Consider the following 45,831-nt stretch of genomic DNA (forward strand, 5'->3'; position numbering starts at 1 on the left):
ACTGGGCTAATAACTTCTATCCTGAGAATAAAAATTTGATTAAAGCAAATTCGCCAAGGGTTAAAGAGATTAGTCTTGGATGCTTAGAATCCCTTTTAACCAAGGCAGAAGTGGCAAGAAGAGAGTTATCTACTTTAGAAAAGGCAAGCAAGTTAAGGAGAGTTTCTCCAGCAGTAGCTATTGAAACGATAAAACAAAGAAGAGGCAGGAGACTTAGAGCAGGCTTTCGTGAGTCTTCCCTTAAACATTCTGATATGAACAAAATGGTTAATATGCTTTGTGAGTATCAGGATTTTGGAGCAGTAGAGGTTCTTCATGAACAAGATTTAACCAGTAGAGATGTGAATGATCGTAGGATAATCTTTTTTCCAGAATTAGATGTTTATTTAGATTCAAAAGAAGGGAATGAAACTAAGTATATATACGGAGAGAAAATTTCAGCTAAAAAGCTTATCAGAAAATTAAAAAGCAATGACAATATCTTTGGACCAGGTGGATTTTAATCTTCTTTTTCCAAAAAGCCTAAAACTCCTATCATGCCCCCTAAACTAAAACTATACTGCCGACAGCGTTTATTCAATCAGCATGGCTTTCATGCCCTTCTTTCCTGATCTTTATCACATTGTCAACAAAGCTCTCGATCTTGCTCTCATGCGAAACAATGATCGCCTGCTTCACATTCAGCTGATCCAGCACATCCCTGATCTTGTCAAGCTGGGTTTCGCTGAATCCGTCAGTGGGCTCATCAAGTATTATTAAATCTTTTGTCCTTATCTGCGATATCAGGTCATTGATGACCTTGTTCAATGCAAGCCTGTACGCAAGCGCAAGCGAAGTCTTCTCCCCTCCGCTTAAATTCTCTATTATTGTCTCGTAGCCGTTCTGCGCAATAACCGGATTGAAAACATCATCAAGCCTTACATTAAGGGCTTCATCTTCAATCAGCACATTAAACCAGTTCTGGAACAATTCATTGAATTCATGATAAACTGATGCCATGACATGCTTCTCCATGACATTCATGAGGTTCTGGAATCCTTCCTGCAGCCATTCCTGCATATCCCTTAAATAAGCCAGCTTTTCTTTTGCCTTTTCTTTCCTGCCTATTTCTTCATCAATGGCTTTCATTAATTTCAGAATATTTTCTTTATCCCTCAATAAAGAGTTATTTTCTAATTCAACTTCCCTCTCTTTTCCGGCAATTGCATCAAGCTCTTTTCTGAATCTTAAATATTCTTTTTCTGCATCGCCGAACTTCGAAATTTCATTCTCCAGTTCAGATTTTTTAACATTAAGGCCGCCAATATCTTTCTTGATTTCCTCGCACTCGCTGCAGAGCTTGTTTTTAAGCCTGGTTTTCTCTTCCAGATCCCTGATTTTCAGCAGAATTAAGTTCAATTCGCTTTTCTGCTCAATAAGCAGCTTGTGGTCTTTCTTCAATTCGTCCAGTTTTTTCCTTGCTTCCTCGCCCTGTTCTGAAAATAATTTCAATCTTTCATCGTGGCCTTTTATTTTTCCGTCTTCTTCAATAAGAATTTTCATTTTATGGCCATGCTCTACTTTCTGCCTGCACAGCGGGCATTCGTTCATTTTAGAAAACTTTACTTTAATTTCATTTGAGCTTTTAATGCTTGATTTCAGGTCATTTATCCTTGCATCAATCTCAGCAGCTGTGTTCTCCATGAAATCAATTGAATTTTCCAGCTCTTCCAGCTTTTTGTTCACATCTGCGATATTTGAGTCTTTTTTGCCTTTCAGCTCAGCCTCAAGCTTTTCAATTCTTTTTTCAAGCTCCTTTATTTCAGCCTTATTCCTTTCATTCAAGCTTGCTTTATTCAAAATATTTATCCTGCAAACTTCGAATTCTTTTTTCAGGTCATTCAGCTTTTTAATATCCTGCTCTATTTTTTCAATGTCTTTCTTCTTATTTTTTAATTCTGCTTTTATTTCGATGATCCTTGGCTTTATCTCATCGATTTTTATCGCAATTTCTTTCAGATCATGCTCTCTCTCTTTTTTCTGGGATTTTTTTTCCTCTAAATCAAGAATGAAGCCCTCTATCTCCTTCCTTTTTTCCTTAAGCTCCCTTATATAAATCTCGGAATTCTCCCTTATTCTCTTGTACTTGTCAATTCCGAAAACCCTTCTTAAAGTGTCGAGCCTTGCCTCATCTTCTTCAAAGAGAATCTGCTTCATCTCTTCCTGCGGGGTGTAAACAGTGTACCTGTAAACAAGCGACTTGCTTTTCGTCAATAATTCAGAAGGATAGCCGAGCAGGTTTAAGACATCATTCTTCAGTTCGACAGCAGTGCCCTCTTTTTTCCTCCCGTCAACTATTATATAGCCGCTTTCCTGGCCAATATCATCGCCTGATTTTCTTTTTAAGTTTCTCTTGATTATTATTTCCCTGTTGTCAAGATAAAATCTTAATTCAACGCTGCCTTCCTTTTTTCCATGCCTCAGCAATGAATTGCCAGTAAGCATGGGCCTCATTATGCCGAATAGAGCAAACTCCACTGCAAGCAAGATTGTTGTCTTTCCGCTTCCGATATCGCCGCTTAACAGGACAGATCCTTCCGGGAAATCTATCTTTTCATCTGTATAGCTTCTTATGTTGTTCAGCCTTATTGAGCTAAGAATCATTTTGCCCCTGAACAGCATAATTGTTCATAGGTTTAAAATGTTTTCTATTTTTGAGTGTTAAATCCGAAAAGTTTAAATATCGGCATAGTATTTGGGTGAATAACATAATTTACAATCAATTAAATAAGAGGAGGAGAAAATGGCTGGTTTTTTTTCGAATTTGAAGAGAAAATTGGGCGGTTCTGACGAGGATTTTCCTGAAGAAGGCGAGGAAGAGTATGTTGAGCTTGACACCGGCGCTGGCGCTGACATAAAGACCAAGATCACAGTAAGGCCGTTTGTCATTGAAGATTTTGCTGATATCAAAGAAGTTCTTGATTCCTTAAGGGAAGGAGCTACAATCGCATTGGTGAATATAAGGCCATTGAAAGAGAAGGACCTTGTGGAACTAAAAAGAGCCATAAACAAGCTAAAGAAGACATGCGATGCAATTGAAGGTGATATTGCAGGGTTCGGCGATGACTATATTGTTGTTACGCCGTCATTTGCAAAGATCTACAGGACAAAGGCGACTGCCGATGTTGCTGAAGAGCCTGAAGGGGAAGAATAGGGTTTAATTCTTTATTTTGTTTTTTATTATTATTTCTAAAATTTTCAATAAAAAATAATTTAAAAAATAAATAGAAACTTTTATAAACTTATAACCAAAATAAATTCTTATGGACAAATTAGAAAAGCAGACATGCCCGATATGCGGCACCAATAACCTGACCCTTACTGAAGATGAAAAGGAAGTCCCATACTTCGGAAAAGTTTTTATTTTTGCAATGGTGTGCAGCTCGTGCAAATACCACAAGGCAGATGTTGAATGCGCGGAAAAGAAAGACCCTGCGCGCTATACTCTCGAAATTGCTTCTGAGAATGATATGAAAATAAGAGTTGTGAAAAGCTCTGAAGCAACTGTTAAAGTGCCTTACATCGGCTCTATCGAGCCTGGCCCTGATTCAAATGGAGATGTCACAAATGTTGAAGGTATCCTGACAAGGTTTAAGGAGCAGATTGAAGGCTTGAAGAATGATGCAGAAGATGAAGAAGATAGGAAAAAGGCAAAAAATCTGTTAAAGAAGCTTACAAGAATAATGTGGGGGCAGGAGAAGGCTGTGCTGACTGTTGAAGATCCTACTGGTAACAGCGCAATTATTTCTGAGAAAGCGAAAATTGTTAAGTTAAAAATTTAGTTATGCTGCATTTATTTTTCTTTCTAAATCTCCATAATATTTGGCAGCCAAATCATTGATTGTGTTGTTATACTGCGTTACAACATTTTTATCTGCCTTATTTGGCTGGGCATTCAGAATCAAATCAACAACTCTATCATCTTTAAGCCAGCCTTTTTTCAGGCTCAGGTTATACAATGCCGAATAAAGGCACTCATTATCCGTTTTAAATTTTGGTACTGGTCTGCTATTGTGCTCTACTTGCGTAAGTACTGTATTGTAAAATTTGCTGCTGTCAAAATCACTGCGCCGTGTCTCGGAGATTGCTTCATTCAGGCGTGCTTTTAAATTTTTTGCGCACGCCCTTCTGTATTCCATGAAATTGCTTCCTGTTTCCCTAGGAACTTCTTTCTGCAGAGCAGACATTATTGTCACTCCAATCTGCTCTTTTGAGAAATATTTCTTAAGCAGATCTATCTGATCCGTATAATTTACATTTTCCAGGCTTGTGTGATTTTTTTTCATCAAACCCTCTGGCTTTTTGAAATGATGCAAATCTATATAAAACTTTCTATTTTAGAATAGTAACATTCCAAGTTGCCGAATTTCGTACATCTCTCACAAAATATTTATAAAGGGCTGCAAAATTAAAACAGCGGTCAATGTGAATATCAATAAAACCATTCTGGATGAAAAGAATCTTGCAAAACTGCTGGAATTGAAGAACCAGCATGTTATTGAAATAGTTGAAAAATATGTTGATTTATGCAGGCCTGGCAAGGTTACTGTGCTGACTGATTCAGAAGAAGACTGCGATTATGTTAAAGAGCTGACAATAAAAAATAAAGAAGAACTTCAGCTTGCAATGGATGGGCATACTGTTCATTTTGATGGATTTTATGATCAGGGAAGAGATAAGAAAAATACAAGGGTTTTATTGCCAAAAGGCGCAAAAGCAAGCAAATTTCTTGAATGGAAAGACAGGGATGAAGGCTTGAATGAGGTGATGGGATTCCTTGAAGGGATTATGGAAGGCAAGGAAATGTTTGTATGCTTTTTTTGTTTAGGCCCGAATAATTCAAGATTTTCAATTCCGGCATTGCAAGTAACGGATTCTGCATATGTTGTGCACAGCGAGACGATTCTTTATAGGAGAGGTTATGAAGAATTTAAGAGGCTGAATGGATCAAAAAAATTTTTTTGTTTCATTCATTCTGCAGGTGAGCTGGATGAGAGGGGCAATTCAAAGAATATTGATAGAAGAAGAATATACATGGACCTTCATGAGAATAAAGTGTTTACAGTTAACAACCAATATGCGGGAAACAGTGTTGGCTTGAAGAAATTGGCTTTGCGATTGGGAATAAATAAAGCAAGCCAAGAGGACTGGCTGTGCGAGCACATGCTTATTGTGGGCGTCCATCCTTCAGGCAAGGCCAGAGTAACGTATTTTACAGGAGCTTTTCCTTCAGCATGCGGCAAAACTTCTACTGCAATGATAGCTGGGCAGACAATAATAGGAGATGATATAGCATACATCAAAGCAGGAGATAACGGCCAGGCCTATGCTGTTAATGTTGAACAGGGCATTTTTGGAATTATACAGGACATAAACCCAAATGATGATCCTGTGATCTACAAAGCATTAACAACACAGAGGGAATTAATATTCTCCAATGTTCTTATTGCCGATGATGTTCCTTACTGGCTCGGAATTGGAAAAGAACTGCCTAAAACAGGGATTAATTTTTCTGGAGACTGGCATGAAGGCAAGAAAGATAAAGACGGTAATGCAATAGACCCTGCCCATAAAAATGCCCGCTATACAATAAGAATTAATGATCTTGACAATGCCGATCCCAAATCTGATGATCCCAACGGTGTTCCGATTTCAGGATTTATTTACGGAGGCCGTGATTCAGATACAACTGTGCCTGTCTTCGAATCTTTAAGCTGGGGCCATGGCGTTTATGTCGGGGCTGTAGTTGAATCTGAAACAACAACTGCCACAATCGGCAAAGTAGGAGTGAGAACCCATGATCCGATGGCCAATATTGATTTCCTGGTTGTTCCTCTGGGGCTTTACATCAAAAACCATCTTGCTTTTGGAGACAGGCTGGACAAACAGCCAAGGATTTTTCATACAAATTATTTCCTGAAAGAGAACGGAAACTTTCTTAATTCAAAGCTTGACAAGAAAGTCTGGCTTATGTGGATGGAAGGAAGGGTCAATAATGAGCTTGAAGCCATTGAAACGCCTGTCGGCTTTATTCCAAAATACGATGATTTAAAGAAGTTATTCAGAGATATTTTTAACAAAGATTATAAAGAAGAAGAATATGAAAAGCAGTTTACAATAAGAACTGCAAAATTACTTGAGAAACTCGGCAGAATGGAAGCCGTGTACAAGGAAGAAAGCGATCTCCCTACTCTGTTCTTAGAGCATCTTCACCAAGAGCAGAAAAGACTGATGGAAGCGAAAGAGAAATTCGGAAAAGAAGACATATCTCCTTTTGATTTTGAATAAATAATTATTTTTCTTCTTCAACCTTTATCGCCGCCTTCGGGCACTGTACAACGCAGGCATTGCAGGCAATGCATTCCTTTTCTTTCAGAATAAACGCTTTATTCTTTTCATCCTTGCCGAAAACTTCCATAGGGCATATTTCAATGCATTTCAGGCAGTTGTCGCATTTCTCAGCGCTTATTGTTACTGTTATTTTTGGCATCTTACTTGATCGCGCTTGTTTCCTTGCTTTTAACAATCTTAGATTTAGCTTCTTTTGGGACTTTGGGAGGATCTTTTTTCAGCTCTTTTAATTCTTCTTTTTCTATTTGAACATCTTTTGGAACTTCATCTTTCTTTGCAGAAGGAGTTTCTTTTTCTGATTTGGCCTCTTCTATTATCTTCCCTTCTTTTTTCACATCTGTTTTCTTTACTTCAGCCTTTTTCTCAGCAGGAGCCCCTGCCAATTCTGCAAAAACCATGCCTTTATCGTCTTTTCTGGCATCAACTTTTATGTGATGCGGAACATTCTTGATGCCGTGCTTCCAGATCTCAAGATTTGCGTATTTTCCTATTCTAATTTCACTCGCTTTCATGTGCTTCTTCAGGAAATCTCTGAGAACATTTACTGCCTTTTTAGCCCTTTTATGCCTTGGGCTGAATTGAACTCTCTTTCTCAGCGGAACATTATAGGTTCTTTCAAGGATTATTTTTGTATCTTCTTTTTTTGCCATTTATGCCTTTGTCTTTATTCTTCTCCAGCTTCTTTTGACAGCAGTATGCCTGCCTGGATGCACCTTTCTTCCTTTCCCGTAGATCTTCGGCACTGTCCAAAATGGCGCCCATCTTGTCTGCCTGTGCAGTTTCGCCAGTCTTTGCTTTCTGCTTGGATGCTTGTATCTTGCCATTTTACCTGAACCTTATTTTTGTTTCGTGCTTTTTGTCCATCATCATCAAAATCTCTTTCAGCTGATTATCATCAATTTTCTTTATGTTCTGCATTTGTATTGCGTTCGCAACCACAACGAGCAGCTGCACTGCTTTTTCCGGATGCGCTGTCTTCAAATTTCCATAGCGCTGCAATGCCTCCTTTGTAAGCGCTCGTCTTACAATCTCTTCAAGCTGCTGTATTTGCGTTTTAAGCTGATTTTCTTCCTCAGCCTGTTTTTGTGTTTGCTGCAGCAATTCTATTTTTCTTTTTCTTATTTCTTCAAGCCCATTGTCCATTTTCAGGATTTTCCTGTTTTATCTGCTTCTGTAGGCTGTTCTGTTATTTTTTCTTTATGAGCTTCAGCAGGCTTTTCTTCAGCAGCCTTTCCGCCAATCATAATCGAAATCTTGTTTAAAAATGCCTTTCCCTCTTTTGTCATTACCCTGCCTTTATGAAGCCCTTTTTTTTCTTCCTTGACAAAGCCTGCTTTCGTAAGCTGCTGCAGAATCTTTCTTATAATATTGCCTGAGCCTTTGTAAAAATGCTCTGGCTTATGTCCTCTGTTCTTTTTTCCGCCGTATAATGTCCTTAGCTTTGATACGCCGATTGGGCCTCTTAAATATATCTTCCTGAGCACAGATGCCGCCCTCACATACCACCAGTCCGGGTTTATAGGAGGCCTTTCTTTATGCATGCCTGTCTTCACAAATATTGCCCATTCCGGAGGCTGTATAGCCTGCACTTTCTTAAGCTCTTCGCTTGCTTTTTCAATTAATTTTTGCGAGTCTATATCGAATATTGTTGCCATTTTGATCATGATTGATATTAACCATTTCGCACCTTGCGGTGCTAGAGCAGCTAATTATTAGCTTAGAACAAAAGAATAGGAGTTTATTTAAAAAGCTATCGTTTATTCCCTGTAGGCCTCTCCGCATTCAGGGCATTTATATGTGCTGGCGCCTGTCTTTTTCATCTGCGTGTTGCATTTTCCGCAGTAATAAATAGGCTCAACAACTACTTCTCTTTCATCCAGTTCAGGATCAAGCTCTCCCATTTTTACCCCAACAAAAATACATATATAGTCGCATATATTCCCGGCTATATAAATTTTTGGTATATGGTGCATAGATACCGATATGTTTTTATATTAGTGTCTTTTTCAAAGTGGTAACAATACGTGGGTGAGAGTTTTATGAAAGCAACTGAGTTTAAATTATCAGATCTGGGAGCTGCAATAGCAGAACTTATTTATTTAGAGGATCTGGAGAAAATATCTTATGACGCTCCTGTTAAAAGTTTTAATGAGACTTTGCCTCCTGATGCGCCAGTTGATGAAGTGCGTAAAGGTTTAAGAGACTTGGAAAATGCCAATTTCTTGTTCTTTGTTCCTAAAAAAGGCTTGTTTGGAGCAGCATATTATGGAATAAATATGGAGAAAATAGCAGAATACTTTCAAAACGATTCCAAATATATGGTTAAAATAACAAAAAAGATAGGTTTTGATTAGCTTTTGTCCAACTCAATAAAACCTTTATTTTTTCCCAAAATAAAACACTTTGTCAACAGCGACCTCATTCGGAGAAAAACTGATTTCCTGGCCTTTTATCATCTGCTTCATATTTTTCTTTGGCTCGATTCTTATTTCCTGCTCTGGTTTTTCAGCAGTTTTTTCCTGCTTTTTCACTTCAATATCTTTATTCAATGAAGCTACATCCTGCCTTAATTTTTCAATGTCATCAACAATGCTGCTCAGCTTCGCATTTAAGCTGCTGATCTCCCTTTCCATCTTCTGATTGTATTCGTTCATTCTTGTTCTCAGAAATGTGAATCCTTCATCATCAGGCTTTACTTCCTCCTTTATCTCTTCGCCTTCTGATCCGCCGACAATTCTCTTTGCCTGCTCGTAGGCGTCTTCAGCAGACTCAGCAGATCCTGTTCTCAGAAGCTCTTTTGCAAGATTGTTGATTTTATTTACAATTTCGAAGTCCATGGATTAAATAAAAACGCCATCTTATTTAAAGGTTTTTATTTTGTTATTTCTTTCCCAAGAATATATGCCTTTTCATCGGGCCTGTAATGGCTTGCAAGCTCCCCTTCTATTTTGAAGCCGTTCTTTTTGTAGAATTCCAGATCAGATTCATTTTCAGACAGCACCGCTTCGATTTTTGCAGTTTTTATTTTGCCATCTTTAATATGCTCTCTTATTTTTGAATCTAAAAAATCCATGATCTCTTTTTTAATATTCTCGTCCTTGCCGACAACATGGTTGTATTTGAATCTTATATGCTTATTATCAATAGTTCTTTCCTCTATCTTCAGCAAAGCCCCGCCAACAACTTTGTTTTTATCATATGCAAAGAAAACCCCTCCCAGCTCAGAATTCTCTCTGTCTTTTCTATCTAAATATTTTTTTATTTCTTCCAGCGATTTATAAAACACATTATGCGCAGGATATGCCTTTTTGCATAAGAGCAAAAATTCACCGGCATCTTCTTTTTGATATCTTTTAAATTCAACCATATCGGCCACCTTTAAATATTTAATATTACTTTAAGGCTTATAAACTATTCGCTTTTATAATTACGAAACTCGTTAAAATTATGAAAAAGATTATAAATAGCCTAAAACTGCCAATTAAAATGCTGGCAAAACGCGCACTAAACATTGCGCCATCTGCAACTTTGGCAATAGACGCAAAGGCAAAGCAGCTCAAAAAGAATGGCGAGGACATAGTTGTTTTCGGAGCTGGGCAGCCGGATTTTCCCACTCCCGACAATATAAAACATGCTGCAATAAAGGCAATAAATGATAATTTTACAGGCTACACTCCTTCCGGCGGGATAATTGAATTAAAGCAGGCAGTTGCTGCAAAATTGAAAAGGGACAATAATTTAACTTATGATCCTTCTGAAATACTGATAAGCTGCGGCGGAAAGCACACATTATATAATATTATGCAAGTTCTATTAAACAAGGGCGATAAAGTAATTCTTCCGACTCCTTATTGGGTGAGCTATGAAGAGCAGATTAAACTGGCAGAGGCAAAGCCTGTTTTTGTGAAAACAGATAAAAGATTTAAGATAACAGCTGACAGAATATCCAAAAAGATAAATAAAAAAACAAAATTAATCATTTTAACCTCCCCAAGCAACCCGACAGGAGCAGTAATTGACGAGGAAGAATTAGTTAAGATTGCAGATTTAGCTGTAAAAAATAACATTTATGTGATCTCAGATGAGGTTTATGAATTTTTTATTTATGACTGGAAAAAGCAGTTTTCAATAGCATCCTTGAATGATCAAATAAAAGCTCTTACAATAACTGTCAATGCTGTTTCAAAAACTTATTCAATGACAGGCTGGCGGATAGGCTATTGCGCAGGGCCAAAAGAAATAATAAATGCAATGGACAGTCTACAGAGCCATACAACATCAAACCCGACATCAGTTGCGCAGAAAGCAGCGTTAGAAGCTTTGAATGGGCCGCAGGATTCAGTTAAAATTATGGTTGAAGAATTCGATAAAAGAAGAAAGTACATGACTGAAAGATTGAACCAGATAAAAGGGATCAGCTGCAACCTTCCTGAAGGCGCTTTTTATTGCTTCCCGGACATAAGCAAAACAAAGTTAAGCTCGCTGGACTTTTCAAACAGATTGCTGGATGAAGCAAAGGTTGCTGTTGTGCCAGGAATTGCATTTGGATCAGACAGGCACGTAAGGCTGAGCTATGCAACTTCAATGGATGATATAAAGAAAGGAATGGACAGGATAGGAGAATTCATTGACAAGATCTGTCAAGAACCACCAATCAGAAATGGGTGAAATGTTGCTACGATCATTGCATCAGGTGGTTCTTGAGCATGCTCGGAATTTTCCTGAAGCCAATGCACAAACGCACACCACCAGTCATAAACTGGATGGAAAATTCCGACATTTTAACGAGGAAATATGCCCAAAATCTATATAATTGACGTAACCAACAGGGATGGAGTGCAAACTTCAAGAATATGCCTGTCAAAGCTGCAAAAAACCATGATTAACCTTTATCTGAATGAGATGGGCGTATTTCAAAGCGAGTTTGGATTTCCCATAACGCATCACGAAACAAATTACCTCAACGCCAATTTGGAATTGGCCAAAGCAGGCATTTTATCCCCAATTCGCCTTAGCGGCTGGATCAGGGCAATTGAAGAGGACGTAAAATTAGCATTCAAATTGGTTCCCAAGATACAGCATCTTAATCTTTCAATCTCAACTTCAGACCAAATGATACTGCATAAATTCAAGGGAAAATTAGATCGCGGCTCAATAATAAAAGAAATGACGAATGCAGCAAAAATGGCCAAAAAGTTAGGCGCGAAAACTGTCGGGGTTAATGCTGAAGATGCGTCGCGGACAAATATGGATTACCTTCTTTCTTTTGCTTTGGCAGCGAAAGAAGCAGGGGCGGATAGATTTCGATATTGCGATACATTGGGGTTTGACAGCCCTTTTACAATATACGAACGAATTAAGAAACTCGCTGAAGCCATAAAAATACCCATTGAAATCCATTGCCACAATGATTTAGGGATGGCAGCGGCAAATTCCGCAGCAGGGGCAATGGCGGCAAACGATGCAGGCGTTGATGCTTATGTAAATACCTGCGTAAATGGAATAGGGGAACGGGCAGGCAATGCAGATTTGATATCCGTTATATTGGCGCTGAAATATGGAAGCGGGCTAATGGGCAGATATATTCTGGATGAAAGGATTAATCTAAAAGTTGCTTGGAAGCTCTGCAAATATGCTTCTTATGCCTTTGGTGTGCCTATACCTATAAATCAGCCAGGCATAGGTGCGAATGCCTTTGCTCACGAATCAGGCATTCATGCAGATGGCGCTTTAAAAGACAGGCGTAATTATGAGCTCTATGACTTTGAAGCATTAGGTAGAGGCGAACCAGAGATCATTGAAACAGGAAGGGAGATTACTGTAGGCGAATATTCGGGAATAAAGGGGTTCAGAAACGTTTATGATAAATTAGAGATTACTTTTAAAGATGATGCAGAAGCAGCTAATATCTTGGAATTAGCAAGATATGCCAATGTGCATAACCAGAAGCCTCTGGTGGAAGAAGAGCTCAGGTTTATTGCCAACCACCCAGATATTGCTCGGAAAATCATGATCGTGTCGCCGCCAAAGCAATAAAGCGCCAAAGATCATTTCGTGATTAACCATTCTAACTTTTCCTTGTTTCAGTTTTATTCCTTTCCTGTTACCTCTCTCATAGCCTGCTCAATTTTCGCGCTCATGTTATAGCCTTTTTCCCTGCAAAATTTCTTGAATCTTGAAGCTATTGACTTATCCACTGTAAAATTGAGCCTTGTTTTTGTTCTTATTCTCTTTGTTTTTTCAAATTCCTGCAGAGTTTCAAATAATGCGGAGTCTTTCTTTGCGATTTCATCCGCAATTTTCAAAAATTTATTTGATCGCATCTTTTATCATCTCCTCGATTTTTACAATGCCCGATATATTTTTTAAGAGCATTTCTTTGATTAGCTTTGCAATTTTATCATCATAAGTTTCATAGCCTTCATACTCTGCATAGCTTTTTATCAGCAACGCAGTTGTCCTTTTGTTTCCTTCCTCAAAGACATGGTCAATCAGTATTGCCCTCGCCAGCCAAGCCAATGCCTTTGTCCAATTCTCATTTTTTCTGGAATAACTCAATGCAAAATCCAAACTGGCTTCATTATGAAAAGCGCCATCTGCAAATTTCTGGTTCAATGCAACAATATCTTTTTTAGTCAGTATAAACTTCATTTTAGATACTTATTTATACATATAAATGTGTATTGATATTTAAAGCTTTTGGTTTTTTCCTTTGTCAGCAACAAGAATGATCGGATAGTGCTTCAGCAGATCGCTGACAAGCGTCATTGATGAATTTCCTTGAATTACAATTAACATTACATTCTAGAAAGCATTAACAGAATAATTTGCAATTCCAAAATATTGTTTAAATCCAATTGCAACTTCGCTTGTCATTGTTTCGTCAAGTTCAAAATGAGACCATATAATGGGAATCTTTTTCTCATAATCTGAGAAAATGTTAAATAAGCTCTGAATGAATTTCTGTTTTGCGTCTTCGGGGTTTTTCACATCATCTCTTCCAACACAGTGCTGAAATAGATTGGTCATATTAGCAAATGATATATCTAATTTCCTTTTTTCTAAGATCCTGCCAACCGCATGCGTATACTCTAAATTCATTAAATCACCTTCACATAGAACAATGGTGCTTTTTTTTAATTTATCTTGAACTACACTAAATCTCTCTTCACCAGCCATATAATGATATCTGCCTAAGCTTTCTATTTCTTTATTAAAATGTATTTCTGTATTATTAACACTTTCTAAAAAATTATCCTTGATGACTCTTCGAGTATAATCTTTTAAGTTTGGTTCGCATCTTATCGCTTCTATATTATAAGCCATCCACTCAAGAATAAATTTATTCTTATCAAAAACAAACCATGTTTCAAAAGGCATCTCAGGGCAGATAGACATTAATCCTCCTGTACCTACAACCATTCCCGCCTTATTTTCATAATTAGCTTCATTAGAAAATAATTTCTTCACTTCATCTAATACACCCGCCATATTGTCATCATTACTAAAAACAAAAGATGTATTTCTTTCACTAGAGCTCTCTTTAATCTCAATCCTATTAAATTCTTCTTGTAAATCCCTTTCTAGTGTAGATGAAGTAATTCCCCCAATCATCTGAAATGAGAATATTATCTGTTTTATAAAGATTACCTTTTCAATAACTGACTAGTGATGATCATCATTTCTCGTCAGTCCTACTTTCTTTGACTTTTTCATTGCTTTGCAGCAAAATATACTAACAACCCTCTAAACTTTCTTCAGCAAATCCGCCTTTGTTATTAATCCTTCTAATTTCCCTTTGTCAGCAACAAGAATGATCGGATAGTGCTTCAGCAGATCGCTGACAAGCGTCATTGATGAATTTTTGGATATTATCGGCGGAGTCTCTTCCATTCGATGCGATGTCCTTGCCTATGTTGTTTATTATTGTCGCTTCAGATATGATGCCAACAACATTGCTTCTTTCAACTACAGGAACCTGCGATATAGCATGCTTCCTCATCAGTTTTATTGCGCTGTCAACCTTGTCATTCGGCTTTAGGGAAATTATCTTTTTGATCATGAGCTGCTCTGCCTTTGGCTCTTTTTCCTCTTTAAAAGAAGCCAGAACTTCAAAAAGCTTCTTTGTTTTTGTGTAAGACGGCTCTATTAATCTTGCTTCAAGCTTTGCAATAAAGCTCTGCGAAACATTAGCTAATTTAGCAAGGTCTGACTGCGTTATCCCGAGCTTCCTTCTTAATATTTTGATTTCTTCTAATTCAGGCATTTTTTAATGGGTAAGAAATAAGAGATATATAAATTTATTCTTATGGAAATGCTAAATAAATTTTTACTTTTAAATAGTTACAATAGAAAGATTTATAAACTGCTTTTCATTATGTCCTTTAAGGGTAAATTAAAATGAGATTATTGGGTATACTGGGGCTAAGAGAAAGTACAGCTAAAAACAAGCCTGAAGAGGAAAAATACAGCCGTGCAATGGAAGTAGCTGAATTAATAATTGACTCATATCCAGAAATAGACAGGACCAAAAGGGATGTTTGGGACCATGGGAAAGATGATCGCAAAATAGTTAATAAAGACGGAAGCGTAACTTATTTGGGTTGGAATGATGATGCAGTAGTTTGTATCAGCAAAAATAGCAGTAGTTGGTACGGTATTGATTGCCACATTATGGCAAGAGATAAAAAAGAAAGAAATAATTGGGACAGATATAGCATTTCAGCAACCATTGATTATAGGGGTGTTAACCAGAACTTTATAGAAGAAGAATTAAGAAAAAGCGGTGTTTCAGACAAAAGGAATCTTGGCCATATAGACATTGATGTTTATAAACTTGGTCAGAATGAGTTCGGAATGTATGATGTAGAAGGACGGGCTTTAATGGATTTGCTTCATGTGACGCTGGCACGTGAAATTGCCCCAAAGTACGGCATTAAAATGAAGATTGGCGGCGGTTGTTGCGGCAATAAAGAACGTGTAGAATTTAGCGTGCATAATCTGCAGGAAAATAACATAAATAACCTTGTTGAAGCAGTTAAAAGGTACAATTTCCTTATTTCTCTGCCGGAATTTAAAAATATTAAAGAGGCAAATCTGCAAAGAATTGAGTCTGAATTGCGGGATTTAGCAATAATCAGTAAAAATCATCATTCTGCCCATTAAGAAATGTTCTCAAAATATTCCTATTGGAATATTTTTTTCAGCAATATTTATAAATAAGAAGCTGGTAAAGGGAGTATGGGCATTTATTTAAGGGTGGAATCATATGCATAGTTATTTTCTTTATAATATGAATTATACAAAAATGAGGAGGAATTAACATGGCAAAAACATATTTTGTAACAAGCGAAAGCGTGACAGAGGGCCACCCAGATAAAATCGCAGATCAAATAAGCGACGCAATAGTCGACAACCTGTTTGCGCAGGACCCGATGTCAAGAGTGGCAGTTGAAACAATGACAACTACAGGATTGGTGATGTGCGCTGGCGAAGTCACAACAAGGGGATATGCGGATGTGCAGAAGATTGTAAGAAGCACATTGAAGGATATTGGATACACAGACCCTCAGTTTGGAATTGATTTTGAAGATGCAGGCGTATTGGTTTCAATCCATGGGCAGAGCGCGAATATTTCTCAGGGTGTAACAGAGGCAGCAGGCCATGAGCAGGGAGCAGGCGATCAGGGAATGATGTATGGATTTGCATGCAATGAAACACCTGAACTGATGCCTCTGCCGATAATTCTGGCTCATAAGCTTACAAGAAGAATGGCTGAAGCAAGGAAAAAGGGCGAGATAAAGCACATAGGGCCAGACGGTAAATCGCAGGTAAGTGTTGAATATGAAGATGGAAAGCCAAAAAGAATAGACGCAATTGTTATTGCGCAGCAGCATAAAAAAGACATTTCAGAGGATGATCTGAAGAGGGAAATCCTCGAAAAAGTAGTAAAGCCTGTATGCAGCTATATGATGGACGCCAAAACAAAAATCCATATCAATGCAACAGGCGCATTCGTGATTGGAGGCCCTGAAGGCGATACAGGAGTTACAGGAAGAAAGATCATTGTTGATTCTTACGGCGGAGTTGGAAGGCATGGAGGAGGCTGCTTCTCCGGTAAAGATCCAACAAAAGTTGACAGAAGCGGAGCTTATGTCTGCAGGTATGTTGCAAAGAACATTGTTGCAGCAGGCTTAGCTGACAAGTGCGAAGTAGCTGTAAGCTATGCAATAGGAGTTGCAGAGCCCACTTCTGTGAATGTTGACTGCTTTAGCACAAACAAGATTCCTGAAGAAAAAATAAATGAGTTTGTAAGGAAGCATTTTAACTTAAAGCCTAGAGGCATAATTGACAGCTTAAAGCTGAGAAACCCGATCTACAGGGAAACAGCGAATTACGGCCATTTCGGAAGAGAACCTGCTGTGAAGGATGTGAAGATTGACATCAATGGAAGAACAACTGTGTTTGAGAACATTGAGTTCTTCACATGGGAGAAAACTGACAAGGCTGAGATATTGAAGAAAGAGGCTGGACTGTAGATTTATTTTAAGAGTGCATTATTTTATTTTTTCTTTTTTTGTAAAGTCTTCAACTTTAACTATATTGCCTGCTTTTATCCTTTCTTCCATCATCTTTTCTCCGATCTTCATGGTTTTCCTGATAACGTCTTCAGGAATTTCGACTTTGAAGTCATTCTTTAATTCATATAAAAAATCAAACAAATAAACCGGGAAAATGTAATCTCCTATTTCGGTCTGGTGTATGCTTTCCTCTATTATGACATTCCAATCGATATTGAACTTTTCTATTAATGATGCAGCATCATTCCTGTCTTTCTCCCTTTCAGTTGCGCATTTGAGCATTATTATGTCTTCAGGCGAAATTATTTTTACAATTAAATTGCCAAATTCATGGGCTTCTTTGACTCTGCTTGATATTGAATCAGATATTTTTAAGCTTATAACTTCGTTCAGAAACAAATCAAATCTTGTATCTCTGCCTTCCATCATCACTGGCTTGTTCTTGGCAATTTCGTAATGAGGGAATATGATTTTTACATTCTTTTTTTCATCAAAGCCAAGCTCAAACAGCGCATTTTTTACTGAATCAAATGGTTTTTTATTTAAAAAAACCAAATCTACATCTTTTGTTTCTGTTTTTGCTCCGTAAAACATCATTGCAGAGCCGCCAATAGCCAGACATTCTGCTTTTTCATCCAGCTTTGCTCCCAGAAGATTGAATAATTCGTTTTGCCCAGTTATGCTGATCATTCCTTATACACCTCTAAATCCGCTTTATTGAAAGGTATAAAAACATTCCATTCTTTTTCTATGTCCTTGAAATCTAATGACCTTGTCCCTTTTATTATGCGCTTGTCTTTAGTTTTTCCTTTCAGCAGCGCTTTTCTTGTTCTCTCATCCATCTTTTTCACTCTGATTGTTCTTCTTGCAATATCATATAATGCCCCTATTTTTCTTGTTATCTGCTCTTTTTTTGCAAATTCCAGCAATCTTGGCCAGCTCTTTATTTTATTGAACAAGCCCAAGGCAGCCAAAATGGTCCTGAAATCACTCTCTTTAACTGCCCTTACTATTGCTTCTTCAACTGTAAGCTCATGATCATGAATTTTGTGTATTTCTTTTGCGAATAATTTGACTTTTGAATTCTCGTTTATTATATCATACAGGCCTTTGAATCCAGTTTCAGGCTTTTTTATTGTTCTGATCCTGTACATTCTTATTTTCCTTCTCCCATAGCCTGTTTCTACAAGGCCTTCTTTCCTTAGTTTCCAGATCGTGTTTATGGCGGTTCTTCTGGATACACCTAGCCTTTTGGCTGCTGTGCCTATTGTCTGCAGCCCTTCAAGCATTTTTGCTGTTTTGTTTAGATCCATTTACATCACTTTTTATATTATTTTTAGTGATGTATAAGAAGTAATATTTAAAGGTTACTATTTTTCAATGAAGAGAAGACTAACAAGGCAGAGATATTGAATAAAGAGGCCTGCTGTAAGTTTGGATTTCTTATTTTTTATAAAAGCTTAGGTAAAATACCCGCAACCTTAGCTATGAGATGAATGCCGTGCCTCTTTCCAGTATTTCTACAAGAGGAGAAGCATTTCATGATTTTTTGGCCAGTCTGTTAATCTCCTTTGTTGAAATCTCATTAGGGAAAATATCCTCAATTTCAACAGCTAATTTCTTTCTTAGCGTATATGTGTTTGCATGTTTTGCATAAGCAAACCAGCCTTCAAAGAAGTCATAAATGCCATCATAATCTATTTTTTTGTCTTTGTAGGCTTGCTTTAGTATTTCAAAATTCGCCATCATCTTTCTTAAATTAGATTTTTTCAATAACTTGTGATAATAAAAAATCCTAAAACCGAGGAATGTCAATCTATTTCTTAAAAGTATTATCTTTGATTTATCGGGATGAAGTTTAATATTCAGTCTTTGCTTTAGAAATTTGTTGATTCTGTCTTTATAGTTCAGTAAATCATCTTTGTTTGACTGCAATATAACAAAATCATCAACATAGCGAATGTAATATTCTGCTTTTAGCTCAGATTTAACAAACCAGTCTAACTGGTTAAGATAAACATTTGCAAAAAACTGAGATGTTAAATTTCCAAGAGGCATTCCTTTTTCCGTTCGCCCCCCCCCCCCGCAATGCAGTTGTTAAGTATTTTTTGTATTAGCCAAATGACTCTTTCATCCTTTATCTTCTTTTGGATTATATTTAATAGAATATTATGATCAACTGTTTCAAAGTATTTCTTTATATCTGCCTTAAGCACATAACAGTTTCTTGTGTTATTCTTGCTTGCCTTTCTTTTGAAATAATCAAACCTTTGCAATGCTTTTAGTGCTCCTTTATTGGTTCTGTTGGCATAAGAATCTTGAATAAAGCTTTTGTCAAATATGGGCTCTATTATATTGCATAAAGCATGATGCATCACCCTATCCCTAAAATCTGATTTTGAGATTTTTCTTGTTTTTGGGTCTCTAACTATGAAGTTTACTAAAGGCTTGGGTTGGTAGCAATGCAGTAATAATTCAGTTTGTAATTGATTGAGGTTTTCCTTTAAGTTTTTTTCAAAATCAATTACATAGTCTTTTGTTGTTTTGTGTTTTCTTGCCGTTTTATAAGCACATTCTAAATTTTCATAAGAACAAACATGTTTATACAGGTTGCCATATCGTTTCATAGTAATTGTCTTGGTTGCCAAGGCCATTCCACGGGAATGCCCATTGTTGTTGTCAAAGTGGTTGTTGCCATTGACATGGAACCTATCGCCATTGTCGTCGAACCTGACAGCCCCAACATTATAGCCAATTTATCCCTTAAGTTCACTGCTGCTTCATCTCTTCGTTTCCTACCAAGTGTTGCAGCTGTATTTCATAACTTTTAAGCCATGATAAATTGGCGTGTGGCCTTGGCTTTTTTGACCAAGACAAATAAAGAAGAATAAAGCCAGTATAAAAAATTTATTTTTTTGCGCGTCCGCTTCGCGGACTTATCAACACCCCACGGGAACGCCCAAAGCTGCCGTCAAAGCGGTAGTTGCCATCGACAAGGAACCAACCGCCAAAGTCGTCGAACCCGACAGCCCTTTCAGGATTTGAGTTTCTTGAACTTTGATCTGGTGTCCAATCTCTAATATCGCCTGCTCTTCTCTTTGAGAGATGTTCAAGAACTTCAGTGATTGTTTTTGGATTGTCAGTTGTATTCAATACAGATTGAAAATAGGTAACTCCATCTTCTTCATTTAGTATTCGAGGTAATGGTGTATCTTGATAAACAGGAATCACAGAAATGTTTATTTTGGTAGGCTGTACTACAGTACTGCCAAAATTATGCACAATTTTTGCACCCAAATCATTTGGATTATATCGAATTCTTGTGCTTGAAACTTCCCAGCTTTCATCAAAGTCTTTTCTTAAACTGCCAAGCACTTCATCAGAAGCTGTTTTTCCAGCTTGGTAAATATCAGAAGCAGAAATCATTCTTTTTCCTTTAAATTCTCCTTCTTGGGCATTATATAGCGCAATCCAATCTTTTTGAGTTTTATATGCTCCATTAACAGCAGACTGCAAATCTATAGTTATATTTTGAGGTTGGATTAATTCGTGTGCATAATTTTTGATTAAATGTTTTAATACAGCCTCTGGGCTTTTAAAATTACTAGAATCAACTATTCTATTAAGAGTTCTCGTATCTTTATTGCTGATTTGATAGGGTTTCATTCTAGAAATGGAAAAGTAACACTAATATATAAACCTTTTGGTTTTTGTAACTTTAAAGTAGTTCTATGAAAGGGAAAGGTTTAAGTTGTCATTTTTTAATCTAATTAATTATATTCATCCCATCCCTTGATCTTCAGCTCCTCAACCTTTGTCCTCGACATCGCTTCCACAAGCCTTTTTGCGATCTGCAAATTGGTGATCAAAGGAACATCAAAATCAACTGCCTTCCTTCTTATTAAATAATCATTGTCAAGCTCTTCTTTTTCTATGCTTTTCGGTATATTGATAACAAGGTCTATTTTTCCATCAGCTATGTAACTGAGCGTATTCGGCTCTTTCTTTTCCAAAGGCCAATGCAGGACTTCTGCATTCAATCCATTGGACTTCATAAACTCAGCTGTTCCCTCTGTTGCATAAAAATTAAAGCCCATTTTTGCAAGAATCTTTTTGCTTTCCAGCAATTCTGATTTCGCATGTATCGGCCCGGTTGACAATAAAATGTTTTTCTTCGGAAGTTTAAATCCAACTGAGATGAGGCTTTTTAAAAACGCCTCATTAAAATCATCGCCAAGGCAGGCAACTTCACCGGTAGATGCCATCTCTACACCCAGCACAGGATCAGACCCCTTTAACCTTGTGAATGAGAACATTGGCGCTTTAACCCCGACATAATCAAGGTCAAATGCTGACCTGTCTATTTTAGGCACATTCTTGCCCATCATCAGCTTTGTAGCGATATCAATAAAATTTATCTTGAAAACTTTTGAAACAAACGGAAAGCTTCTTGAAGCCCTTAAATTGCATTCTATAACCTTTACATCATTGTCTTTTGCTATGAACTGTATGTTGAATGGCCCTGTTATTTTCAGCGATTCTGCAATCTTCCTTGTTATTATCTTAATCCTCCTCATTGTTTCAAGGTAAGTCCTTTGCGGAGGAAGAACAATGGTTGCATCGCCAGAATGAACCCCTGCATTTTCAACATGCTCTGAAATTGCATAGCAGAATAATTCGCCGTTATTAGCAACAGCATCTATCTCTATTTCCTTTGCATCTGTTATGAACTTGCTTATCACAACAGGATGCTCCTTGTTCACAGCTGATGCTTTCTTCAGGTATTCTTCAAGCTCATTCTCGTTTAAGACAACGCTCATTGCAGCTCCGCTTAAAACATAGCTCGGCCTTACAAGAACAGGATAACTGGCTTTTCTGGCAAATGCCTTTGCATCAGTTAAAGAAGTAAGTTCATTCCATTCCGGCTGGTCTATTGAAAGCGCATCAAGCAATTTTGAGAATTTATGCCTGTCTTCAGAATTGTCTATGCTAATCGGAGATGTTCCTAATATTTTAACGCCAACATTGTGGCACTTCAAAGCAAGGTTATTCGGAATCTGGCCGCCCATTGATATTATTACGCCAAGCGGAGCTTCTTTTTCGTAGATATCAAGCACTCTTTCAAAGCTAAGCTCGTCAAAATACAGCTTATCGCAGATATCATAATCTGTGCTTACAGTTTCAGGGTTATAATTGATCATGATTGTATTGTACTTTAAATTTCTCAATGTCAGAACAGCATTAACGCAGCACCAGTCAAATTCAACAGAAGATCCTATCCTGTAAGCTCCGCTGCCTAAAACGATAACCTGGTTTTCCTCATTGAAATCAATATCATCTTCATTGGAATTATAAGTCAAATATAAATAATTAGTTTTAGCAGGATATTCTGCTGCCAAAGTATCTATCTGCTTTACATAAGGAATTATTCCGTGCTTTTTTCTTAATTTTCTTGCAGACAATTCATCTGATTTTGTCAATATTGCAATCTGCTTGTCAGAAAACCCTTTTTGCTTTGCTTCTTTTAATAAAGATGCATCTAGATTTTCAAGCTTGCACTTGATTAATTCTTTTTCTATTTCAACTATATTTTTAATTTTGTATAAAAACCACTTGTCGATTTTGGAGAGGTCATGTATCTTATCTATTGAATAATCTTTTTTAATTGCTTCTGCTGTTGCAAAAACTCTCTGGTCAGTCGGGTTCTTAAGCTCTTTATCCAGATTGTTCAGCTCTATCTCATTCGCAACTAGGCCTTCCATTCCAATGCCCAGCATCCTGATTGCTTTCTGCAGCGTTTCCTCAAAGTTCCTGCCAATTGCCATGATCTCGCCAACTGATTTCATTTCAGTGCCTATTTCTTTCTTGACCATTTTGAATTTTTGGAGATCCCATCTCGGTATTTTGACAACAATATAATCGAGCGCAGGCTCAAAGCATGCCATTGTTTTTTTGGTTATCATGTTCTGCAGTTCTGTAAGGGAATAGCCTAATGCTAATTTGGCTGCGATAAAAGCCAATGGATAGCCTGTTGCTTTTGAAGCAAGCGCAGAGCTTCTTGAAAGCCTCGCATTGACCTCAATTATTCTGTATTCTTCGGAATTAGAGTCTAGAGCATACTGTATGTTGCATTCCCCAACTATGCCAAGGTGCCTTATGACTTTTATTGACACATCTCTTAATAAATGATATTCTGAATTTGTCAATGTCTGCGATGGAGCGACAACAATGCTTTCTCCTGTATGGATCCCCATGGGATCAAAATTCTCCATGTTGCAGACTGTAATGCAGTTATCATATTGGTCTCTCACAACTTCATACTCGACTTCTTTCCACCCTTCAAGGTATTCTTCCACTAGAATTTGCTTTGTAAAGGAAAATGCCTTTTTTGCCCTTTCTGCCAGCTCTTCTTCGCTGTAAGAAACTCCTGATCCCAAGCCGCCCAAAGCATATGCAATTCTTATCATTACAGGATAGCCGATTTTCTTTGCTGCGCTTAATGCTTCATCTACGTTGCTGGCAGCCGCGCTTCTCGGCACTTTAAGCCCTGCTTCCAATATTTTCCCAACAAACAATTCCCTGTCTTCTGTATTCTTTATTGCATCTACCGGTGTTCCTAAAACTTTCACTCCATATTTCTTCAGAATGCCTTTGTCATAGAGCTCAACTCCGACATTTAATGCAGTTTGGCCTCCAAAGCCGAGCAGGATTCCATCTGGCTGTTCTTTTTCTATTATTTTTTCAACAAAGTACTCATCTATGGGAAGGAAATATATCTTGTCTGCAAGATTTTCAGATGTCTGTATTGTCGCAATGTTTGGATTGACAAGAACTGTTTTGATCCCTTCTTCCTTTAATGCCTTTATGCATTGACTCCCCGAATAATCAAATTCTCCGGCCTGCCCTATTCTGATTGCTCCCGATCCCAATATTAAAACTTTGTTTGGCTTAATCATTATGAAATTCCCTCATGTATCTGCGGAATATTTTTATCAAATCCGGAGCAAATTTCTTTTTTTTCATCAGCTCTTTAAGCTCGTTTATTGCCATGAATTTTCCCCATTCGATTTCACTTTTCTGCAGCTTTATTTTTCCGTCATAAACTATCTTATAGACGTTGGCAATATGATTGTCAATATTATTTTTAAACCTATTTTTAAAAAGAAACTGCAGCTTTATATCTTTGGCTCCTATTTCTTCCCTTACTTCTCTCTTCGCTCCCTTATTGTATGTTTCGCCATGCTTAAGGCCTCCTCCAACAATCGCATCATAGTAGCCGGGATAATATTTTTTATTCCTGTTCCTTTTATGAACAAAGATTTCTCCTTTTGAATTAAAAACAAATACGGCAATGCCTCTGTGGAGAAGATTTTTAACCACGATCTCGTTTCTGGTCTTTTTACTCATTACTCGGTCATTTTCATCAACAACCGCCATATATTCTTTCATTTCAGCATCTCCAAAAACTTGTCAAATAAAAATCCAGTATCAACAGGTCCTGGCGTTGCCTCTGGATGGAATTGAATTGAAATGAATGGCTTGGTTGAATGTTTTATCCCTTCATTCGTATTGTCATTCACATTGACAAACCATGGCGTCCATTCATTTGGCAGGCTTTTAATGTCAACTGCATAGCCGTGATTCTGCGAAGTTATGAAGCACCTTTTTGTTCCTATTTCCAGGCATGGCTGATTCTGCGATCTATGCCCGTATTTCAGCTTATAAGTGTCTCCGCCCGCTGCCAAAGCCAAAATCTGATTTCCTAAGCAGATGCCGAATGTCGGAATATTGCTTTCCAATGCTTTTTTTACATTGACGATGGTTTCTTTTGCTGTTTTAGGGTCGCCAGGCCCATTAGAAATTAGCAAGGCATCAAATTCAAGCTTTAAAAAATCATAATCCCATGGGACTCTGATTACGGTGATGTTTCTTTTCAGAAGGCTTCTTATAATGTTATTCTTAACTCCGCAGTCTATAACAACAACTTTTGTTTTTCCTTTTTCATAAATAATTGGCTCTTCAATGCTTGCTTCTGCAGCCAAATTTCTTTTATTCGGGTCTTCAAGCTCAATGTTTTCATCATCATAAACTATCTTGCCGAGCATTGTTCCCTTTTCCCTTAATTTTTTTGTCAATTCCCTTGTGTCAATACCCTGAATCGCAGGAATATTGTGCTCCTTCAGCCAGTCTGAAAGCGATCTTTTCGCATTCCAATGAGAATAGTTTTCGCTGTAATTCGAGACAATCAAGCCGGAAATCTGTATTTTATCAGATTCAAAATATTTTAAGATATTGTCTTCTTTTTCATTTCCAGGAACGCCGTAATTGCCGATCAGAGGGTATGTAAGGGCTAATATCTGGCCTTTGTAGGAAGGATCAGTCAGAGTTTCAGGATATCCGACCATTCCCGTGTTAAAGACAACCTCTCCCGAAGCGCTTTTTTCAGATCCGAATGAAAATCCCTGGAAAACAGAGCCATCTTCAAGAACAAGCTTTATTTCCGCCCCTTTTGATTGCATATTAAAAAGATGAATGAATTAGCCCAGTTTATAAGCTTTTTTGTTGTTGAGAATATAGATCATAAAAGCCCGGTTGTTTCGTCAAGGCCGTGCATCATGTTGAAATTCTGCACTGCCTGGCCTGCTCCTCCTTTGATCAGGTTGTCTAATGCGGAAATAATAATGATCTTGTTATTGTATGCACGAGGTTTTATATCGCAGAAATTAGTTCCATTCACATTCTTTGTCTCAATTTCATCAGCTATCCTTATAAAATGGCTTTTGCTGTAAAACTGATTGTATTCTTTAATCAAATTTCCAAATTCTTCATGATTGCAAAAAATAGTTGAAACTATTCCTCTATATGCGGTGTCTATTCTCTGCGGCACGAATAATGCATTTTCCAGGCCCAATGCTTTTTCAATCTCAGCAATCTGTAGATGCGCATTGCCTTCTTTATATATTTTGAAATTGTCTTCTTCCTGCACTTCAAGCCCGGCTCCAGAAATTCCGCTTGTTGAGGCTATATGAACATTAGAGATTTTTTCTTTTATAGGAGCTAATGCCAGTATGATTGAAGTTGCGTAGCAGCCTGGATTCGCAACCTTTTGCGCAGCTTTTATCTTACTCTTGTTCAATTCAGGCAGGCCATAAACCCAACCATCATCAAGCCTGTGGTCAATGCTAAGGTCTATCAGCTTTTTTCCATTTAGTTTAGGCAGATAATTTCCGCTTTTCCCGTAAGGCAATGCGAGAAAAACGATCTCCGCATCTGACAAGCTTCCTGTGCTGCCTTCTTTCCTGCTCTCCGTATAAACTATTTCTGCATAAGGATGCTTATTCAAAATCTGAACTAATGGCTTTCCGAGCTTTCCAGTATGGCCGATTATTCCGACTTTCACTTTATTCATTTTGCCGCCAGTGTTTCTTCTTTGTTCAAAGCGTAATCAATGATATCATGCAATTCATCTTTAGGGCCGCCTATCCAGAATACAATGAATGGCTTGCTGTAATAGCAGCCGCTTCCGTTGTTTTCTTCTATTTTTTTCTTGTACATCTCTTTTTTATCGTTATCAATCTTGCATCGCCAGAACAATCCTGATTTTTCTGAAAAAATGCCGGTATTTTTCAGCTTTAACAGCTCTGAAAATATCTTTGATCCAAGCCCGTTTCCCTCTGTATTTTTATTGACAGCAAACTTATCCATGTAAGCCCAGCCTTTATGATCTTCGATTATTGCTGTTCCGTCGTAATCTTCTTCAAGAACAATGTGCGTAATGGGCTCTTCACCAAAATAATTATCAATTAATTTCTTGCCTTTAAAGGCAGATTCAATCAGGCTCTTAAGCTTGTCTTTGTCAATCCCATTCAGGCCATCACAAGTAATTGTATTATAACCATAAATAATCTTTGTTCCCGATCCCTTGTAGCTGAACAATTCTGACCACAGGTCTTTCAATAAGGGCGATATAATCTGAACGCTGTTTTTGTTTCCCAGCTTTTCAAGCAGGCTTTTTGCTTCATTGAGCTTTTTCAGCATTCCTCCGCTTACAACGCCTTCATCCGCCAGTTTTTGGTAATCATCAATTATGCTTATTTTTTCTATAAGCTTCTGATCTTTATCCAAAACACCACCTATCCCTGTTATAGATATGCATTTGTGCGGCTTAAGCGCCATTACAAGGGCTTTTGCTGCTGTGTCTGCATTTATATTGTAAATTTGGCTTCCATCATAGCCAAGCGGAACCAATAATGGCGTGGCTTTGCTTTCACAGGCTTTCTTTACAAGCTCTAAATTCACGCCTGTTGGCTCTCCAACATACCCCAGGCCATCGCTTAATTTTTTAGCAGCAAATATATGCTCACTTGTAAGGTCAACAAGATTGAGCCCGTATTCTTTTGATAAAGAAAAAATTTTGCCCTTCAATTCGCCAACTACTTCTTTTATTATGCCCAATGTCTCAAAATCAGTAACCCTGTTGCCTTCAATGGATTTTGATTCTATTCCCTTTTCTTTTAGTTTTTTATTAAGCGGCTCACCCCAGCCAAACAAGACTACAGGATATAGCTTCAGATATTGCAGCACGCTTATGCTCATGATTATTTCTTCGAGCGAATTTTCAATGCAGTCGCCGCTTACCTTCATAACTGCAAATTCAGATGGCTCCAGCTGCTGGTATTTGCTCAGATAGCTCTCGAATTCCTTGCCTCCGATGCTGCTTGTCAAATGCCCGATCACATGTTTTATGTTTTTCATGCATTGCAAAAACTCGCATTCTTTTATAAAATTATCGTCCTATTCCGGACAAAATAAACATTAATGTCCGAAACAAAACATTTATAAATAAGCGAATAATTTCATCATTATGGCCAATATAACAAAGCTAACAGAGGATTACATAAAAAACAGCCCGTTTATCAAGCAGCAAAGAGAAGAACATCAAGAATTTTGACGCTATTTTAGTTGCATGCAGGCGGTATTGTTACAAGCTAAAGAAATCTGCTTATTCGCCTCCTATAATTGACCTATTGAAAGGCAGCAAGCTGTCTATCAGGGATAAGATCGTTGTTGTAATTCTGGAGCCAGATACATCTTTTAAGGAAATCCTGCAGCTCCAAAAGGAAGTAGAGGAAAAAAACGAGATAATGCACGTGATCAGGGGAGCAAATGCAATAACATTGATAACAACAGAGGATTTTTTAAGCGATATAGAAAGAAAGTTTAAGCATGATATATTGAAAGTATCGAAAGATCTCGTTGAAATCATGATGAAAAGCTCTGCTAAGATGGAATCAATTCCGGGTGTGATGGGCTATATTTATTCTTTATTCGGCGAGAACAGCATAAACATCCTTGAAACAATGTCCTGCTGGACAGATACGATCTTTACAATCAGGAAGGAAGATCTGCCGAAGACAATGGATATATTGAGCTTTAACTCATAGCGCAGAAATCATATGGTTGCCTATTCAATGCCATTAGCCGTAGGCGAAAGTGCATGTGGTCAAGGACGAAGCGACGAAGAAGTTTTTGTTTGCAAGCGTAAAAAAGAAGTAAAGGGATGGGATTTTTAAAAAGGAAATATTTAAATAATGATCGTTAATTTATATGATTAAGGAGAGATAATGTAATGGAAACTCTTATAGAACCAAAAAAATACACACGAAGTTATGGGATGCAAAAACTATGGCTTTGCAATGTTTATGGGTTAGATAAACAATCAAAAAATGTTGATGTAAAAGAAACTTTAAAAAGGATTGTTGGCGTTTGTGAGAAAGATAAACCAAAAATAGAAAGACTTGTTGGTGGAAATTTTGAAATTAATAATGGTGTGGAAGATAGAGGCACACATATATCTTATCCTAAATTAAGATTTAACATTGGTGATGAACATTACGTATGCAATGTTAATATAAATCCTTCTATAACACAAACAGCTCATTGGTATAAAGATAAGATATGGGTGAATATAGAATCAATGTTACAACAACCAATAGGGAATCTCAGGGAATTTTTTAATAAAATTAAAAACTATGCCGAAAAAATCGAAGAAACTGTAAAGTCTTCTTATTTTTCTGCTATTGGAGGATATGAATTTAAACATGCATATGAGATAACGATAAGAGATGCGGGAATAGAGATGGAAAAGGGGAGTAAACTAGATGAGTTAATGAAGGCAGAACCAGATCAATCCTTAGGTGATATCTTAAATGATGGGCATGTTCAGGCGGTTCTTAGAGACTTGTTAAGTGCTCATAAGAACAGAATAGTGCACTCTACAATAGATGAACTTCGAGGTTCTGATATTCGTTGGCGTACCACACAAGATTCAGAGGGGCATACTCTTTTGAGCGGTATAGAAATTACGAAAGATAGTCTAAATGTTATAGGTCTTGCTAATTTTTTAGATGAAGAAGAATTAAATAATAAAAGGGTATTTCATATTTTAATGATGGTAAATAATATTTGAGATGACCCCTAAAATAAGCCCAGCCCAAATAAACTACTTCTTCTTTCATTAAAAGCGAGCTAACAAAAATTGCGTTGAATTATTCGCTCTTCGCAGCCTGGTAATTGCACTTCTCATTCGGGCATTTGTAGATGTCATAATTTGTATCGCCAACCTTATAGCTGGACTTCTTAACGAGATCTGACTTGCACAAAGGGCATTTCTTGGCCGCCATATTGCAGTTATTAATTCAAAGAAATATAAAACTTTCTATTATTTCATCGATCTTGCCAGTTTTTTATGATGGGTTTCCTGCGCTGTAAGCCTTCCGAATATTTGGCTGCCTTCAGCGCTTTTACTGAAGAGCTCCTGCACAGCCTGCAAAGCTCTTCTGCAACAATCCTTAAATGCTTCATCGATCCAAAGAGCAGCTCATTTACAAGCTTGTAGTTCTTGCTATAATCTAAGTCATCAATGTTGTCAACATAGAAATTAATTGCATTGATCTCTGTTTTAATATCCTGCTTTAAAACCCTTATAAGATCTTTTTTTGTGTACATATGATGAGCCTGTGAAGCGGGCTTTTTAAAGCTTTCTTTTTTTCTTGTTCATGGCGGGCACTTCATTTGTCCACTTCCCAGCATAGTCTTACAGCTGGCTATGATTCAAGAGAAACCCTACACCCCTTATCACAGATAAGGGGATTGCTGGCTCACTCCGTTCGCTCGGTCGGGTTTATACAGAGCTGCAATTCAGATAAATATAAATAATAATTGTTGATTATTTGCGCTGATGATCAAGAATAAACTAAAAGAATGGTTTAAGAGGTATGCGCTTGCTGAATTGACAGGCATTCTTTTTGCCCTTATTTTTTCAAATCTGTCGATGTTTTTCTTTAAAAACACAATAATTGCCGGCTTTATAGGCACTTGGATGGATAATTTAGGGTTCTATGGGATAATAGTGCATAGGGATTTAAATAAAAGAAAAAGAAACAAGAAATTAAATTTCCTGGATTACTTAAAACAATTAAGAAACATGATAGTCGAGTTTGGGCCGGCAGAGTATCTTGACAGCTTCATCATACGCCCGCTCTACTACTCTTTTTTACCATACGTCATAGCAGACTATTCACTGGCGATCTTCATAGGGGCAATTTTAGCAGGTATAACATATTATATCCCTGCAATTATTTCTTATGAATTCCGCAAGAAGATTTTCATGGATTAGCCCTTAATATTCCACTCCCCTTCTTCCAACAACTCCGCCCTGCATCGGATGCTTCATTTCATTCATCACAGTAACAAGATCAGCAGCGTCAATTACTTCTTTCGGCGCATTCCTTCCTGTCAGGACAAGCTCGACATTAGACGGCTTGTTTTTTATCAGCTCAAGAACAGCATCAGCATTAACCAGCCCCTTGTCCATGCAGTTGTTTATCTCGTCGAGAACAACAAGATCATAGTCGCCAGAATTGACAACTCCTTTTGCATGCTCAAATGCCTCAATAGCGAGCATCTTCTGCTCATCATCATCAAGAAAGCATTCTCTGCACTCCCCGCAATCAACATCTTCACGTATATAATTCAGATGCGGAAATCCATTTGCTCCTTCAAGCTTCAGCTGCTTCTTCTCCTTCACGCAGTGCTTCCCAAACTGCTTTATTTTGAGCTGCGGCAGAAAATTAGTGGCTGCAATGAACTCGCCTGTATACGCCCCGCCTTTAAGGAACTGCACAATATAAACTTTCAAGTTCTGGCCAATGGCCCTTAATGCAATGCCTAATGCAATGCTTGTTTTTCCTTTCCCGTTTCCTGTATAAACCTGGACCAGTCCAAGCCTGTTTGTTGGCATCTTGTATTAGTAAAGTTGCTAATGAATACTTTTACTATAGAAAAACACCACCACAACTGACAGCAGACGGACATTTTCTAACGAAAATGTCCTGCGAGCCACCCCGTAAGGGACAACCCCCGTCTCGCCTGCGTCAGTGGTGGTGTTTTTCTCTCAACAAAAAAATCCAGCCATGGTGCCGACGAGGCGAGGGTTGGCTCCTACGGAGTGCCGAGTAGGACAAATTTCTTTCAGAAATTTGTCCGTAGGCACCATGGTTGGCTGGATTTTTTGGTTTATCGCGACAATGAATTAACAATTTAATTTGTTCTTATAAGCTGCATATTGAATAACCGCACTGCGGGCATGTTGAGCATCCTTCCTGGATCTTCATCTTGCTGCCGCATTCAGGGCATTTCTCTAAAAACTTGCCTTTCTTCTTTCCGTCCTCTTCTTTTTTTGTTATCTCTATGTTCAGCACTTGATTTTCCCTGCTTCCATCTCTGTAAACTGTAACGCCCTTGCAGCCAAGCTTGTAAGCAGTAAGGTAGACTGTTTTGACATCCTCTGTTGTCGCCCAATTCGGGAAATTAACAGTCTTGCTCACAGCATTGTCTGTATGTTCCTGAAAAGCGGCCTGCATATTTACATGCCACTCCGGCCTTATGTCGTGGCTTACAACAAAGATTCTTCTTCCTTCATCAGGAATCTCCTTGATGTTTTGTATTGATCCTTTGTTGGCAATGCTTTTCATCAGCTCCTCGCTGTAAAATCCCTCTTTCTTTGCGTAATTCTCAAAATGCTCATTCACATAAACAAGTTCCTTGTTGTCCATTACCCTTTTAATGAATGATACAGCAAACAATGGCTCCACTCCGGAGCTGCAGTCAGCAATCATGCTTAATGTCCCGGTTGGAGCAATCGTTGTGACAGTTGCATTCCTCATTGTTTTGAATTTGGATGCCCAGATGCTGTCCTTGAAATTCTGGAAAGACCCTCTTTTTCTGCCCAACTCTTCAGACATTTTTCTTGCTTCATCGCATACAAACTTCATGATGCTTCTTCCTGTTTCAACGCCGTCTTTTGAATTATACGCAAAGTTCAGCTGGAAAAGCATATCGGCAAACCCCATAACGCCCAACCCAATTTTCCTGTTTGACTTGGTCATCTCCTCTATTTGCTTCAATGGAAACTTATTCATATCAATTACATTGTCCAAAAAATGAACGGCTTTTCTTACAGTTTCACTGAGTCTCTCATAGTTTATTTTTCCGTTTTCAACAAATTTGCCTAGATTTATGCTGCCGAGGTTGCACGATTCGTAAGGCAAAAGGGGCTGCTCGCCGCATTGGTGAACTATGATTGAATTACAGACCATAGAATGTGTAACGGGTTCTGTCAAATCGTAAACTTCGTTTAAGCCAGCGCTCTCGACCATTACAACAGTATCTGTGAATTGTTTTTCCCGCCTCTTTTTGAAGCGAATATTTTCTAGATGCTGATTTTTACGTTTGCCAATAAAACCTATTTTCTTCTTAAAACTGTCCATATTCGCGCCAAAGATGCCTAGTTCGTATAATACGCCATCAGAATTGTATGTTCTTCTTTCCCCGTTTTTTGTGATGTACTCAAACAGGCCTTCTCTTGGCGGCCTTGAGCGATCATAGATTACGCTTTTTATGCCGAAATTCAAAAGAAGCACCTGCACTTCCTTAAGCAGCATTATGCTCTTAGATGTTAATGCCATCCAGTCACTTGCACTTTTTTTGCTGTCTCTGACTGTGCCGTCTGCGGTAAACAATCCTTGCAGAAATCCGGCAGCAGCTTCTTTCGGCGCAGAGAATACGCTCTCAGGAACGCTTTTCTCATCCGGGCGAACAACCTTAACTCCGAGCTTCCTAAAGTAATCCACAAAATACTTCGAGTGGTAAGATAAATGAATCACATTGTTTTTCCTTTTTATTTCCTTTATTTCATTGCCATAAAAATTATTTATCACTGGACTTATGTAATTGAGAATTTCTATATCATCATTGCCAAATGTGAATCCGATTCTGCAATTTTTGTCCCCTTCGCGGATCCAACCATCCGCAATCAACAAACCAAGTATTTGGCCAAGTTCTTTTGACCATTTTGAAGGCAGGTTAAGCTTATATGCCCTTCCATTGCTTCCTTTGAATTCATTCTTCACATCAAATTGAATATCATATTTGCTGCTGAATCTGCCTTCTCCGGACTGCAATAAAACTTTTTTTCCTAAACAATCTTTTAGCTCAAACCAGCCGTCTGTTGTGAGGATTTTGTGGTCTGCTGTAGCAACAAGCTCATAACCGCATTTTGTTGCCAATCTGCAGCATTCTTTAACTCCTGTTTTCCAAACAGCAGATATCGGATTAAAACTGACCCCTTTCTCCTTCATTTGGAGTAAGCTTAGTGTTCCATCTTTATTCAGAACAGAAATGGGCACTCTGTTATCAACAGCTATTTTAATTACCTTATGTTTTTCAACTAAGTCTTTCATTCTCATCAACCCGAACTCAGTAGAAACCAGACAATCGCCTGTAACGCATGGATTAGTGCTTTCGATCTCACCGATTTTCGGCGTCGGATTAGCTCTGTTCATCTCATCAATAAATATTACTCCTGGCTCTCCGTTCTTCCACGCCATCAGAACAATCAAATCAAAAACATTTCTTGCAGGAAGAGTTTTGGCAACAGACTTATCGTGCGGGCTTATCAGCTCATATTCTTCGTCTTTTTCAACAGCTTTCATGAACTTGTCGGTCAAGGCAACAGATATGTTGAAGTTGTTCAATGCATTCAGTTTTTCTTTTGATGTTATGAAATCAATTATGTCGGGATGGTCAACCCGCAAAATAGCCATGTTAGCGCCGCGCCTTTTGTTATGCACCAAAATGCTGTTCGCAACAAAATAGCCGGTAGCCGGAACCATTATGTCCATTGTGTGCTCTTTTTCAGTATTGATCTCAGAAACCTGGCTGTAGAAATATTCGTCATTTGCTGCTTTCAGCAGCTGCTCATTTCTTAATTCTGAAAATGTATTGAGCAGCTCTTTAAGCCTCTTTCTTGTGAGATTCCTTGCAGAACTGGTTTTTATGCCGGACAAATGGTGCTGTATTGCCCTGTATAATTCCCTATTCGCGCCTTTCTTGCTTCTGTTCTTGCCGCATCCTCTCCCCGGGCCATCATAAAGGCTTCTCAATAAATCAACTTGATTCGGTATAACATCGTTTTGCTCAAATTCCCTGATCTTATATCTCTCTTTTAGCTTATTATTTTTTCTCTCAGAAATGAAGCCGATATTTTTAATGAATTCGCTTATGCTCCTTTCCTGGATTATATTTAAGTGATGAATTGGATTCTTTCCGTATCTGTTGCTGCTTGTATATCTGTGAAATGTCGAGACAATCCCCAAGCCAAATAACAATTGCTGCACATCTTTAACCAGCCTTTGTGATGCTGAATAGAGCCTAGGATAGCCGTCTGAATGCACATCTCCATCGCCTTCAAACAGGCCTTTTAAGAATGCAAATGCGCTTTCTTTCGAGGACTGGAATATATGAAGCGGAACAAACGCATTCAGAGCCCCGTCTTTTTTCCATCCTGATTTTTCAAAATAACTGCAGATGTTTTTTGAATAGAATATCAGGCATATGGAATTTTCGCCTTCCTTTTGTTCTGTTCTGTGCTCTGAAACGCCAAAATTTTTCAGCATTAATTCGCAAATCCTTTCTTTTAGCAAAATATCAGAGGATTCTACTGCAAAAATAATTCTTCCGCCGCTGCTTATGCAGCCATCAGCCATGTAAATTCCAAGCAATTCTGCTAAATCAGGGCTCATTTTTTTTGGCAGCTCTGCATGCTTGGTATTAAAATGCTGTTTGAGCTCTATAGCTGGCAGTTCTGTATCTTCAGCAATATGGCCGCCAAGAACATGGATAACCCAATCTCCTTTTTTAACATCTTCAGCCTTCTTCCACGAGAATTTTCCTTCCTCGCCAACAATGCCTATACTGTGGTTGTAAGTTGCTTTAATTTCGGTGCCTATCTTTGTCTTTATGCTATACACTTCAGCAACATTATTATCTTCTGCCAAAAATGCCTGCTCAAAGCCGCCATTTGTATAAACAAGATGGCTTGTCGGGCAATCTCCTAATGAAGGGCAGTTCAAAAGCTTTCCAATTGGCATGACTCCTTTGTTTGTCCTTATTAGGCTGCCTGTAGCTATGCATCCGCCCTGCTTGATAACCTCTGTTGTAACGTCAAATACGCGCATAAAAGACAATGGCCCGGAAGCAACTCCTTTAGTTGACATCACAAGGTCATTCCTCGGCCTTAGTCTTGAAAAAGAGAATCCTGTATTGTGAACAACTGCAAAGCTGTTCTCCCCAGCCAAATAATTGTTGTTTTCAGACATAGTAAAATCATAGAAATCCCCTGCACAAGCGGCTTTCTCAACAGCTACAACGCGGTGCAGAGTGGGCAGAACAGACAGCCACATCTTTAATGTCTCTTTTTCTGAGGATGTTAATTTTTCTGAAAAAGTTAAGATTATTTTGAGCAGCTCTAACACCTTATTTAAAGAAACGCCCTGATTCTCTTTCCACCTCGCCAGCCAAAAATATGTGTCTTTAATCTTTATTGATTCTTTGTGAATTTTGCTATTTTTAGTGGCTACATCTATTCGGTTAAGATAAGGCTCAATATCTGCAAAAGAAAGAGGGCATGTCCGGCTTGTATTCTTTGAAGACGCTTCAGCAAATTTCTGCAGCCTTTCTCTTCTAAAGTTATTTGCAAGATGATGCTTGACCAAATCCCAGAGGCGGCTCAATTGCTCCTGCGTATCTATGTTTAGTTCATGCATCATATGCCATTTATTTTTGCGCGGCTTTCTTTCCCTGACTGATGTCCTGAAGCCGAGCAAAGACAACAAACAGCTTAGCTCTTCAATAAATTGCTTGCTTGCTGAAGCATAATTAACCCTGATCTTTTCCTTGCTTACATACCCGTCAGAATCAATCAGCCCTGCCAGGAAAGAGCTTATAACAGGCAAAGGAGACTTTAAGACCGAAGAAGGAATACGAATATCCTTTTTTTCTCCGAGAACATTGCATACCGACCTTATAAACGCTATTATTCTGCGGTCATAGCAAACAATATAATGGGTTTTGTTTCGCCTGTCTTTCTGAATCTTGTATTTCTTATTGGTGACAGCCGCCAATATATTGACTGCCTTATTTAAGCTCTCGACTGACTCATCAAAAAATCTTAACCGCAGCCTGTCTAGATAAGGCCCCAATGAGCCGTCACCCAGGAAATAGCCCAATAACCAGCCCATTTCTTCATTAATTTTAATCCCGTTGACTTCCTGATATTGCTCAAACGGCCAATTTTCCAAAATGCTGCTGTTTGAAAATATCGCCCAATCTCCGGGCTTTATCTCATCTGCACGCCTTTCCAGAATTTTGCCATTCTCAAAAACAAAAAAAGGATGCCAATCGCTTGTAGTTGCCTTTGAGTTTCCCTCAAAACAAATGCTAAAAACCCGCTCTTTAGGCAGAGTGTAATGCCAGATCTTATCTATTTTATCTTTAGAAAACTTTCCTGTTCTCTTATCAAAAGAAAAGGTAAAGATATTTTTGCCAGCCAGCTTTATGAATGATTCGCTGTTTTGGCCTTTTTCCTCAGGCACTTCTTTTTTAAGCTTATTATATAGGATTTCGATCTTCTCCAAGCCGCAATATGTGGTAAACACATTTGAATCCTTATAGACGCATCCTCCTCCGCTTTTGTGTATCACAGCCGTATTCTTCACAGTTTCAAATATCTCCTCAATAGAATCTCCTACAGGAAGAACGAAGCACGCTGACAATTGCTGCAGCTTTGTTCCTGCATTCATCAATGTCGGAGAATTAGGAAGAAACTCAAGATTTGACATCATTTGGTAGAATTCTTCCTCTGTTTTGCCTGAAACAGCATCTTTATCATAGAGCTTGTCTGCCTGCGCAACGTTCTTTGCAACCCTTCTGAACAATTCATCCGGAGTTTCTATTAAAGCACCGTTTTTATCCTTCAATAAATACCTCTCCTTAAGAACCTGCAATGCATTGACAGAAAGCTTTGTCTCAAAAGTTTTGCCAATGATCATCTCCTTAACTTCTCTCAGTTCCTTATGCTTCTGCCTGTACAGGATGAATGCCTTTGCAGTCTGCGCATGGCCCTGCTCAATAAGAACTTTCTCTACAATGTCCTGCACTTCCTCAACATGAGGTATCTTTTTTCCGTCATACTGCTCATCAAGAACATTGACAACCTTATCTGCAAGCTTTTCAGCTGTTGCGCGGTCCTCTCCGCCAACAGACTGCGCTGCCTTGAATACTGCATTTATGATCTTTATCTTGTCAAAGTCAACTGTACTGCCGTCTCTTTTTATTATCTTTGTTACTTTCTTAGAATTTGTCTTCCCATCATCCTCTTGCTTCATCTTTCCCCCTCTTTTCAAGTAATTTTTAATTGATTTCCGCTAATAACCGCATAAAAATCAACATTAAGCCATATTTAAACTTTTGTGCTTTGAATAATATATATTCTACAGTATTATAAAAATAATTTTGAATGATTTACATTAAATTTCTTATTCCCCTTCAAACTCCGCCAACTTTAAAATCACATACTAGTTTTTTAATAATCTATCCTTTCTTTTCAATTCTTTTGTCTTTTTCCGTTGCAGAAAGGTAGTTCTCACCTGAAATAATTGATCTGCCTATCCTACGTTCAGCATCTTTCCTTGCGTTGCCGGCGACCTCTCCGCCTTCTTTTGCAGAATCTTTGCATTCTGGAAAATCCTTATCATCTTTATTTCTGGTGATCTCGGTGGTAACTCTCTCGCCAAGCATTGTAAAGATAAGCTCGAGGTCATTCATGTGGTCGCGCAGATTTTCTCTTTTCAGCCCTTTGAGTTTTTGATATTCGCTTGGCGTCATTCCAAAGGTTGCTTTTGAGATTTCTGCTGTTAAAATAGCAAACTCCCTATCCGTTTCTACCCCTCTTTTGTTCCATTCATCTGTTAATTCATCCCTTATTGCAATTCCCCTTACTCTTTTCTCAATCCAGTCTTCAGAATAGCCCTTTGCCCTGTAGATTTCCTTCATGCGTTTTTGAGCTAGTTCAGGATTTTGGATTTCTTCAACTCTATCATAACCTACCTGAGCCAACCATTGCTTAAATGGTTCTGCTTTAGGAGATGGAATAGATTGGATGATTCTGAACATATTTTTTGTATTGGCGCAGTCTGTTTCCCTTAATCTGCCATCATCTGCCATTAACTTCAACTGTCCGATTTTTTCGGACACTTCAAAACCTTCATCGGTAAGCTTAACCTTTAAATCAGACCAGTACTTTCTAGCTCTATCGGTTTGGGTTAATGCACCTATTATATCAACTACTGAAAACCACCATTCATTATTATGCCAGATTCTCCTTATCTGCTTTCCTTGAAACACAACTAATGCATTATTTTCTTCCACTTTATTCACCTTCAAACTCCACCAGATTAAAAACCTTGTAATTGTTTTCCAGTAACTTGTTCTTTCCTTTCAATTCCGGAAGATCAACAATGAAGGCGCACTCTACAATATTGCCGCCGAGCTTTTCAATAAGTTGGCAGGCAGCCAACGCTGTACCCCCGGTAGCAATCAAATCGTCAACAAGCAGCACATTATCTCCCTTTTTTATTGCATCCTTGTTCATTTCAATTGTGTCAGTGCTGTATTCTGTGTCATAAGTTAATGTTTCAACCTCTGGCGGCAATTTTCCTTTCTTCCTTATCGGAACAAATCCAACGCCAAGCTGATGCGCAATTGCTCCGCCAAAAATAAATCCTCTGCTTTCGATTCCGGCAACAAAATCTATTTTGGCATCTTTGTATCGCTCAACAAATTCCTTGATCACATCTTTCAGGCCCTGAGCATCTTTCAGCAATGTTGTAATATCCCTGAACATAACGCCCTGCTTGGGCCAATGCGGTATTGTCCGGATTTTTGATTTAATATGCTCCATTGTATTTGCCTCTACTGTGGCTCATAGTCTTTTTCTAACAGGGATTTGCATCCAAATTCTTCAATTATTTTTTCAGCAGCATTTCTTCCATAAGCCACCACTCCTATTCCGTTGCCATTTTTTATAATCTTATATGCTTTTAAATTACGTTCAAAGTATAAGATTAAAGACTCTTTTTCTTTGCTTATTGTGCACCCAAATTTTTCAGCCACTGCATCAGCAAACTCATCAAGCGATATGCCTATTGTAATCACAAGCGGTATCGGCTTTGTTTTTGATTTTTTTGTTATAAGTTCAACACCCATAATAATCACCTATGTTATCTTTGTTATGACTTTCAGCAATAATCGTTTTACATTGGCGACATTCTTCTCAAATACTTTTAATATCTCATGCCATTCAACCGGAGCTTCATCTGTTTTCCAGCAGTCATAGTCAGTTGACATGGCAACAACAGCATATGGAATGCCGGCTTCATTTGCAAGTATTGCTTCCGGGGCAACTGACATATTTATTACATCTGCACCCCATATCCTGAACATATTGGATTCTGCCCTTGTTGAAAACCTCGGGCCTTCAATTGTTACAACTGTCCCTTTTTCATGCATTCTTAAGCCCAATTCTTTTCCAGCTTCTATCAATTTCCTTCTTAATCCTTCTGAAAAAGGGTCTGCCATAGGCGTATGCTTTGCGTTCTCAGCACCCGGCTCAAATTCTTCGTAAAAAGTTATCTTTCTGTGCCTTGTAAAATCTATGAACTGGTTGAGAATGACAAAATCCCCTCTCCCGATTTCCTGCCTTAAAGAGCCGCAGGCAGTTGTTGCCAATATATGAGTGCAGCCCTGCTCCTTCAATGCATGAATGTTTGCCCTGAAATTAACCTGAGATGGCGGAATAGTATGTTTTCTTCCATGCCGTGCAATAAGCACAACATCAACACCTTCAATAGAGCCGATTGTTAATGGCGAAGACGGCCTGCCAAAAGGAGTCATGACTTCTATTTCTTTTGCATCTTTCATTATTTTTGGATCGTCCAGCCCGGAGCCTCCGATAATTCCTATTTTAACCATTGATTTACCCCAGCCACACATTTATTATTTGATTTAAATAGTTTTTGTTAATTTTTGTTTATAATAAAATTTTCAGAAATATTTATAAAATCCATTAAATTTATATCATAACATGAAAAGTAAAGAAGCTCGAAAAGAACTTGGAGAAATAGTCAGAGTGATTTCAGAATTAGATAGAACCAAACTTGGCGGTAAAATAAAAGATAATAGATTGCATATGGACATTGTTGTATTGGACCACCCCCTACATGTTTTTAGTAAAAGAAAGGGGAAACAGCTTTATTTTAGTATCATGAAGAATGAGCCATCTGTTTATGGTTATGTATATCTTGGTGAAAGAGAAAAGGGGAAACATGATTTTCATTTATCTTTCAATTGTTCTATAATAAAATCAGTAGAGTCTTTAGTCCCAAAAGATGAGATTAAGACTTTAGATCTAAATGGTTATGAGGTAGAAATGCGTTATTTTCGTTCTTTGGCAAGGTTCTGAGAGTTGTTATCTCAAGAGCGAACGAGTGAAGAACATTAAACTTTTCAGTTCCGCCTAGCTCAATTTTCAGAAATCTTTTTAAACTAAAACAGTAAATTAACTTCATCACTTATGGAGGTTTTCAGCATGGCAAAAGAAGAAGAAAACGAAGAGGAATTTGAAGATTACGATGAAGATTCTGAAGAAGATCAGAAAAAAACTGAAAAGAAGGAAGAGCCTGAAGAAAAAAGCGAAGCTGAAGAAACAGAAGAAGATTCTGAAGAAGAAGAATCAAAAGAAGAAACTGAAGAGAAAGAGCCTGAAAGCGAAGAAGATAAAACAACAGAAGAAGCTGAAGAAGAGAGTGAGGAACCAGATGATGACGAGTCTGAGGAAGACAGGCTTAAGAAAAGAAAGAAGAAAGGCGAAGAAATAGAGGAGGATGAAGAAGAATTTGAAGAATAAATTTTATTTTCTATTTATTTCTGGCTTGTACTGGCAGATATAAAAAACATAGTCAAGCACTGCTAAGTTCAGCGTTGTATGCGCAGGCGCTATTATACTCCCATATTTTTGCAGTGTTGATTCTGGGCCGTCGTTAACCGAGGCAAATAAGCGGCCATTAAGAACGATCATTGTTGCCCTATTTCCCAATATACTGAATTCATACCTCCCAGGAGTTATAACACCAACAGTAGAGTCATGTTCTAGTAGTTTAACCAATCTTCTGCTCACAATAATTCCAGTTGGGAATTCACAAGCATTAGGAGGTTCAACTGCAAATTCTCCAGATAATAAATCACTTATTTCAGGATTTTCCTTCCTCAAAACTGATGCATTCGGATATTTATCCAGTAATTTTCTTATTGCTTCTTTCTTGTTCATGATTTTCACCTGTTCCTTGAATAATTGTCAACCACAAAATCAAGGCATTTGCGGATTACAGGGATCGAAGAAGGCAGATGTTTTTTGACAAAATCAGCAATTCCTTTTCCTGCTCCGCTATAATAAAAATCTGTAAATGCCCTGCCAAATGGGTTTTGCATTAAAACATCACGTTTAAATTCCTGAAGTCTTAGAACATTCGGATGATTTGCATCGCCATAAACAGCAGTTGCAATAAAACATTCCTCGAGAAATTCATCAGATTCTCGCGGGTATATATCGGCAATAACTTTAATTTCTCCCAGATCATTGATGTGAAAGTATTCTGTATCACCCACCTTGATCAAGCCTTCTTTTAATCTATCCTGCTTAGAAAGATCTGCAAATTCTTTTAATTCGCCTTCTACCTCCTTGCTGCATACAAAGATGTCAGCATAAAGTTCTTCTTTTGAAGATCCGGCGTCTAACTTAAGCAGACCGTCTTCCAGTTTATCTTTATCTTGCTTTTCAAATGGAAGTGCCTTCACGCTTATCATTGGCTTTAAGAATAAAGCTCCATTTATAAATTTTGCTGTTGTGACTACTGCCGAATAATCTCAATATAAAAACCAATACATTTTTATTTGAAAAGGCATTTTCTGATAATATGAGCAACAAGCTGCCGTTCGAATTAATAGAGTACAAGATCTTAATTAAAAAGCCCTCTGAAACTTCTGAAAAATACGGCTGCATTCCGGAAGACAGAAAGACAGAAGAGATCATAGAATACGGAATAATCAACTTAGACAAGCCAAAAGGCCCGACATCGCACCAGGTTTCTGCTTATGTCCAGAAGATTTTAGGGATTTCAAAGTCAGGGCATTCTGGAACATTGGATCCGGCTGTTACAGGCATTCTTCCGGTTGCGCTTGGCAGGGCAACAAGGATTGTACAGACATTATTGCCAGCAGGAAAAGAATATATCTGCCTGATGCACATTCATAAACAAATAGAAGAGAGCTTATTGAGAAAAGTTCTAGATGATTTCCTAGGGAAGATAAGGCAGCTGCCTCCGATAAAAAGCTCTGTAAAAAGAGTGGAAAGGACAAGGGAAATATATTATCTCGAAATTCTTGAAATCCAGGACCAGGACATTTTGTTCATAGTAGGCTGCCAGGCAGGAACATACATAAGAAAACTGTGCGATGATATTGGAAAAAAACTTGGCTGCGGAGCCCATATGGCGGAATTAAGAAGGACAAAAGCAGGGCCTTTCAAGGAAGATGAAAGCCTGTCCACGCTGCAGGACCTGACAGATGCATTCTATTATTACAAAAAAGAGAACAATGGAAAATTCATCAGAAAAATAATACTTCAGATTGAACATGCTGTTTCTCACCTTCCAAAAGCATGGGTATTGGATACCACAGTTGACAGCCTGTGCCACGGATCAGATTTGAAGATTCCGGGAATAAGCAAATTAAATGATAAAATAATTTTCAGCGATATGGTCGCTGTAATGACTTTAAAAAACGAACTAATAGCGATCGGCATAGCAAAGATGAATTCTGAAGAGATCATGAAAAAGGACAAGGGCGTTGCTGTGAAGATCGAAAAAGTGTTCATGCAGCCCAATACTTATCCGAGGATTTCTTGAATGAAAAAGGTATGTGGTTTGCGATGACTTCTTACCCGCTACTTTAAAAAATAGCATTATAGAGGGTAAAATTTATTTATTCTAAAATTGTTGCAGAACAAAAAGATTTATAAATATAAAGTAATTATCAATCATTAGGTAAAATAAAATGGGCGAGACACCAACTTTCTTAGGAAAAAAGGTTACACTTGATGAAGGATTAGCAATGACCCATGAAGAAAGGGACGCATATCAAACTGAAGCTTTGAATAAAAATCAGGAATGGATTGAACATCAGTTAGATTTATATGGCGCAGAATGGGTAATGATTATTGATGGAGAAGTTGTAAAACACGGTGTTTCCCTTGAGGACTATCCTAGAGATGAGCTAGTATTATCTACGGGCAGAAAATATAATAAATTTCCATATGTTTTTGCGAGAAACCCCATAATTAAAGAATCTTCAATTAGTTCTGGAAAACATTTGTGCGATATTGTTAAATAAGTTTCCATTAAAAAAAGAAGATGAAGCATCGTCTCAATTTATCTCTGAACAGGGGGCATTGAAATGAAGGAATATGTATTGGCCAGGATCAAAGATATTTATTATAAATATAGGCTATTGGGCCCTAACCCCGAAAACTATCATCCTGCAGGCATCGATATTAGCTTTCTCGTTTTAGAGATGTTTAGCGCAAATAACAATAAATATGCTCCTTCAATAAACGACAGGATAGTTACATGTGAGCCTGGATTCAAATGGGGGGGCAATAGGCAGGCTGGCGAGGCATCAGTTGAATTTTGCAACCCTGTTTCTGCCAGGGAATTAAAAGAATTCATGGCGCGTGTTAACGAAGCAAGACGCGATCTAGTTAAATACTGTGAAAGATTTATGCACGCGAGTCAGTGAACTGCTGCTGATTTCTTGGATCGACCCGCAAGGGTTCTTGCGCGCCCTCGCACTAAAAATTATTGTGGCAAAAGTTTAATATGCTTTCTTTCATTAATTATTCTGTCAGACTCTCTTTTTATTGCCGCAAATATTGCAAATTCAGGATTTACTGTAATGCTTATGATGTCCTTGGGAGGTCCGCCTGCAAAGCGATTTTTGAGAGTGGTGCCATCAACAGAATGCCATTCTTCAGCTTCTCTTTCCCAGTATTCTTTGTCTTGCTGAGGAATGTGAATTCGTTCCATGATGCAGTCTGCAATATAAATGTTTAATGGATCTTCAATACAATTGAGATTATGCTCTGATAATGGCCTTGGATTGGCAAAATACCCGCATAAGCCTTGCTCTAAGCCATCGACACATGCTCCTGCAGTTCTCAGATACATATTAAAATCAAGTATTTCTTTTGATTCCATTGCCAGCATGGCCTTTTTAATCTCCTTATAGAGAATACCTTGATAGCTATCAAATCCACCTATAGTCTCTAAGCCGCTTTTTTCTCTCTTGGCTAATTCACAAGTCATATAGACCAATAATCACAATGAGGATATAAATCTTAGTGTTTAATTTATGAATCTTGAGATTTCAGACAAAAAGCTTTTCTCTTACACGATAATTGTTTTCGTATATTTTTTCTATTTCAGAATAATATTTTTTTATTCTTCTGTAAACCTCATTAAAAAGCGGATGCTGTCCGTAATCTTTTTTTAGTTCTTCTAGCTCTCTTAACTCTTGCCTTACATTTTCTTCAAGTATGCCAAAATCTATTTTCTTACACTTATGTGAATTAAATATCATCATAAAATCAAGAGCTTTTTCTGTTAGAAGCATCTTAATACCCCTCAATGAATAACCGCCTATAAAGAGGTCTTTTTTTGCAACTTGTGCTTGTTTATCTCTCATTTTTTCTCTTTTATAATTTTTACAATGCCTTCTAATGGCAACGATTCATCAAAATTTAGTTCGCTCATTTCAACCAATGTGTTTATAGATTTAATCAAGTGCCAATAGTTAAAGGATTTTTGTATGTCTTTTCTTTGTTTTGATACCCCTATGTCTGTTGTGCACTTGTCAAATCCATCCAGCACCTTTTCATTAGCGGAACTTAAAAATTCTGAAAATGCATCTAAGGACATCTGCATGCATCCTTTTGGCAGCACATTGTATGTTTCTATAATGTAATGCTTAAGTTCCCCTATCCTTTTGGTTCTATAGTCTGCCATTTAAACCCCTTTCTGATTATCGTGATTATGGCTGCATTTATAAATTTTGCCCAGACATCCAATGTAGTTATTTAATTATTTAATATACCAGTATACAAAAACGTAACATTTATATACTAGTTATGATATTCGTAGACTTCCTAATCACAATCAATATCAAATCATACCGTCATTCATTCGATAACATCACAGCTCACGCAATTATTCTCTTAATAAGCAAAACGATAGCATAAAAAATCGAGGTGAAAAAATGGAGGAGTTAGAAGTCGGGAACGCAAATATAAAAG

At 37.9% G+C, this 45,831-nt stretch carries 50 protein-coding genes and 4 pseudogenes; 17 read left to right on the plus strand and 37 right to left on the minus strand.

All coding sequences use genetic code 11. The features are described 5' to 3' along the window. Positions 1-503: hypothetical protein (locus HYU07_06295; protein ID MBI2129818.1), on the plus strand; the 503-nt coding region annotated here is incomplete at its 5' end. 73 nt (positions 504-576) lie between these two features. On the opposite strand, the gene HYU07_06300 is transcribed toward HYU07_06295, so the two are convergent. Next, positions 577-2,661, minus strand: coding sequence for an AAA family ATPase (locus tag HYU07_06300; GenBank protein ID MBI2129819.1), 2,085 nt, complete (start codon positions 2,659-2,661; stop codon positions 577-579). A 121-nt stretch (positions 2,662-2,782) separates the two neighbouring features. Between HYU07_06300 and HYU07_06305 the strand changes: the two genes are divergently transcribed. Together HYU07_06305 and HYU07_06310 are read left to right on the plus strand one after the other, a co-directional pair. Next, a complete protein-coding gene (locus tag HYU07_06305) occupies positions 2,783-3,193 on the plus strand; it encodes a cell division protein SepF (protein ID MBI2129820.1) in 411 nt (136 codons plus the stop codon). Between the two features lie 109 nt (positions 3,194-3,302). Continuing rightward, the gene (locus HYU07_06310; protein MBI2129821.1) at positions 3,303-3,821 is read left to right on the plus strand and encodes a ZPR1 zinc finger domain-containing protein; all 519 of its coding nucleotides are present in this window, start codon (positions 3,303-3,305) and stop codon (positions 3,819-3,821) included. On the opposite strand, the gene HYU07_06315 is transcribed toward HYU07_06310, so the two are convergent. Next, complete coding sequence (locus HYU07_06315; protein ID MBI2129822.1) at positions 3,822-4,325, minus strand: hypothetical protein; 504 nt, start codon at positions 4,323-4,325, stop codon at positions 3,822-3,824. It lies immediately after the preceding gene. Between the two features lie 160 nt (positions 4,326-4,485). On the opposite strand from HYU07_06315, the gene HYU07_06320 reads away from it, so the two are divergent. Beyond that, positions 4,486-6,327 (plus strand): phosphoenolpyruvate carboxykinase (GTP), encoded by a 1,842-nt coding sequence (locus HYU07_06320; GenBank protein ID MBI2129823.1) that lies wholly within the window; start codon positions 4,486-4,488, stop codon positions 6,325-6,327. 4 nt (positions 6,328-6,331) lie between these two features. Here the strand turns inward: HYU07_06320 and HYU07_06325 are convergent, their stop codons facing one another. The 6 genes from HYU07_06325 to HYU07_06350 all read right to left on the minus strand — a co-directional run bounded on the left by HYU07_06325 (position 6,332) and on the right by HYU07_06350 (position 8,291). Beyond that, positions 6,332-6,529, minus strand: a complete 198-nt coding sequence (locus tag HYU07_06325) for a 4Fe-4S binding protein (GenBank protein MBI2129824.1) — start codon at positions 6,527-6,529, stop codon at positions 6,332-6,334. A gap of 1 nt (position 6,530) precedes the next feature. Further along, a complete protein-coding gene (locus HYU07_06330) occupies positions 6,531-7,040 on the minus strand; it encodes a 60S ribosomal protein L31 (GenBank protein ID MBI2129825.1) in 510 nt (169 codons plus the stop codon). Further along, positions 7,041-7,214: a 50S ribosomal protein L39e gene (locus tag HYU07_06335; protein MBI2129826.1), complete on the minus strand. Its 174-nt coding sequence runs from the start codon at positions 7,212-7,214 to the stop codon at positions 7,041-7,043. A 1-nt stretch (position 7,215) separates the two neighbouring features. After that, positions 7,216-7,533, minus strand: a complete 318-nt coding sequence (locus HYU07_06340; GenBank protein ID MBI2129827.1) for a hypothetical protein — start codon at positions 7,531-7,533, stop codon at positions 7,216-7,218. A 2-nt stretch (positions 7,534-7,535) separates the two neighbouring features. Then, positions 7,536-8,045 carry a 30S ribosomal protein S19e gene (locus HYU07_06345; protein ID MBI2129828.1) on the minus strand — a complete coding sequence of 170 codons (510 nt, stop codon included), beginning with the start codon at positions 8,043-8,045 and terminating at the stop codon, positions 7,536-7,538. Positions 8,046-8,147: 102 nt separating this feature from the next. Continuing rightward, positions 8,148-8,291, minus strand: coding sequence for a hypothetical protein (locus HYU07_06350; protein ID MBI2129829.1), 144 nt, complete (start codon positions 8,289-8,291; stop codon positions 8,148-8,150). Positions 8,292-8,429: 138 nt separating this feature from the next. Between HYU07_06350 and HYU07_06355 the strand changes: the two genes are divergently transcribed. Further along, entirely contained in the window at positions 8,430-8,744 is a 315-nt protein-coding gene (locus tag HYU07_06355; GenBank protein ID MBI2129830.1) for a hypothetical protein, read from the plus strand. A 24-nt stretch (positions 8,745-8,768) separates the two neighbouring features. Here the strand turns inward: HYU07_06355 and HYU07_06360 are convergent, their stop codons facing one another. Together HYU07_06360 and HYU07_06365 are read right to left on the minus strand one after the other, a co-directional pair. Then, the gene (locus tag HYU07_06360) at positions 8,769-9,227 is read right to left on the minus strand and encodes a hypothetical protein (GenBank protein ID MBI2129831.1); all 459 of its coding nucleotides are present in this window, start codon (positions 9,225-9,227) and stop codon (positions 8,769-8,771) included. A gap of 35 nt (positions 9,228-9,262) precedes the next feature. Further along, positions 9,263-9,757 (minus strand): hypothetical protein, encoded by a 495-nt coding sequence (locus tag HYU07_06365; protein ID MBI2129832.1) that lies wholly within the window; start codon positions 9,755-9,757, stop codon positions 9,263-9,265. Positions 9,758-9,876: 119 nt separating this feature from the next. On the opposite strand from HYU07_06365, the gene HYU07_06370 reads away from it, so the two are divergent. Both HYU07_06370 and HYU07_06375 read left to right on the plus strand, forming a co-directional pair. After that, positions 9,877-11,058, plus strand: coding sequence for a pyridoxal phosphate-dependent aminotransferase (locus HYU07_06370; GenBank protein ID MBI2129833.1), 1,182 nt, complete (start codon positions 9,877-9,879; stop codon positions 11,056-11,058). A 126-nt stretch (positions 11,059-11,184) separates the two neighbouring features. After that, a complete protein-coding gene (locus HYU07_06375; GenBank protein ID MBI2129834.1) occupies positions 11,185-12,426 on the plus strand; it encodes a homocitrate synthase in 1,242 nt (413 codons plus the stop codon). A gap of 53 nt (positions 12,427-12,479) precedes the next feature. Here HYU07_06375 and HYU07_06380 read toward each other — a convergent pair whose 3' ends face one another. The 4 genes from HYU07_06380 to HYU07_06395 form a co-directional block, all read right to left on the minus strand. Further along, positions 12,480-12,713, minus strand: coding sequence for a hypothetical protein (locus tag HYU07_06380; protein ID MBI2129835.1), 234 nt, complete (start codon positions 12,711-12,713; stop codon positions 12,480-12,482). Next, positions 12,700-13,041, minus strand: coding sequence for a hypothetical protein (locus tag HYU07_06385; protein MBI2129836.1), 342 nt, complete (start codon positions 13,039-13,041; stop codon positions 12,700-12,702). The genes HYU07_06380 and HYU07_06385 overlap by 14 nt, the downstream gene beginning before the upstream one ends. Before the next feature lie 153 nt (positions 13,042-13,194). Beyond that, positions 13,195-14,004 (minus strand): hypothetical protein, encoded by an 810-nt coding sequence (locus tag HYU07_06390; protein MBI2129837.1) that lies wholly within the window; start codon positions 14,002-14,004, stop codon positions 13,195-13,197. Between the two features lie 187 nt (positions 14,005-14,191). Further along, positions 14,192-14,656 carry a CBS domain-containing protein gene (locus HYU07_06395; GenBank protein MBI2129838.1) on the minus strand — a complete coding sequence of 155 codons (465 nt, stop codon included), beginning with the start codon at positions 14,654-14,656 and terminating at the stop codon, positions 14,192-14,194. 134 nt (positions 14,657-14,790) lie between these two features. Here HYU07_06395 and HYU07_06400 point away from each other — a divergent pair, with 134 nt between their 5' ends. Together HYU07_06400 and HYU07_06405 are read left to right on the plus strand one after the other, a co-directional pair. Then, a complete protein-coding gene (locus tag HYU07_06400; protein MBI2129839.1) occupies positions 14,791-15,555 on the plus strand; it encodes a hypothetical protein in 765 nt (254 codons plus the stop codon). 158 nt (positions 15,556-15,713) lie between these two features. Next, on the plus strand, positions 15,714-16,928 hold the full coding sequence (locus HYU07_06405; GenBank protein MBI2129840.1) for a methionine adenosyltransferase: 1,215 nt from the start codon (positions 15,714-15,716) through the stop codon (positions 16,926-16,928). A gap of 18 nt (positions 16,929-16,946) precedes the next feature. Here HYU07_06405 and HYU07_06410 read toward each other — a convergent pair whose 3' ends face one another. The 9 genes and pseudogenes from HYU07_06410 to HYU07_06450 form a co-directional block, all read right to left on the minus strand. Beyond that, positions 16,947-17,660, minus strand: coding sequence for a nucleotidyltransferase (locus HYU07_06410; GenBank protein MBI2129841.1), 714 nt, complete (start codon positions 17,658-17,660; stop codon positions 16,947-16,949). Continuing rightward, positions 17,657-18,283 (minus strand): hypothetical protein, encoded by a 627-nt coding sequence (locus HYU07_06415; protein ID MBI2129842.1) that lies wholly within the window; start codon positions 18,281-18,283, stop codon positions 17,657-17,659. The genes HYU07_06410 and HYU07_06415 overlap by 4 nt, the downstream gene beginning before the upstream one ends. Positions 18,284-18,509: 226 nt before the next feature. After that, positions 18,510-19,597, minus strand: a pseudogene (locus HYU07_06420) (hypothetical protein). 280 nt (positions 19,598-19,877) lie between these two features. Then, positions 19,878-20,636 carry a hypothetical protein gene (locus tag HYU07_06425; GenBank protein ID MBI2129843.1) on the minus strand — a complete coding sequence of 253 codons (759 nt, stop codon included), beginning with the start codon at positions 20,634-20,636 and terminating at the stop codon, positions 19,878-19,880. A gap of 104 nt (positions 20,637-20,740) precedes the next feature. Next, complete coding sequence (gene carB, locus HYU07_06430; protein ID MBI2129844.1) at positions 20,741-23,926, minus strand: carbamoyl-phosphate synthase (glutamine-hydrolyzing) large subunit; 3,186 nt, start codon at positions 23,924-23,926, stop codon at positions 20,741-20,743. Further along, positions 23,919-24,419, minus strand: coding sequence for an NUDIX domain-containing protein (locus HYU07_06435; GenBank protein MBI2129845.1), 501 nt, complete (start codon positions 24,417-24,419; stop codon positions 23,919-23,921). Before HYU07_06435 ends, carB begins: the two co-directional genes overlap by 8 nt. Continuing rightward, positions 24,416-25,489: a glutamine-hydrolyzing carbamoyl-phosphate synthase small subunit gene (gene carA / locus HYU07_06440; protein MBI2129846.1), complete on the minus strand. Its 1,074-nt coding sequence runs from the start codon at positions 25,487-25,489 to the stop codon at positions 24,416-24,418. Before carA ends, HYU07_06435 begins: the two co-directional genes overlap by 4 nt. A 59-nt stretch (positions 25,490-25,548) precedes the next feature. Further along, a complete protein-coding gene (gene argC / locus HYU07_06445) occupies positions 25,549-26,370 on the minus strand; it encodes an N-acetyl-gamma-glutamyl-phosphate reductase (GenBank protein MBI2129847.1) in 822 nt (273 codons plus the stop codon). Positions 26,371-26,375: 5 nt separating this feature from the next. Further along, positions 26,376-27,725 carry a hypothetical protein gene (locus tag HYU07_06450; protein ID MBI2129848.1) on the minus strand — a complete coding sequence of 450 codons (1,350 nt, stop codon included), beginning with the start codon at positions 27,723-27,725 and terminating at the stop codon, positions 26,376-26,378. A gap of 272 nt (positions 27,726-27,997) precedes the next feature. Between HYU07_06450 and HYU07_06455 the strand changes: the two genes are divergently transcribed. Together HYU07_06455 and HYU07_06460 are read left to right on the plus strand one after the other, a co-directional pair. Beyond that, on the plus strand, positions 27,998-28,414 hold the full coding sequence (locus tag HYU07_06455) for a hypothetical protein (GenBank protein MBI2129849.1): 417 nt from the start codon (positions 27,998-28,000) through the stop codon (positions 28,412-28,414). Positions 28,415-28,599: 185 nt separating this feature from the next. Continuing rightward, positions 28,600-29,439 carry a hypothetical protein gene (locus tag HYU07_06460; GenBank protein ID MBI2129850.1) on the plus strand — a complete coding sequence of 280 codons (840 nt, stop codon included), beginning with the start codon at positions 28,600-28,602 and terminating at the stop codon, positions 29,437-29,439. Positions 29,440-29,696: 257 nt separating this feature from the next. Here HYU07_06460 and HYU07_06465 read toward each other — a convergent pair whose 3' ends face one another. Further along, on the minus strand, positions 29,697-29,978 hold the full coding sequence (locus HYU07_06465) for a hypothetical protein (GenBank protein ID MBI2129851.1): 282 nt from the start codon (positions 29,976-29,978) through the stop codon (positions 29,697-29,699). A gap of 232 nt (positions 29,979-30,210) precedes the next feature. Here HYU07_06465 and HYU07_06470 point away from each other — a divergent pair, with 232 nt between their 5' ends. Next, positions 30,211-30,648 (plus strand): hypothetical protein, encoded by a 438-nt coding sequence (locus HYU07_06470; protein MBI2129852.1) that lies wholly within the window; start codon positions 30,211-30,213, stop codon positions 30,646-30,648. A 3-nt stretch (positions 30,649-30,651) separates the two neighbouring features. On the opposite strand, the gene HYU07_06475 is transcribed toward HYU07_06470, so the two are convergent. The 8 genes and pseudogenes from HYU07_06475 to mtnP all read right to left on the minus strand — a co-directional run bounded on the left by HYU07_06475 (position 30,652) and on the right by mtnP (position 40,400). Next, complete coding sequence (locus HYU07_06475; GenBank protein MBI2129853.1) at positions 30,652-31,272, minus strand: cob(I)yrinic acid a,c-diamide adenosyltransferase; 621 nt, start codon at positions 31,270-31,272, stop codon at positions 30,652-30,654. A gap of 4,231 nt (positions 31,273-35,503) precedes the next feature. Beyond that, positions 35,504-35,689 (minus strand): annotated as a pseudogene (locus tag HYU07_06480) (hypothetical protein). A gap of 1,359 nt (positions 35,690-37,048) precedes the next feature. Beyond that, positions 37,049-37,420: pseudogene (locus HYU07_06485) on the minus strand (hypothetical protein). Positions 37,421-37,438: 18 nt separating this feature from the next. Next, positions 37,439-37,756, minus strand: a pseudogene (locus tag HYU07_06490) (hypothetical protein). Positions 37,757-37,961: 205 nt separating this feature from the next. Further along, the gene (locus HYU07_06495; protein ID MBI2129854.1) at positions 37,962-38,807 is read right to left on the minus strand and encodes a Bro-N domain-containing protein; all 846 of its coding nucleotides are present in this window, start codon (positions 38,805-38,807) and stop codon (positions 37,962-37,964) included. Beyond that, positions 38,800-39,330 (minus strand): adenine phosphoribosyltransferase, encoded by a 531-nt coding sequence (locus HYU07_06500; GenBank protein ID MBI2129855.1) that lies wholly within the window; start codon positions 39,328-39,330, stop codon positions 38,800-38,802. The genes HYU07_06495 and HYU07_06500 overlap by 8 nt, the downstream gene beginning before the upstream one ends. Before the next feature lie 11 nt (positions 39,331-39,341). Continuing rightward, complete coding sequence (locus HYU07_06505; protein ID MBI2129856.1) at positions 39,342-39,635, minus strand: hypothetical protein; 294 nt, start codon at positions 39,633-39,635, stop codon at positions 39,342-39,344. A 9-nt stretch (positions 39,636-39,644) separates the two neighbouring features. Then, positions 39,645-40,400 (minus strand): S-methyl-5'-thioadenosine phosphorylase, encoded by a 756-nt coding sequence (gene mtnP, locus HYU07_06510; protein MBI2129857.1) that lies wholly within the window; start codon positions 40,398-40,400, stop codon positions 39,645-39,647. A 112-nt stretch (positions 40,401-40,512) separates the two neighbouring features. On the opposite strand from mtnP, the gene HYU07_06515 reads away from it, so the two are divergent. Beyond that, on the plus strand, positions 40,513-40,890 hold the full coding sequence (locus HYU07_06515) for a hypothetical protein (protein ID MBI2129858.1): 378 nt from the start codon (positions 40,513-40,515) through the stop codon (positions 40,888-40,890). 126 nt (positions 40,891-41,016) lie between these two features. Continuing rightward, on the plus strand, positions 41,017-41,334 hold the full coding sequence (locus HYU07_06520; GenBank protein ID MBI2129859.1) for a hypothetical protein: 318 nt from the start codon (positions 41,017-41,019) through the stop codon (positions 41,332-41,334). Between the two features lie 3 nt (positions 41,335-41,337). Here HYU07_06520 and HYU07_06525 read toward each other — a convergent pair whose 3' ends face one another. Together HYU07_06525 and HYU07_06530 are read right to left on the minus strand one after the other, a co-directional pair. Further along, positions 41,338-41,754 (minus strand): DUF1255 family protein, encoded by a 417-nt coding sequence (locus HYU07_06525; protein ID MBI2129860.1) that lies wholly within the window; start codon positions 41,752-41,754, stop codon positions 41,338-41,340. Positions 41,755-41,759: 5 nt separating this feature from the next. Then, entirely contained in the window at positions 41,760-42,290 is a 531-nt protein-coding gene (locus tag HYU07_06530) for a hypothetical protein (protein ID MBI2129861.1), read from the minus strand. A gap of 110 nt (positions 42,291-42,400) precedes the next feature. Here HYU07_06530 and HYU07_06535 point away from each other — a divergent pair, with 110 nt between their 5' ends. The 3 genes from HYU07_06535 (at position 42,401) to HYU07_06545 (ending at position 44,279) form a co-directional block, all read left to right on the plus strand. After that, complete coding sequence (locus tag HYU07_06535) at positions 42,401-43,390, plus strand: RNA-guided pseudouridylation complex pseudouridine synthase subunit Cbf5 (protein MBI2129862.1); 990 nt, start codon at positions 42,401-42,403, stop codon at positions 43,388-43,390. A gap of 148 nt (positions 43,391-43,538) precedes the next feature. Beyond that, positions 43,539-43,874: a hypothetical protein gene (locus HYU07_06540; GenBank protein MBI2129863.1), complete on the plus strand. Its 336-nt coding sequence runs from the start codon at positions 43,539-43,541 to the stop codon at positions 43,872-43,874. Between the two features lie 63 nt (positions 43,875-43,937). Beyond that, positions 43,938-44,279, plus strand: coding sequence for a hypothetical protein (locus tag HYU07_06545; protein MBI2129864.1), 342 nt, complete (start codon positions 43,938-43,940; stop codon positions 44,277-44,279). A gap of 59 nt (positions 44,280-44,338) precedes the next feature. On the opposite strand, the gene HYU07_06550 is transcribed toward HYU07_06545, so the two are convergent. The 3 genes from HYU07_06550 to HYU07_06560 form a co-directional block, all read right to left on the minus strand. Continuing rightward, positions 44,339-44,845 carry a hypothetical protein gene (locus HYU07_06550; GenBank protein MBI2129865.1) on the minus strand — a complete coding sequence of 169 codons (507 nt, stop codon included), beginning with the start codon at positions 44,843-44,845 and terminating at the stop codon, positions 44,339-44,341. Between the two features lie 61 nt (positions 44,846-44,906). Beyond that, entirely contained in the window at positions 44,907-45,224 is a 318-nt protein-coding gene (locus HYU07_06555) for a hypothetical protein (GenBank protein ID MBI2129866.1), read from the minus strand. Further along, positions 45,221-45,544: a hypothetical protein gene (locus HYU07_06560; GenBank protein MBI2129867.1), complete on the minus strand. Its 324-nt coding sequence runs from the start codon at positions 45,542-45,544 to the stop codon at positions 45,221-45,223. The genes HYU07_06555 and HYU07_06560 overlap by 4 nt, the downstream gene beginning before the upstream one ends. Positions 45,545-45,831 lie beyond the last annotated feature (287 nt).

It is taken from the genome of Candidatus Woesearchaeota archaeon, from assembly GCA_016180285.1.
In the GTDB taxonomy this organism is placed as follows: Archaea; Nanobdellota; Nanobdellia; order Woesearchaeales; family JACPBO01; genus JACPBO01.

Excerpts from the sequence above, each read along its gene's own strand:
- HYU07_06300 (MBI2129819.1), bottom strand. The coding sequence starts at position 2,661 with ATGCTGTTCAGGGGCAAAATGATTCTTAGCTCAATAAGGCTGAACAAC.
- HYU07_06515 (MBI2129858.1), top strand. The coding sequence starts at position 40,513 with ATGAAAAGTAAAGAAGCTCGAAAAGAACTTGGAGAAATAGTCAGAGTG.
- HYU07_06530 (MBI2129861.1), bottom strand. The coding sequence starts at position 42,290 with ATGATAAGCGTGAAGGCACTTCCATTTGAAAAGCAAGATAAAGATAAA.
- HYU07_06315 (MBI2129822.1), bottom strand. The coding sequence starts at position 4,325 with ATGAAAAAAAATCACACAAGCCTGGAAAATGTAAATTATACGGATCAG.
- HYU07_06325 (MBI2129824.1), bottom strand. The coding sequence starts at position 6,529 with ATGCCAAAAATAACAGTAACAATAAGCGCTGAGAAATGCGACAACTGC.
- HYU07_06465 (MBI2129851.1), bottom strand. The coding sequence starts at position 29,978 with ATGTACACAAAAAAAGATCTTATAAGGGTTTTAAAGCAGGATATTAAA.
- HYU07_06380 (MBI2129835.1), bottom strand. The coding sequence starts at position 12,713 with ATGCGATCAAATAAATTTTTGAAAATTGCGGATGAAATCGCAAAGAAA.
- HYU07_06375 (MBI2129834.1), top strand. The coding sequence starts at position 11,185 with ATGCCCAAAATCTATATAATTGACGTAACCAACAGGGATGGAGTGCAA.
- HYU07_06475 (MBI2129853.1), bottom strand. The coding sequence starts at position 31,272 with ATGCCAACAAACAGGCTTGGACTGGTCCAGGTTTATACAGGAAACGGG.
- HYU07_06545 (MBI2129864.1), top strand. The coding sequence starts at position 43,938 with ATGAAGGAATATGTATTGGCCAGGATCAAAGATATTTATTATAAATAT.
- mtnP (MBI2129857.1), bottom strand. The coding sequence starts at position 40,400 with ATGGTTAAAATAGGAATTATCGGAGGCTCCGGGCTGGACGATCCAAAA.
- carB (MBI2129844.1), bottom strand. The coding sequence starts at position 23,926 with ATGATTAAGCCAAACAAAGTTTTAATATTGGGATCGGGAGCAATCAGA.
- HYU07_06415 (MBI2129842.1), bottom strand. The coding sequence starts at position 18,283 with ATGGATCTAAACAAAACAGCAAAAATGCTTGAAGGGCTGCAGACAATA.
- HYU07_06305 (MBI2129820.1), top strand. The coding sequence starts at position 2,783 with ATGGCTGGTTTTTTTTCGAATTTGAAGAGAAAATTGGGCGGTTCTGAC.
- HYU07_06540 (MBI2129863.1), top strand. The coding sequence starts at position 43,539 with ATGGGCGAGACACCAACTTTCTTAGGAAAAAAGGTTACACTTGATGAA.
- HYU07_06560 (MBI2129867.1), bottom strand. The coding sequence starts at position 45,544 with ATGGCAGACTATAGAACCAAAAGGATAGGGGAACTTAAGCATTACATT.
- HYU07_06550 (MBI2129865.1), bottom strand. The coding sequence starts at position 44,845 with ATGACTTGTGAATTAGCCAAGAGAGAAAAAAGCGGCTTAGAGACTATA.
- HYU07_06450 (MBI2129848.1), bottom strand. The coding sequence starts at position 27,725 with ATGAAAAACATAAAACATGTGATCGGGCATTTGACAAGCAGCATCGGA.
- HYU07_06425 (MBI2129843.1), bottom strand. The coding sequence starts at position 20,636 with ATGAAACCCTATCAAATCAGCAATAAAGATACGAGAACTCTTAATAGA.
- HYU07_06370 (MBI2129833.1), top strand. The coding sequence starts at position 9,877 with ATGCTGGCAAAACGCGCACTAAACATTGCGCCATCTGCAACTTTGGCA.
- HYU07_06525 (MBI2129860.1), bottom strand. The coding sequence starts at position 41,754 with ATGAACAAGAAAGAAGCAATAAGAAAATTACTGGATAAATATCCGAAT.
- HYU07_06555 (MBI2129866.1), bottom strand. The coding sequence starts at position 45,224 with ATGAGAGATAAACAAGCACAAGTTGCAAAAAAAGACCTCTTTATAGGC.
- HYU07_06470 (MBI2129852.1), top strand. The coding sequence starts at position 30,211 with ATGATCAAGAATAAACTAAAAGAATGGTTTAAGAGGTATGCGCTTGCT.
- HYU07_06310 (MBI2129821.1), top strand. The coding sequence starts at position 3,303 with ATGGACAAATTAGAAAAGCAGACATGCCCGATATGCGGCACCAATAAC.
- HYU07_06390 (MBI2129837.1), bottom strand. The coding sequence starts at position 14,004 with ATGATTGGGGGAATTACTTCATCTACACTAGAAAGGGATTTACAAGAA.
- HYU07_06335 (MBI2129826.1), bottom strand. The coding sequence starts at position 7,214 with ATGGCAAGATACAAGCATCCAAGCAGAAAGCAAAGACTGGCGAAACTG.
- HYU07_06340 (MBI2129827.1), bottom strand. The coding sequence starts at position 7,533 with ATGGACAATGGGCTTGAAGAAATAAGAAAAAGAAAAATAGAATTGCTG.
- HYU07_06350 (MBI2129829.1), bottom strand. The coding sequence starts at position 8,291 with ATGGGAGAGCTTGATCCTGAACTGGATGAAAGAGAAGTAGTTGTTGAG.
- HYU07_06500 (MBI2129855.1), bottom strand. The coding sequence starts at position 39,330 with ATGGAGCATATTAAATCAAAAATCCGGACAATACCGCATTGGCCCAAG.
- HYU07_06520 (MBI2129859.1), top strand. The coding sequence starts at position 41,017 with ATGGCAAAAGAAGAAGAAAACGAAGAGGAATTTGAAGATTACGATGAA.
- HYU07_06505 (MBI2129856.1), bottom strand. The coding sequence starts at position 39,635 with ATGGGTGTTGAACTTATAACAAAAAAATCAAAAACAAAGCCGATACCG.
- HYU07_06435 (MBI2129845.1), bottom strand. The coding sequence starts at position 24,419 with ATGAAAGAATATATGGCGGTTGTTGATGAAAATGACCGAGTAATGAGT.
- HYU07_06400 (MBI2129839.1), top strand. The coding sequence starts at position 14,791 with ATGAGATTATTGGGTATACTGGGGCTAAGAGAAAGTACAGCTAAAAAC.
- HYU07_06405 (MBI2129840.1), top strand. The coding sequence starts at position 15,714 with ATGGCAAAAACATATTTTGTAACAAGCGAAAGCGTGACAGAGGGCCAC.
- HYU07_06330 (MBI2129825.1), bottom strand. The coding sequence starts at position 7,040 with ATGGCAAAAAAAGAAGATACAAAAATAATCCTTGAAAGAACCTATAAT.
- HYU07_06535 (MBI2129862.1), top strand. The coding sequence starts at position 42,401 with ATGAGCAACAAGCTGCCGTTCGAATTAATAGAGTACAAGATCTTAATT.
- HYU07_06355 (MBI2129830.1), top strand. The coding sequence starts at position 8,430 with ATGAAAGCAACTGAGTTTAAATTATCAGATCTGGGAGCTGCAATAGCA.
- HYU07_06460 (MBI2129850.1), top strand. The coding sequence starts at position 28,600 with ATGGAAACTCTTATAGAACCAAAAAAATACACACGAAGTTATGGGATG.
- HYU07_06395 (MBI2129838.1), bottom strand. The coding sequence starts at position 14,656 with ATGCCTGAATTAGAAGAAATCAAAATATTAAGAAGGAAGCTCGGGATA.
- HYU07_06410 (MBI2129841.1), bottom strand. The coding sequence starts at position 17,660 with ATGATCAGCATAACTGGGCAAAACGAATTATTCAATCTTCTGGGAGCA.
- carA (MBI2129846.1), bottom strand. The coding sequence starts at position 25,489 with ATGCAATCAAAAGGGGCGGAAATAAAGCTTGTTCTTGAAGATGGCTCT.
- HYU07_06360 (MBI2129831.1), bottom strand. The coding sequence starts at position 9,227 with ATGGACTTCGAAATTGTAAATAAAATCAACAATCTTGCAAAAGAGCTT.
- HYU07_06365 (MBI2129832.1), bottom strand. The coding sequence starts at position 9,757 with ATGGTTGAATTTAAAAGATATCAAAAAGAAGATGCCGGTGAATTTTTG.
- HYU07_06385 (MBI2129836.1), bottom strand. The coding sequence starts at position 13,041 with ATGAAGTTTATACTGACTAAAAAAGATATTGTTGCATTGAACCAGAAA.
- HYU07_06345 (MBI2129828.1), bottom strand. The coding sequence starts at position 8,045 with ATGGCAACAATATTCGATATAGACTCGCAAAAATTAATTGAAAAAGCA.